Annotated in this window: 53 protein-coding genes (1 of these 53 cut by a window edge); 31 read left to right on the top strand and 22 right to left on the bottom strand. The window is 70.9% G+C overall.

Annotation, left to right across the window (positions count from 1 at the left end; genetic code table 11):
- Positions 1-373, bottom strand: the start of a protein-coding gene (locus tag ACZ7M3_RS01230) for a DUF6397 family protein (RefSeq protein ID WP_472059878.1). 605 nt of this gene lie to the left of the window's left edge; only the first 373 of its 978 coding nucleotides appear in the window; the start codon lies at positions 371-373; its stop codon lies off the left edge, out of view.
- A gap of 128 nt (positions 374-501) precedes the next feature.
- Entirely contained in the window at positions 502-915 is a 414-nt protein-coding gene (locus ACZ7M3_RS01225) for a roadblock/LC7 domain-containing protein (protein ID WP_067372598.1), read from the bottom strand.
- A 93-nt stretch (positions 916-1008) separates the two neighbouring features.
- On the opposite strand from ACZ7M3_RS01225, the gene ACZ7M3_RS01220 reads away from it, so the two are divergent.
- Positions 1009-1437 carry a PPOX class F420-dependent oxidoreductase gene (locus tag ACZ7M3_RS01220; RefSeq protein WP_450424094.1) on the top strand — a complete coding sequence of 143 codons (429 nt, stop codon included), beginning with the start codon at positions 1009-1011 and terminating at the stop codon, positions 1435-1437.
- Between the two features lie 40 nt (positions 1438-1477).
- On the opposite strand, the gene ACZ7M3_RS01215 is transcribed toward ACZ7M3_RS01220, so the two are convergent.
- The 5 genes from ACZ7M3_RS01215 to ACZ7M3_RS01195 form a co-directional block, all read right to left on the bottom strand.
- Positions 1478-2083, bottom strand: a complete 606-nt coding sequence (locus tag ACZ7M3_RS01215) for a GTP-binding protein (protein ID WP_060902484.1) — start codon at positions 2081-2083, stop codon at positions 1478-1480.
- Positions 2084-2239: 156 nt separating this feature from the next.
- Positions 2240-2635: a DUF742 domain-containing protein gene (locus ACZ7M3_RS01210; protein ID WP_472059877.1), complete on the bottom strand. Its 396-nt coding sequence runs from the start codon at positions 2633-2635 to the stop codon at positions 2240-2242.
- A 19-nt stretch (positions 2636-2654) separates the two neighbouring features.
- Complete coding sequence (locus ACZ7M3_RS01205; protein ID WP_472059876.1) at positions 2655-3092, bottom strand: roadblock/LC7 domain-containing protein; 438 nt, start codon at positions 3090-3092, stop codon at positions 2655-2657.
- Positions 3089-5695 carry a sensor histidine kinase gene (locus ACZ7M3_RS01200; RefSeq protein WP_472059875.1) on the bottom strand — a complete coding sequence of 869 codons (2607 nt, stop codon included), beginning with the start codon at positions 5693-5695 and terminating at the stop codon, positions 3089-3091. The genes ACZ7M3_RS01205 and ACZ7M3_RS01200 overlap by 4 nt, the downstream gene beginning before the upstream one ends.
- 62 nt (positions 5696-5757) lie before the next feature.
- Positions 5758-6531: an MHYT domain-containing protein gene (locus ACZ7M3_RS01195; RefSeq protein ID WP_095856066.1), complete on the bottom strand. Its 774-nt coding sequence runs from the start codon at positions 6529-6531 to the stop codon at positions 5758-5760.
- Positions 6532-6682: 151 nt separating this feature from the next.
- On the opposite strand from ACZ7M3_RS01195, the gene ACZ7M3_RS01190 reads away from it, so the two are divergent.
- On the top strand, positions 6683-7282 hold the full coding sequence (locus ACZ7M3_RS01190) for a class I SAM-dependent methyltransferase (RefSeq protein WP_472059874.1): 600 nt from the start codon (positions 6683-6685) through the stop codon (positions 7280-7282).
- Positions 7283-7286: 4 nt separating this feature from the next.
- Here ACZ7M3_RS01190 and ACZ7M3_RS01185 read toward each other — a convergent pair whose 3' ends face one another.
- Positions 7287-8045: an alpha/beta fold hydrolase gene (locus tag ACZ7M3_RS01185; RefSeq protein ID WP_472059873.1), complete on the bottom strand. Its 759-nt coding sequence runs from the start codon at positions 8043-8045 to the stop codon at positions 7287-7289.
- A 123-nt stretch (positions 8046-8168) separates the two neighbouring features.
- Between ACZ7M3_RS01185 and ACZ7M3_RS01180 the strand changes: the two genes are divergently transcribed.
- The 3 genes from ACZ7M3_RS01180 to ACZ7M3_RS01170 all read left to right on the top strand — a co-directional run bounded on the left by ACZ7M3_RS01180 (position 8169) and on the right by ACZ7M3_RS01170 (position 10119).
- Positions 8169-8753, top strand: a complete 585-nt coding sequence (locus ACZ7M3_RS01180; protein ID WP_472059872.1) for a PadR family transcriptional regulator — start codon at positions 8169-8171, stop codon at positions 8751-8753.
- Positions 8754-8807: 54 nt separating this feature from the next.
- The gene (locus ACZ7M3_RS01175; protein WP_373559013.1) at positions 8808-9122 is read left to right on the top strand and encodes a hypothetical protein; all 315 of its coding nucleotides are present in this window, start codon (positions 8808-8810) and stop codon (positions 9120-9122) included.
- A 136-nt stretch (positions 9123-9258) separates the two neighbouring features.
- Complete coding sequence (locus ACZ7M3_RS01170) at positions 9259-10119, top strand: hypothetical protein (protein WP_472059871.1); 861 nt, start codon at positions 9259-9261, stop codon at positions 10117-10119.
- 139 nt (positions 10120-10258) lie between these two features.
- Here ACZ7M3_RS01170 and ACZ7M3_RS01165 read toward each other — a convergent pair whose 3' ends face one another.
- Both ACZ7M3_RS01165 and ACZ7M3_RS01160 read right to left on the bottom strand, forming a co-directional pair.
- Positions 10259-10441 (bottom strand): hypothetical protein, encoded by a 183-nt coding sequence (locus ACZ7M3_RS01165; RefSeq protein ID WP_067372573.1) that lies wholly within the window; start codon positions 10439-10441, stop codon positions 10259-10261.
- Positions 10442-10570: 129 nt separating this feature from the next.
- A complete protein-coding gene (locus tag ACZ7M3_RS01160) occupies positions 10571-11653 on the bottom strand; it encodes a fatty acid desaturase family protein (protein WP_472059870.1) in 1083 nt (360 codons plus the stop codon).
- Positions 11654-11965: 312 nt separating this feature from the next.
- Here ACZ7M3_RS01160 and ACZ7M3_RS01155 point away from each other — a divergent pair, with 312 nt between their 5' ends.
- The 3 genes from ACZ7M3_RS01155 to ACZ7M3_RS01145 all read left to right on the top strand — a co-directional run bounded on the left by ACZ7M3_RS01155 (position 11966) and on the right by ACZ7M3_RS01145 (position 17464).
- Positions 11966-14752, top strand: coding sequence for a DEAD/DEAH box helicase (locus ACZ7M3_RS01155; protein ID WP_472060979.1), 2787 nt, complete (start codon positions 11966-11968; stop codon positions 14750-14752).
- On the top strand, positions 14749-16032 hold the full coding sequence (locus tag ACZ7M3_RS01150; protein ID WP_472059869.1) for an SWF or SNF family helicase: 1284 nt from the start codon (positions 14749-14751) through the stop codon (positions 16030-16032). Before ACZ7M3_RS01155 ends, ACZ7M3_RS01150 begins: the two co-directional genes overlap by 4 nt.
- Positions 16033-16120: 88 nt before the next feature.
- Entirely contained in the window at positions 16121-17464 is a 1344-nt protein-coding gene (locus ACZ7M3_RS01145; RefSeq protein ID WP_472059868.1) for an esterase-like activity of phytase family protein, read from the top strand.
- 102 nt (positions 17465-17566) lie between these two features.
- Here ACZ7M3_RS01145 and ACZ7M3_RS01140 read toward each other — a convergent pair whose 3' ends face one another.
- Both ACZ7M3_RS01140 and xylA read right to left on the bottom strand, forming a co-directional pair.
- A complete protein-coding gene (locus tag ACZ7M3_RS01140; RefSeq protein WP_261686910.1) occupies positions 17567-17797 on the bottom strand; it encodes a hypothetical protein in 231 nt (76 codons plus the stop codon).
- Positions 17798-18224: 427 nt separating this feature from the next.
- Entirely contained in the window at positions 18225-19391 is a 1167-nt protein-coding gene (gene xylA, locus ACZ7M3_RS01135; RefSeq protein ID WP_472059867.1) for a xylose isomerase, read from the bottom strand.
- 163 nt (positions 19392-19554) lie between these two features.
- On the opposite strand from xylA, the gene xylB reads away from it, so the two are divergent.
- The 8 genes from xylB (at position 19555) to ACZ7M3_RS01095 (ending at position 30697) form a co-directional block, all read left to right on the top strand.
- On the top strand, positions 19555-21000 hold the full coding sequence (gene xylB, locus ACZ7M3_RS01130; RefSeq protein ID WP_472059866.1) for a xylulokinase: 1446 nt from the start codon (positions 19555-19557) through the stop codon (positions 20998-21000).
- A gap of 57 nt (positions 21001-21057) precedes the next feature.
- A complete protein-coding gene (locus tag ACZ7M3_RS01125; protein WP_452968087.1) occupies positions 21058-22266 on the top strand; it encodes an ROK family protein in 1209 nt (402 codons plus the stop codon).
- A 250-nt stretch (positions 22267-22516) separates the two neighbouring features.
- Entirely contained in the window at positions 22517-24010 is a 1494-nt protein-coding gene (locus ACZ7M3_RS01120) for an APC family permease (RefSeq protein WP_472059865.1), read from the top strand.
- On the top strand, positions 24007-25020 hold the full coding sequence (locus ACZ7M3_RS01115) for an acetamidase/formamidase family protein (RefSeq protein WP_472059864.1): 1014 nt from the start codon (positions 24007-24009) through the stop codon (positions 25018-25020). Before ACZ7M3_RS01120 ends, ACZ7M3_RS01115 begins: the two co-directional genes overlap by 4 nt.
- Before the next feature lie 45 nt (positions 25021-25065).
- Positions 25066-25668, top strand: a complete 603-nt coding sequence (locus tag ACZ7M3_RS01110) for an N-acetylmuramoyl-L-alanine amidase (RefSeq protein ID WP_472059863.1) — start codon at positions 25066-25068, stop codon at positions 25666-25668.
- Positions 25669-25801: 133 nt separating this feature from the next.
- A complete protein-coding gene (locus ACZ7M3_RS01105) occupies positions 25802-27154 on the top strand; it encodes a GAF domain-containing protein (RefSeq protein WP_472060978.1) in 1353 nt (450 codons plus the stop codon).
- A 56-nt stretch (positions 27155-27210) separates the two neighbouring features.
- Positions 27211-28734, top strand: a complete 1524-nt coding sequence (gene exaC, locus ACZ7M3_RS01100) for an acetaldehyde dehydrogenase ExaC (RefSeq protein ID WP_095856053.1) — start codon at positions 27211-27213, stop codon at positions 28732-28734.
- Positions 28735-29395: 661 nt separating this feature from the next.
- On the top strand, positions 29396-30697 hold the full coding sequence (locus tag ACZ7M3_RS01095; RefSeq protein ID WP_472059862.1) for a cytochrome P450: 1302 nt from the start codon (positions 29396-29398) through the stop codon (positions 30695-30697).
- A gap of 134 nt (positions 30698-30831) precedes the next feature.
- Here the strand turns inward: ACZ7M3_RS01095 and ACZ7M3_RS01090 are convergent, their stop codons facing one another.
- Both ACZ7M3_RS01090 and ACZ7M3_RS01085 read right to left on the bottom strand, forming a co-directional pair.
- Entirely contained in the window at positions 30832-31407 is a 576-nt protein-coding gene (locus tag ACZ7M3_RS01090) for a DUF6529 family protein (RefSeq protein ID WP_472059861.1), read from the bottom strand.
- Between the two features lie 719 nt (positions 31408-32126).
- Positions 32127-32732, bottom strand: coding sequence for a TetR/AcrR family transcriptional regulator (locus ACZ7M3_RS01085; RefSeq protein ID WP_472059860.1), 606 nt, complete (start codon positions 32730-32732; stop codon positions 32127-32129).
- Positions 32733-32856: 124 nt separating this feature from the next.
- Here ACZ7M3_RS01085 and ACZ7M3_RS01080 point away from each other — a divergent pair, with 124 nt between their 5' ends.
- The 6 genes from ACZ7M3_RS01080 to ACZ7M3_RS01055 all read left to right on the top strand — a co-directional run bounded on the left by ACZ7M3_RS01080 (position 32857) and on the right by ACZ7M3_RS01055 (position 39310).
- Entirely contained in the window at positions 32857-33315 is a 459-nt protein-coding gene (locus tag ACZ7M3_RS01080; protein ID WP_067378616.1) for a cupin domain-containing protein, read from the top strand.
- Positions 33316-33367: 52 nt separating this feature from the next.
- Positions 33368-34177, top strand: coding sequence for an alpha/beta fold hydrolase (locus ACZ7M3_RS01075; RefSeq protein ID WP_472059859.1), 810 nt, complete (start codon positions 33368-33370; stop codon positions 34175-34177).
- A gap of 20 nt (positions 34178-34197) precedes the next feature.
- The gene (locus ACZ7M3_RS01070) at positions 34198-35616 is read left to right on the top strand and encodes a DHA2 family efflux MFS transporter permease subunit (RefSeq protein ID WP_472059858.1); all 1419 of its coding nucleotides are present in this window, start codon (positions 34198-34200) and stop codon (positions 35614-35616) included.
- Between the two features lie 78 nt (positions 35617-35694).
- Positions 35695-37407, top strand: a complete 1713-nt coding sequence (locus ACZ7M3_RS01065) for a protein kinase domain-containing protein (protein WP_472059857.1) — start codon at positions 35695-35697, stop codon at positions 37405-37407.
- A 178-nt stretch (positions 37408-37585) separates the two neighbouring features.
- Positions 37586-37960, top strand: coding sequence for a DUF779 domain-containing protein (locus tag ACZ7M3_RS01060; protein WP_351306476.1), 375 nt, complete (start codon positions 37586-37588; stop codon positions 37958-37960).
- 75 nt (positions 37961-38035) lie between these two features.
- On the top strand, positions 38036-39310 hold the full coding sequence (locus ACZ7M3_RS01055) for a phosphodiester glycosidase family protein (protein WP_472059856.1): 1275 nt from the start codon (positions 38036-38038) through the stop codon (positions 39308-39310).
- 18 nt (positions 39311-39328) lie between these two features.
- Here ACZ7M3_RS01055 and ACZ7M3_RS01050 read toward each other — a convergent pair whose 3' ends face one another.
- The 6 genes from ACZ7M3_RS01050 to ACZ7M3_RS01025 all read right to left on the bottom strand — a co-directional run bounded on the left by ACZ7M3_RS01050 (position 39329) and on the right by ACZ7M3_RS01025 (position 44688).
- On the bottom strand, positions 39329-39523 hold the full coding sequence (locus ACZ7M3_RS01050; protein ID WP_054228939.1) for a hypothetical protein: 195 nt from the start codon (positions 39521-39523) through the stop codon (positions 39329-39331).
- 176 nt (positions 39524-39699) lie between these two features.
- Positions 39700-40557, bottom strand: a complete 858-nt coding sequence (locus ACZ7M3_RS01045; RefSeq protein ID WP_472059855.1) for a phosphatidylinositol-specific phospholipase C/glycerophosphodiester phosphodiesterase family protein — start codon at positions 40555-40557, stop codon at positions 39700-39702.
- Between the two features lie 175 nt (positions 40558-40732).
- Positions 40733-41839, bottom strand: a complete 1107-nt coding sequence (locus ACZ7M3_RS01040) for an acyl-CoA dehydrogenase family protein (RefSeq protein WP_472060976.1) — start codon at positions 41837-41839, stop codon at positions 40733-40735.
- 2 nt (positions 41840-41841) lie between these two features.
- On the bottom strand, positions 41842-43023 hold the full coding sequence (locus tag ACZ7M3_RS01035) for an acyl-CoA dehydrogenase family protein (protein WP_355310319.1): 1182 nt from the start codon (positions 43021-43023) through the stop codon (positions 41842-41844).
- Positions 43020-43997, bottom strand: coding sequence for an NADPH:quinone oxidoreductase family protein (locus tag ACZ7M3_RS01030; protein WP_351432653.1), 978 nt, complete (start codon positions 43995-43997; stop codon positions 43020-43022). The genes ACZ7M3_RS01035 and ACZ7M3_RS01030 overlap by 4 nt, the downstream gene beginning before the upstream one ends.
- Before the next feature lie 94 nt (positions 43998-44091).
- Positions 44092-44688 (bottom strand): helix-turn-helix domain-containing protein, encoded by a 597-nt coding sequence (locus tag ACZ7M3_RS01025; RefSeq protein WP_267061121.1) that lies wholly within the window; start codon positions 44686-44688, stop codon positions 44092-44094.
- Positions 44689-44775: 87 nt separating this feature from the next.
- On the opposite strand from ACZ7M3_RS01025, the gene ACZ7M3_RS01020 reads away from it, so the two are divergent.
- The 5 genes from ACZ7M3_RS01020 (at position 44776) to ACZ7M3_RS01000 (ending at position 49568) form a co-directional block, all read left to right on the top strand.
- Complete coding sequence (locus tag ACZ7M3_RS01020) at positions 44776-45714, top strand: NAD(P)/FAD-dependent oxidoreductase (RefSeq protein ID WP_472060974.1); 939 nt, start codon at positions 44776-44778, stop codon at positions 45712-45714.
- 56 nt (positions 45715-45770) lie between these two features.
- A complete protein-coding gene (locus ACZ7M3_RS01015; protein ID WP_472059854.1) occupies positions 45771-47309 on the top strand; it encodes an ATP-dependent DNA ligase in 1539 nt (512 codons plus the stop codon).
- A complete protein-coding gene (locus tag ACZ7M3_RS01010; protein WP_472059853.1) occupies positions 47306-47770 on the top strand; it encodes an NUDIX hydrolase in 465 nt (154 codons plus the stop codon). The genes ACZ7M3_RS01015 and ACZ7M3_RS01010 overlap by 4 nt, the downstream gene beginning before the upstream one ends.
- 139 nt (positions 47771-47909) lie before the next feature.
- Positions 47910-49304 carry an NADP-dependent succinic semialdehyde dehydrogenase gene (locus tag ACZ7M3_RS01005; RefSeq protein WP_472059852.1) on the top strand — a complete coding sequence of 465 codons (1395 nt, stop codon included), beginning with the start codon at positions 47910-47912 and terminating at the stop codon, positions 49302-49304.
- A 24-nt stretch (positions 49305-49328) separates the two neighbouring features.
- Positions 49329-49568 carry a DUF6213 family protein gene (locus ACZ7M3_RS01000; RefSeq protein WP_168489781.1) on the top strand — a complete coding sequence of 80 codons (240 nt, stop codon included), beginning with the start codon at positions 49329-49331 and terminating at the stop codon, positions 49566-49568.
- Positions 49569-49775: 207 nt separating this feature from the next.
- Here ACZ7M3_RS01000 and ACZ7M3_RS00995 read toward each other — a convergent pair whose 3' ends face one another.
- Positions 49776-50084 (bottom strand): hypothetical protein, encoded by a 309-nt coding sequence (locus ACZ7M3_RS00995; RefSeq protein ID WP_472059851.1) that lies wholly within the window; start codon positions 50082-50084, stop codon positions 49776-49778.
- Positions 50085-50298: 214 nt separating this feature from the next.
- Between ACZ7M3_RS00995 and ACZ7M3_RS00990 the strand changes: the two genes are divergently transcribed.
- Genes ACZ7M3_RS00990 through ACZ7M3_RS00980 form a run of 3 tightly spaced genes read left to right on the top strand, consistent with a single transcriptional unit; the run spans position 50299 to position 53113 of the window.
- Complete coding sequence (locus tag ACZ7M3_RS00990) at positions 50299-51363, top strand: type III polyketide synthase (protein WP_351306496.1); 1065 nt, start codon at positions 50299-50301, stop codon at positions 51361-51363.
- Positions 51364-51368: 5 nt separating this feature from the next.
- Positions 51369-52583 (top strand): cytochrome P450, encoded by a 1215-nt coding sequence (locus ACZ7M3_RS00985; protein ID WP_472059850.1) that lies wholly within the window; start codon positions 51369-51371, stop codon positions 52581-52583.
- A gap of 8 nt (positions 52584-52591) precedes the next feature.
- Complete coding sequence (locus ACZ7M3_RS00980; RefSeq protein ID WP_452968137.1) at positions 52592-53113, top strand: cupin domain-containing protein; 522 nt, start codon at positions 52592-52594, stop codon at positions 53111-53113.
- Between the two features lie 16 nt (positions 53114-53129).
- On the opposite strand, the gene ACZ7M3_RS00975 is transcribed toward ACZ7M3_RS00980, so the two are convergent.
- The gene (locus ACZ7M3_RS00975; RefSeq protein ID WP_217567310.1) at positions 53130-54359 is read right to left on the bottom strand and encodes an acyl-CoA dehydrogenase family protein; all 1230 of its coding nucleotides are present in this window, start codon (positions 54357-54359) and stop codon (positions 53130-53132) included.
- Positions 54360-54528: 169 nt separating this feature from the next.
- Here ACZ7M3_RS00975 and ACZ7M3_RS00970 point away from each other — a divergent pair, with 169 nt between their 5' ends.
- Complete coding sequence (locus ACZ7M3_RS00970; protein ID WP_054228952.1) at positions 54529-55173, top strand: TetR/AcrR family transcriptional regulator; 645 nt, start codon at positions 54529-54531, stop codon at positions 55171-55173.
- Positions 55174-55299 lie beyond the last annotated feature (126 nt).

Raw genomic sequence — 55299 nt, 5'->3', positions numbered from 1 at the left:
ACCGGTTCAGGTAGAACTTCACGGGCACCATCAGACCCAGGCGCGCGAAGCGCGTGAACCTGGCGGCCGTCACGCCCATGAGCGCCGCGCCCTCCGTGGTGCCGACGGCCTTCACGCGTTCCCTCAATGCCTCGGGGAAGCCGTCCTCGGAGCGCACCCGCTCGATCTCCGCACGATTGACGCGGCGTCCGCCGCCCCCCTCGTCGGGAACGGTGCGGACGCATCCGAGGTGCAGGGCGAGATCGAACTCGCCGCGCTTGAGCTCCAGTTCTCGCGCGGCGCGTGCGAGCGACGATGTGGCGGACCTCGATGCGGTGGACTGTGAGGCGGTGGACTGTGGGGCGGTGGACTGCGTGATGGTGTTGCCGGACATGACGGTTCTCCCCCGTGGAGTACGGTGCTCGCGCCGTCGGGCGCTTGCTTCGAGAAAAACCGTAGCCGGTTCGGCCGATCTCGCGGCGAGCCTGTGGATAACTCTGACCGCGATGACGTATCCGCAGGTCAGAGATCTACGGAAGACGAACGTTCCGGTTGGCGTACGTCCACGCCGAGGTGTTCGCCGACACGGTTGACGAGCAGTGTCATCTCGTAGGCGACCTGGCCGATGTCGGCTTCCGCGGCGCTGAGGACACACAGACAGCTGCCCGAGCCCGCCGCGGTGACGAAAAGTACCGCGTCGTCGAACTCGATCATCGTCTGACGCACCTGACCGGTGCCGAAGTACCGACCTGAGCCCTTCGCCAGGCTGTGCAGGCCCGACGAGACCGCCGCGAGGTGCTCGGCGTCCTCACGTCGAAGTCCTGTGCTCGCGCCGGTCACCAGCCCGTCGTTGGACAACACCAACGCGTGCCGTACGTGTTCGACGCGCTCGGTCAGATCGTCGAGCAGCCAGCCGAGCCCCGTGTTCTGTGCCATGCGCCATCTCCCCGTGATGCTTTTCCCCCTGGCTGGAGGATCCGACCAGCCAGCCTTCCTCACGGCCGCCCTCCGGGCAAGGAGGATGGGCGCATGGCACAGAAGATGACCGATGAGCAATGGCGGGCCTTCGTCTCGCAGGGCACCCGCACCGGAAAGCTGTCGACCGTCCGCGCCGACGGAAGTCCGCACGTGGCGCCGATCTGGTTTCTACTGGACGGCGACCACGTGCTCTTCAACACCGCGAAGGAGAGTGTCAAGGGACGGAATCTGGCCCGCGACGGGCGAGTCGCCCTCTGCGTGGACGACGACCGGCCGCCGTTCGACTTCGTGGTTCTGGAGGGTCGTGCCGAGTTGTCGGAGGATCTGGACGAGCTGCGTCACTGGGCAGCTCGGATCGGCGCACGCTACATGGGTGAGGACCGGGCCGAGGAGCTCGGGAAGCGCAACGGCGTCCCGGGTGAACTCCTCGTCCGCGTGAGGATCGAGAAGGTCGTGGCTTGGGCCTCGATGACGGCCTAGGTCCCTCCCTCGGAGACCTCGGCCCGATTGTTCCCTGGCCTCAACCGACGGAGTCGAGCAGCCGGGCGGTGTGCACCCGCCCGGCGTACTCCACGAGCCGGATGAGTACCTCCTTCCCGGAGTCGCGGTCCCGGGCGTCGCAGAGCACCACGGGCGTGCCGCGGTCGAGGTCGAGGGCACGCGACACGTCCTGGGCGCCGTAGGCGCGGGCGCCCGTGAAGCAGTTGACGGCCACCACGAACGGGATGTGCCGGTGCTCGAAGTAGTCCACCGCGGGAAAGCAGTCCTCGAGCCTGCGGGTATCCGCGAGGACGACGGCCCCCAACGCGCCCTGCGACAACTCGTCCCACAGGAACCAGAACCGGTCCTGGCCCGGCGTGCCGAAGAGGTAGAGGGAGAGGCCGGACCGGATGGTGATGCGTCCGAAGTCCATGGCGACGGTCGTCGTGACCTTGTGGTCCACGCCGTCGGTGTCGTCCACCGACTGACCCGCCTCGCTGAGCAGTTCCTCGGTGCGCAGCGGCCTGATCTCGCTGACCGCGCCCACCAGGGTGGTCTTGCCCACGCCGAACCCGCCGGCGACCAGTATCTTCAACGCCAGGGCGGTCGTTTCATCGGCCGAGGCGTCGGAGTTCTCGGAGACCATCGATCACTTCTCTCGGGAGTGGCGGCAGCGCTCGGCGTCGGTCGAACGGTGCCGGGTATGCGTCGGTGCCTGTGTGCGCGTGTGTGGAATCGCGTCGTTCATCGGGGTGTACGGAGTCGCGTGGTTCACCTGGACGTGTGGAGCCGCGTCGTTCATCTAGAGCGCCCTCAGTCCCTCGATCACCTCGCGGAGGATCCGCTCGTCGGGCAGTTGTGCGGGCGGCACCGGGCGGCTGATGCTGACGCAGCCCAGTTCCAGCAGGTCGCCGAGCAGCACTCTGACCACGCCCACCGGCAGATCCGCGCCCGCGGCGAGTTCGGCCACGGACTGCGTCTCCGTGCGGCACAGGTCGATGAGGGCCCGGTGTTCCGGCCCGAGCAGGGAGTCCTCGTCGACTCCGGGTGCACCCTTGTCGAGGGTGACCAGGGCGATCAGGTCGAAGCGCACTCCGGTGGGGCCCGGCTTGGTGCGGCCGCCCGTCATCGCGTAGGGACGGACGAGCGGTCCCGCTTCGCTGTCGTACCACTGGCTGCCCGCGAGGTCCTCGGTCATCTGCTCCGCCCGCCCTCGGTCATCCGGCGGCGGGCGGCTGCGCGGCGACCCGCGGCGGCGTGTAGAGGTGCTCGCCGACGCGCTTGACCAACCGCGCCATCTCATAGGCCACCAGACCGATGTCGGCCGTGACCGCGGTGAGGACGGCGAGGCACGAGCCGTCGCCCGCTGCCGCGACGAACAGGAAGCCGTCGTCCATCTCCACCATCGTCTGGCGTACGCCTCCGGCGCCGAAGTGGCGCCCCGCGCCCTTGGCGAGACTGTGAAAGCCCGAGGCGATGGCGGCCAGGTGTTCGGCGTCCTCGCGCCTGAGGCCGGTGGAGGAACCCACCGCCAGTCCGTCGTTCGACAGCACCACCGCATGCCGCACTTCGGTGACGCGCAGCACCAAGTCGTCCAGCAGCCAGTCGAGTTCGCCGGATCGCTGGGCTGCCCTCATGCTCGGGTCCTGGATCACGCGGGGTCTCCTTCACTGCTGTCGCTGCCCGCATCGGGGTCTGGGAGGGCGCCGCGACCGGGTGTTCTGCCGCCGCCGCGCGCCCAGCCGTCGCGGTAGGCCGCCATACGATCGCGTACGAGTTCGGGGGTGCGTGTGTCGTCGTGCTGATGGGCCGCCACTTGTGTCGGCTCCTCGGCTCGCTGTACGCGCAGTTGGGGCGCGAGGCTCGCCTGCCGTACGCGCCGTGGGAGGTCGTCGGACCCCTCGGAGTCGTCCGGAGGGCGGTGCAGCCGCAAAGTGGTGACTCCAGGTGGTGTCGTTTCCGGCGAGCCGTTCACAGGGGTTTCGGACAAGACGTTCGCGGGGGTTTCCGGCGAACCGTTCACGGGGGCTTCCGGCGAGCCGTGCGCCGGGGGTTCGACAGCGGTCTGCACGAGGGGCACGAGCGCGGGCCGCTCGATGGGCGCCTGGACGGAGGTGTGCTCCGGGGCGGCCGATACACGCGCGTACTCGCGTTCGTCGGGCCTTTCGTTGTCTGTCTTGCGGGGGGAACGTTCCGTCGCGCCTGCGTGCAGCAGCGCGGTCGGCAACAGGACGACGGCGGTGGTGCCCCCGTAGGGCGAGGTGCGCAGGTGCACCCTGATGCCGTGCCGGGCCGCGAGCCTGCTGACCACGAAGAGACCGAGCCGATCGCTGTCGAACAGGTCGAGCGCCTCGGACTGTTCGATGCGCCGATTGGCCTCGTCGAGCGTCTCCTTGCCCATCCCGAGCCCTCGGTCCTCGACCTCCACGGCGTAGCCGTTGCCGACCGGTTCGCCCGTGATGCGGACTCGGGTGTGCGGCGGGGAGAACTGGGCGGCGTTCTCGACGATCTCCGCCAGGAGGTGGGTGAGGTCGGCCACGGCGGCGCCCCCCACCGCTGCCTCGGGCAGCTGTCGTACCTCCACGCGCGCGTAGTCCTCGACTTCGGACACGGCCGCGCGGACCACGTTCGTCAGCGAGACCGGCATGCGCCAGGCCCGGCCGGGTGCGGCACCGGAAAGGATGATCAGGCTCTCCGCGTGGCGCCGCATCCGGGTGGTGAGGTGGTCGAGCCGGAAGAGGTCACTCAGTTCGTTCGGGTCCTCGGACCTGCGCTCCATGCTGTCCAACAGGCTCAGTTGGCGGTGCACGAGGACCTGGCTGCGCCGGGCGAGATTGACGAAGACCCCCGAGATCCCGCTGGCCAGTTCCGCGCGTTCGACGGCGGCGCGCAGGGCGGCCCGGTGCACGGTGCCCAGGGCCTCCGCGACCTGTCCGGTCTCGTCCTCCGAGGGAGGTCCTGGTGGAGCCTCCGCGCGGACGTCGATCTCCTCCCCCGCGCGCAGCTTGCGCATCGCCTCGGGCAGCTTGCGTCGAGCGATCTCGAGGGCGCTGTTGCGCAGGAGCACCAGCTCGACGACGAGGCCGCGTCCGATGCGTACGGAGATCACGAGCGAGGCGGCGACGGCGGCGAGGCCGAACACGACAGCGGCGCCGGCGGGTGTCAGCAGACCGCGGGTCAAGGGGTCGGCCCGGTCCGCGACACCCCGGCCCGCTTTCGCCTCGATGGCGCGCATGGCGTCCTGCACGCGCGCGTGGGCGGTGTTCCAGTCGGCTTCCGGCGCGGCGTCGACGGCGATTCCGCCGGGCCTCGACGCGAGCACCTTGTCCTCGACGGCTCGTACGTCGGCGTACGCGCTCCCCGTCACGAGGTCGCGCCAGGAGGCCTGTTCGGGTCCACGCAGATCCGCGACGGCGGCGTCGGTCAGGGCGCGGCGGGTGGCGACCGCCCCGGTGAACTGCCGCAGTCGCTCACCGTCCAGGGTGTGGGCGAGCCGGGCACCGGACAGCACGGTGTCCTCCTGGGCCAGCGCCTCGCCGGCCCGGGAGAATTCGAGGAGTACGCGCGCGTCGGAGCCCAGGTCGGCGTCCTGGATGCCGGTGAGGGCGCCCCCGACCGCGAAGGCCACCGAAATGGTCCTGGTGTACTGCCCGTACGCCTCGTCCCATCCGGTACGGCGCTCCAGTACGGCGGCGCGCAGGGGCCCCAGGCTCTCGGCCCCGTTGACGAAGGCGTCGAGCCGTCCGGCCACTCCGGCGGGCAGGTCGGCGCCGTCGGCGACGGTGTTGTGGTCGCCCAGTCGCAGCTTCGCCACCGCGCGGTCGGTGCGTTCCGCCAGCGTCTTGAGATCGCTCTGTGGCTCGGAGTTCGGGTCGGTCGCATGGCGGACGGCGGCCGCGCGTTCGGCCTGGAGCGCGGCGACGGCGTCGTCGACCGGGGCTCGGACGGTGGAGTCCACGCGCTGCAACTGCCGCAGCCGCGCGACGTCCTGAGCGGTACTCACCGTGGCGTACGCCCACAGGGCGAGCAGAGAGACGACCGGCACCATGAGCAGGCAGACGATCTTGGCCCGCACTGTACGAGGACGTAGGCGCCATCGTCCCGCGCGCGCGGATGCCTCCGGCGGCGACCCTGTGGCGTCCTCGTCGGGGTCGGTGTACTCGTCGGCGGGCGGTCCCGCGTGGGCGCGGCGGCCGCGCTGCGGGGGTGGGGCCGACGGCTCGGCGCCGGCTGCAGGGGTCCTACGGGGTGTACGCATGGCCTCCTCGCTCGGAGTGGTTCGGGGCGTGCCGTCCGAGCCGTCGTGGCTCGGGCCCGCCCCTAGCGGGCGACGCTCTCGACCGGCCGCTGGGCCGATGCGGATGCCTCGCGCTCGCGGGCCGTCGGGGACAGCGCGACGAATGCAGAGGTCAGGAAGAGATAGGACCCGAGGCCGACGGCGAGGGGGAAGATGAACTGCATCGCCGTGGCCCCGGGAAGGGCCTCCCCGGAGGGGCTGACATGCACGCTCACCGCCATCATTCCGGTGTAGTGCATGCTGCTCACCGCCCCGCCCATGACGAGGGAGGCGACGGCGACCGCGACGGGCGACCTGATGTTGAGTGCCGCCCACAGGGCCGCGGTGGCCGCGACCACGGCGATCACGACGGAGAGCCCGACGAGCACCGGGTCGTAGCGCACGGCGCCGTGCAGCCGCAGCGCCGCCATGCCCAGGTAGTGCATGCTCGCGACGCCGAGTCCGGTGGTGAGCCCGCCCAGGACGAGCGCACGGCCCCGGTCGCGGCCGTAGCCGACGGCGAAGACGCCCGCGCCCACGACGACCATCGCGACGAGCAGACTGAGGATGGTCAGCGGCACGTTGTAGCGGATTTCCGTACCGCTGACACTGAAGCCGAGCATCGCCACGAAGTGCATCGTCCAGATGCCGGTGCCGATCGCGGAGGCCGCGGTGAGCAGCCAGTTGCGGCGCGAGCGCCCGGTGGCGCCGAGCGCCCGGACCGTGCAGCGCAGCCCCAGGGCGGCGCCTATACAGGCCATCACGTACGACAGCACGGGGGTCAGCCAGCCGAAGGCGGCGTGGTCCAGGTGTCCCATGGCCCAGGGACGCTAGTCCGGTCAGGGGCGCACAAAGGGAGCGCATTTCGAAAGGTGTTGAAATATGACACAGACAGGTACGTGACCGATCGCGTGACGCTCGAACGTGTGCACAGCGTCGCACTTCATGTCGGTGAGAGATCATGCGGGCATGAGCGACGACCACACACACGTCCAGGAGTTCTTCACGGCGCGCGCGGCCGACTGGGACGCGCGGTTCCCCGACGACGGGCCGGCCTATGCGGCGGCGGTCGGCGAACTCGGTCTGCGCGAGGGGGACCGTGTACTCGACGCGGGCTGCGGTACCGGGCGGGCGCTGCCGCCGCTGCGCGCGGCCGTGGGGCCCTCCGGAGTGGTCGTCGCAGCCGATCTGACCCCGGCCATGCTGGCGGCCGCGGTACGGGCCGGACGGCACCGCGACGGGCAGTTGCTGCTCGCCGACGTGGCTGCGCTGCCGCTGCGCTCGGAGTCGCTGGACGCCGTCCTCGGGGCGGGGCTGATCGCGCATCTGCCCAACCCCGCCGAGAATCTGCGGGAGTTGGCGCGGGTGGTGCGGCCCGGCGGCACGCTGGCGCTGTTCCATCCGATCGGCCGGGCCGCGCTCGCTGCGCGCCAAGGGCGCCGGATCACACCGGACGACCTGAGGGCGGAGGCCAATCTCCGCCCTCTGCTGGCTGCTTCCGGCTGGGACATGACCTCGTACGTCGACGAGGACGCCCGCTTCCTGGCGCTGGCCACACGGCGGGGCTGAGGTCTCAGACCATTCCGGCGACCTCGGCCGCGAAGGCGTCGGGGTTGTCGAACATGACGTTGTGCCCCGCACCGGGAACGGTCACCACCCGGACTCCGGCGGCCTCCAGCCCCTCCCTGTTCGCCAGTTCACCGCTCAGGGCCCCCTGAAGGTAGACACGGTCCGCCGTCAGGTCTTCGAGCAGGTGCCGCATCGTGGGGACCGTGCCGCGCGCAAGGCCGATCGCGGTGCGGTGCAGCGCACGCGGGTCGGCGAGCCGCATGGTCGCCGCCCAGGAGGGGCCGACTTTGTCGAGCACGCGCGCGTGGCCACCGTTTTCGACGTACTCCTCCTCCGTGTACGAGGCGATGCCGCTGCTGCCCGCCTTGACCGGTGGATACGGGTCGAGGTTCGCCTCCACGAGGACCAGCCTGGAGACGAGCTCGGGACGTCGATGGGCGAGCACGATGGCCACCGCGCCGCCCATGCTGTGCGCGACCAGCTCCGCCGCCGTGACACCGGCCTCGTCCAGGGCGGCCGCCAGCGCGTCCGCGTGGTCCTCCAGGGTGTAGCCGAAGTCCGCGGGCCGATCACTGATGCCGTGACCGGGCAGATCGACGAACAGGGTCCGGCGCCCTGCCAGTTCGGGCCGGGCCGCGATGTGGGCGTTGTAGACCGTCGAGGCCGACCCCAGTCCGTGTACGTACACCCGGGCCGGTTCAGCGCCCGTCGCCTCCGTCCAGCGGATGCGGCTTCCCTTGCCGTCGAACTCGGCCTGCCTCATCGCTCTCCCTCAGGTCTGCGTCATCGTTTCTCGTGCTCCAGGAGAATACCTCGGGTTCGATGTATAGAGGAAGCGATGTACCAAGGTAGTGATGTACACCGCTGGTGCGGCAGAATGCGGAGCATGCTTGAGCTGGCCATCCTCGGCTTTCTGTACGACGCCCCGCTGCACGGCTACGAGCTGCGCAAGCGCATCACCGCGCTGACCGGCCACGTGAAGCCCGTCGCGGAGAGCACGCTCTATCCCGCGATCAAGCGGCTGGAGAAGGCGGGGTCGCTGGCGCGGGCGACGCAGCCCGGCTCCGTGGCTGCCCCTCGTCATGTCCTGACGCTCACCGAGGAGGGGAGAAGCGAGTTGCGCCGCCGGCTCGCGGACCCCGTACAGCGCGACATCACCGACGAGAACCGCTGGTTCACGGTGCTCGCCTTCCTCAGGCATCTGGCCGACCCCGCGGCGCAGGCCGCGGTACTGCGCCGCAGGCTCGCCTTCCTGGAGGAGCCCGCGAGCTTCTTCTACGAAGGCGACCGGCCATTGCGCGCCGAAGAGCTCGACGATCCCTTCCGGCAGGGCATTCTCACGATCGCCCGGGCCACGAGCCAGGCCGAACTCACCTGGCTGCGGGCCACGATCGACTCACTCGAAGGGAAAGTTCGCGGCGCTTCACCGGACCGTCCCTCTTCTGCCGCCGGGCCTTCAACTCTACGTTGAGTAGCAGCAGGTGAACGATCAGCGATGGCAACCGCGCAGGGGGAAGGTGGCCCGATGACCGGAATGTTCGGCAGACTCCGCGAGATATGGCGCCGGAAGGCGGCCGACGGGGCCGAGGCGCAGCGGCCCGCCAAGCGGCGACCGGAGAAACGTACACACAATCTTTTCGAGGCGGCCGCGGCCTATGTGTCGGCCTGCGCGGAGGACGACCAGGAGCAGATCGACGAGGCCGCGGCCTGGGTGTCGCCCGAGGCCCTGTCGTTCGGGGTGAATGAGCTGGCCTGCCGTGCCGTCATCGCTCTGGCGCGGGAGCGCGACGAGTCGCCTCGGACGGTGGCGCGGACGCTGCTCGGCCTGCCCGCCGCCTGACCGCGGTGGACGCAGGTCGGGCGTTTCGCCCCCGTCCAGCCGGATAACTGCAGCTCCGCGTCTGTTTCGGGCTCGTGACAAGCACCTTCGGGGCGCATTATGGTGCGCCGACGAACGTAGCGATCGGGAGGCTGGGATGGCCGGGACGGACGATGGCGCCGTCGCCACCGGGGACGACGACGCGCTGTATGTGCTGACAGCGGTGCTGCTGACGCCCGCGAAGTTCCCCAGCGTGCTGGGGGACGACTACCCGGAGGCCTGCGCGGCGCTCGACCTGGCACCCCTGGCCGACGGGTACGGCCTCGTGCTCGGCCAGGATGGCGAGGGTGCACGGTGGACGGTCGTGATCGACGACGTCTCGCTGGTCGCCGTCGCCATCGCGTCCTGGGACTGCGGGATGGAGCACGAGCTGTCGCCCGACGAGCGCACGGTCGTCTCCGCGCTGCCCGGCTGGCCCCTGGACGTCGCTGTCGCGGCTCCCGGGGTGCCGGCCCCGCACGACCCCGCGCCCGAGCTCACGGAGCGGCCCGCGCTCACCCCACCGAACACCGCAACCTGGGGACCGGCCCAACGGCGGCTCGGAGCCGACGAGATCGCCCTCCAGTGGGCGATCTGGCGGGAACAGATCGACGACGGCGACTTCGTCACGTCGGAGGACGCCGCCGAGCCCGAGGACGCCCACCAGGACGAGACCGAGAGCACCGACGTCGACAGCGGCAGCGGCAAGACCCGCAGCGGTATCCGCCGGGTGCTCGCGGAGGCGCGCTCCTACGTGGACACCCCGCCGCCCCTGGGCCGCGTCCGCTCGTCCTTCGCCACCGGCGACGCCCGGACCCTGCGCGCGGACGGCCCCGGCTGGTCCATGGTCGCCCGGACCGACGACATCGCCTTCGTCCTCCTTGACGAGGAGCCCGGAGAGGTCCTGCCCGTCGGCCGGGGCCCGGAACTGCCCGGTCTCCTGGAGGCCCTCGACAAGATGGCCGTACGCCCCAGCTGACCGGTCGCGCAGCGGGGCGCTCCTCGCCCCGGACGAAGCGGGGCACGCACCCGCTCGCGGACCCTGCCGACGGCACGGTCCGCGAGCGGCGACCGAGCCGCCTCCCGCATGCCGGGAGACGCACCCGATCGGCAGCGCCTCAGCGCCCGAGTTCCTTGCGGGTGATGCGGCGCAGCCTGCGCCGCTGCGAGGGATCCAGTGTCAGGTACGCGGCCGCCGGAACTCCCACCACGATCAGGAAGGAGACCCACCAGGGCAACCAGATCAGCAGGATGAGGCCGACCGCCACACCACCTGCAGCGATCTTCGCGTTCTTCGACATGTGTCGCCTCCTTCGCGGCTGCTGCCGCTCTCTGTCCTGAAAACGGGTACGCGCTTCTCACGGTTCCAGTGCGCAACCCTGAGACATCCCTGAGGCGCTCCCCTGACTCACCCCTGAGACCCACCGCGCTCACTCACCCCCTGAGACCTTCCGCGGCTGCTCGGTCCTGAGGGATTCGCCGACCTCGTGCATGTGACGCAGGGCTTGCCGGTAGGAGTCGACGAGCCCGGTTTCCGCGTATGGGATACCCAATTCCCGACAGTGTGCGCGCACCAGCGGCTGGGCGAGCCTCAGATGGGGTCGGGGCATGCTGGGAAACAAGTGGTGCTCGATCTGGTAGTTGAGACCACCGAGGAACCAGTCGGTCAGAGCGGCACCGCGGACATTGCGGGAGGTGAGCACCTGACGGCGCAGATGGCCCCAGCGCTCGCCGTCCGGGTCGGGCATTTCCATGCCCTTGTGGTTGGGCGCGAAGGCCATGCCCAGGTGCAGGCCGAACAGTGCCTGGTGCAGAGCGGCGAAGGCCAGGGCCTTGCCGAGGGACATGGAGGCGAGCAGCAAGGTCGCATATGCCACGACGTGGGTCACCAGCAGCAGTGCCTCCACCACCCGATCACGCGGGGGCTGCCGGCGCAGGTCCTGGAAGCCGTGGACCTTCAGGGCGACGCCTTCCAGGAGAGTGAGCGGGAAGAAGAGCCAGGCCTGGTTGCGGGTGAGCCAGCGCCGGAAGCCCACTCGGACCTCGGCCTGCTCACCGGTGAAGACCAGGACGTCGGCGACGACGTCGGGATCCTTGTCGATGTGGTTCGGGTTGGCGTGGTGGCGGTTGTGCTTGTGGTTCCACCAGGAGTAGCTCAGTCCGAGGAGCAGGTTGCCGTGGACCAGGCCGATCGCACGGCCGACCCCCTTGTTGCCGGTGATCTGCGTGTGGCCCGCGTCGTGGCCTATGAAGGCCGTGCGGGCCGAGAACACGGCGAGCAGCGGGGCGAGGACGAGCGCCCACCAGGAGTTGCCGATCAGGGCGACGCCCGTCACGACCGCGGCCAGGGCCAGCGCGCTCACGGTGATCGCGCGTGCGTACCAGCCATGGCGCCGGTCCAGGAGACCCCGAGCCCTGACGGTGCGCAGGAGGGGCGCGAAGTCGCTTCCTGGGCTCTGCCCGACACCCACCCCTGGAAGGTCTTCCACGACGGCTGTGGCGGTCTGGGGCATGGCGGGTCTCCGGTTTCTCAGGCAAGGAGCTGACCTGATGAAACGTACGAACCAGCGACCCTCGGCGACCATGACGCCACCACCCGCGTCCGTACTGAGGCTTTCCCCGTCCATCGAGGGGGGTTACGTACACCCCCGGCCCGGGGAGAGCCACGTCACGGTCCGGGCATCCCCGCCCGGTGTTCGCGGTGCTGTACCCTCGGCGACTCCGACCCAGTAGTCAAATTTGAGGAATGCGCCATCGCTGTGCAGAGAATTCCTGCGGCGACGCCCGCCGAGATCTCCGAACTGGCCCTATGCTGTGCCGTGTTCATGCCCGCCGATCCGTCCCGTACCGGAAGCGTCGCTTTCTGGCGGCCCGACGGCGACGTCCCACCTGTGGTGGCGTCCGGCGCCTTCGACGACCTGACCGTGGCACTGCCCGGAGACGACGGTGTCGAGCTCGTGACCGTGCCCGCCGTCCTGCTCCCGGTGCGCGCCGCGTTGCCGGTCCTCACGCGCGCGCGTGGCGCCGCACACGCACACCGGGCGACCACTTTCTGGGGCGCGGCCTCCGTGCTCGCCCTCCAACTCGCCGCACGGGGGCTGCTGCTGCCGGGGCTGACGGCGAGCGACCACGACGCGTGGCGTGCCGGTCCGCTGCGGGCCGACGACCTGGAGCGCGTACGCGAACTCGCCGCGGCGATGCCGCCCGACGCGCACGCCGTACCGGTGGACGGCCGCGAGCCGGTGCGACTGCCCGACCCGGAGCGGTTGCTGCGAGCTTTCCTCGACGCGGTCGCCGACGCGCTGCCCCGCTCCCCCGCCGCGTCGCAGGCCGCGGGAGGTGCGGCCTTCACGGCGCCGGAGCCGCAGCATGTGCCGGAGCAACGCGCCTGGGCCGCCGACGTGGCCGCGGGGCACGACGCGGGCGTACGCGTCTCGTTGCGCGTCGAGGTCCCTGGGCTGGCGTCGGTCGGGGCGGACGAGACACGGCTCCCGTTCCGCGGGGTGCTGCAGGTGCACAGCGTGAACGACCCGGGTCTTGTCGCGGACGCCTCCGCCGTCTGGGCCGGATCGGCGGCCTTCGGCCCGCGCGCGCGGATGGACGTCCTGCTCGCCCTGCGCCGTGCGGCGCGCGCCTGGCCCCCGCTCACCCCGTTGCTCTCGGCGACCGTGCCGGACGCCGTCGAACTCGCCGACGAGGAGGTCACCGAACTCCTCGGCGAGGGCGCCCGCATGCTCGGGTCCGCCGGCGTCGACGTGCACTGGCCCAAGGAGTTGGCGCGCAAGCTGACCGCGCGCGCCGTCATCGGCCCGCCGGACGACGAGCGGAGTCCGGACAAGGTCGCGTCGGCCGTGCCCTCCTTCCTGTCCGCGGACGCGCTGCTTGCGTTCAACTGGTGGTTCGCGTTGGGCGATCAGCGACTCACACGACAGGAGCTGGACCACCTCGCGGAGGCGAACCGCCCCATGGTGCGGCTGCGCGACCAGTGGGTCCTCGTCGACCCGCAGGAGGTGCGCCGTGCCCGGGCGCAACAGGATCGCAAGGTCACGCCCGTCGAGGCGCTGAGCGCCGCTCTGACGGGTTCCACGGAGGTCGACGGCCGCAGGGTCGACGTACGGCCCACGGGGTGGCTGGCGACGCTGCGGGAGCGGCTCTCGGACCCGGAGGGACAGGAGCCGGTCGGGCAGCCCGCCGCGCTCGCCGCGACGCTGCGGGACTACCAGGTGCGGGGCCTCAACTGGCTCGCCCGCATGACCTCCTTGGGTCTGGGTGGCTGTCTGGCCGACGACATGGGCCTGGGCAAGACGATCACGCTGATCGCCCTGCATCTGCACCGGCAGACCGACATCTCGGCGGCGGGCCCCACCCTCGTGGTCTGTCCGGCCTCCCTGATGGGCAACTGGCAGCGCGAGATCGAGAAGTTCGCGCCCGGCACGCCGGTGCGCCGTTTCCACGGCTCGCGGCGCGGTCTGGAAGGCCTGGTGGACGGGGAGTTCGTGCTCACCACGTACGGCACGATGCGGCTCGACGCGCCACGACTGGCCGCGGTGCCGTGGAGCATGGTCGTCGCGGACGAGGCGCAGCACGTGAAGAACCCCTTCTCTGCGACGGCGCGGGCACTGCGCTCCGTCGGCGCACGCGCGCGCGTGGCGCTCACCGGCACGCCGGTGGAGAACAACCTCTCGGAGCTGTGGGCGATCCTCGACTGGACGACGCCGGGCCTGCTCGGGAGTCTCAGCTCCTTCCGGACGCGTTACGCGCAGGCCGTCGAAGACGCTCAGGATCCTGCAGCAGCAGAGCGGCTCACCCAGTTGGTCCGGCCGTTCCTGCTGCGGCGGCGCAAGTCGGACCCCGGTATCGCCCCCGAGCTGCCGCCGAAGACCGAGACCGACCGTGCCGTCTCGCTCACCAAGGAGCAGGCGGGTCTGTACGAGGCGGTGGTGCGTGAGACCCTCGCGGAGATCTCGGGCGCGGACAGCATGGCGCGGCGCGGTCTGATCGTGAAGCTGCTCACCGGGCTGAAGCAGATCTGCAACCACCCGGCGCAGTTCCTCAAGGAGGACCGGCCGAAGATCCCGGGCAGGTCCGGGAAGCTGGAGCTGCTGGACGAACTGCTCGACACCATCCTCTCCGAGGGAGCGAGCGTTCTGGTCTTCACGCAGTACGTGCGGATGGCGCGCCTCATCGAGCGCCATCTCGCGGTGCGCGGCGTCGCGACGCAGTTCCTGCACGGCGGGACGCCCGTCCATGAGCGCGAGGCGATGGTGGAGCGCTTCCAGGAGGGCGAAATCCCCGTCTTCCTGTTGTCGTTGAAGGCCGCGGGCACGGGCCTGAACCTGACGCGGGCCGAGCACGTCGTGCACTACGACCGCTGGTGGAACCCGGCCGTCGAGGCGCAGGCCACGGACCGCGCGTACCGCATCGGCCAGACCCGGCCCGTGCAGGTGCACCGACTGATCGCCGAGGGGACCATCGAGGACCGCATCGCCGAGATGCTGCGGCGCAAGCAGCAGTTGGCCGACGCGGTCCTCGGCGCCGGAGAGGCGGCGCTCACGGAGCTGACCGACGCCGAACTGGCCGACCTGGTGGAGCTGCGAGGGGACGCACGATGACGGATGGGAACGAGGAGCGTACGTTCGCGGCGCTGCCGCCCGCACAGGGGCAGGGCTTCGCGCAGACGTGGTGGGGCCGGGCCTGGCTGAAGGCGCTGGAGGACGCGGCGCTGGACTCGGAGCAGGTGAAGACGGGCCGCCGACTCGCGCGTACGGGGGCGGTGGGCGCCGTGTCGGTGCGGCCGGGGCGCGTCACCGCCGTCGTTCGGGACCGGGACGGCACCGCGCACCGCTCGGACGTGCTGCTTCAAGAACTGTCCGAGGAGCAGTGGGACCGTTTCCTGGACATGGCCGTCGAACGGGCCGGGCATGTCGCGGCGCTGCTCGACCGCGAGATGCCCCCGCATCTGGTGGAGGACGCGGCGGCGTCGGGAGTCGAGCTGCTTCCGGGTTTGGGTGACTTGGAGGCCGAGTGCGACTGCGGGGCCTGGGACCACTGCGGGCACACCGCGGCGCTCTGCTACCAGATGGCGCGGCTGCTCGACCAGGATCCGTTCGCCCTGCTGCTGATGCGCGGGCGCACCGAACGCACGTTGCTGGACGAGCTTCAGTCGCGCGGCAGCGCGACCGCGAAGCATCGGCCGGACGCCCCGGAACCCACTCAGCAGGGCGTGGACGCCAGCGAGGCGTACGCGGCCGGGGACATCCTGCCGCCCCTGCCCGCTCCTCCGATACTGCCCGAGGTACCCGGTCGACCGCCCTCCCTGGACACCGAGGCCGCGCCCGCGCCCGGCGTCGACCCGGCCGCCCTGGAGTTCCTCGCTACCGCGACCGCGGCCGAGGCGCACCGGCTGCTCGCCGAGGCGCTCAGACCGACTCACGGGCAGGAAGCACCGGCGGCGGAGTTGACGGTTGAGCAGGACGCGGTACGGCTTGCGGCGGTGGCCCCCGAGGGTGCGATCGTCGAGCGGCTGGCCGACGGATCGGGGCGCGACCGGCAGGAACTGGCGCTCGCCGTACGCGCCTGGCACCACGGGGGTGTGGTCGCGCTGGCCGTGCTGGAGGACGAGTGGGCCGTGGAGGCGGAGGCACTTGCACGCGCGCGTGCCGCCCTGGAGGCGGGCTGGGACGAGGACGAGCGGCCACGACTGCGGGCCACCCGCAACCGCTGGACCGCCGTCGGCGTACCTGCCCAGCTGCGTCTGGGGCGTGACGGCCGATGGTGGCCGTACCGCAAGGAGCGGGGCCGTTGGACCCCCGCGGGGCCGGCGGCAGGGGATCCGGCCACCGCCTTCGCGACGGCGCAGGGAGACCCGGGCGGCGACCCGATGAGTGGTTGACTCCCCACGTTCACCTCGAAGTCGTACGACGTTCGGCGCAGCGGCCAACTCTGGCCGCTGTCAACGAACTTGTGCCTCAGGAGGCCCGATGTCCCCGCATGCCGTCGGCCGGCGCCACGTCCACCGAACCGTCGCAGCGGGTGTACCGCTCGCGATGCTGGCCGCCCTCGTGGCGGTCGGCACCGCGCATGCTCAGGGCCATCCGTCGCAGCCGAGGGTCACGCGCACCGCGACCCTCGGCGACATCCCCCTGGGCACGTTCAGCAACGCGCTGCTGCCCGGCACGGTGGGCGACGACCGGGGCGTGGACCTCGGTGGGATCGGCAGCGACATCTACCCGGCCGGGCGCCGGGGCGAGTTCTGGACGGTCACCGACCGCGGCCCCAATGGGCAGATCAAGGTCGACGGCAAGAAGCGCCGCACGTTCCCGGTGCCCGGCTTCGACCCGGCGATCGTGAAGATCAGGGTGTCCGGTGACACCGTGAAGGTGCTGGACGCGCTCCCGATCACCACGTCCTCCGGGAAGCCCGTCACCGGGCTGTCCAACCAGGCGGGGCGTGACGAGGCGCCGTACTCCTATGACGCGCAGACCCCCCTCACGTACAACCCGAACGGCGTGGACACCGAAGGCATCGTCCGTTCCGCGGACGGCAGTTTCTGGCTCATCGACGAGTACGGTCCCTCGTTGATCCATGTCTCCGCGCGCGGGAAGGTGCTCACGCGCTACGTGCCCAAGGGGCTGAACCTGACCGGCACCGACTACCCGGTGGTCGAGGCGCTGCCTGCCGTCCTGCTGCACCGGAAGATCAATCGCGGCTTCGAGGGGCTCGCCCAGCTTCCGGGCGGCGACCTGGTGATGGCCGTGCAGAGCCCGCTCTCGGTGCCGGACGGCGACGCGGGGGACGCGTCGCGCACGACGCGGCTGCTGCGCTTCTCCCCGAAGAAGCGGGCCGTCACCGCCGAGTACGCCTACCGCTTCGACCCGGTGAACGTGGTCGACCCCAGCGAGGACGACACCTCAGAGCTGAAGATCTCCTCCGTGGTGGCCGTCGGCCGTGATCGGCTGCTGGTGGAGGAACGCACGGACAAGGCGGCGCGGTTGCAGGTGGTGGAGCTCACGCGCAGCGCGAACATCCTCGGCGGCCCCTGGGACAGCGACACGACGTCCCCCTCTCTGGAACAGCTCGACGATCCGGCCGCCTCCGGCGTCCCGGTGCTCGCCAAGCATCTGGTCGTGGACCTGGGAACGGTCGCGGGGGTACCCGGAAAGATCGAGGGCATCGCGCGCGTGGACCACGACACACTCGCACTGATCAACGACAACGACTTCGGGATGACCGACGGGGCGGGTGCCTTCGACGCGCAGGGCCGCCTGGTGGACAGCGGTATCGAGACGACGGTCACGTACGTACGGCTGCCGCACGGGATCTGATCTCAGGACCCCTTTGCGTCGGGCACGCGTGCGTGAGTTGCGAAACAGCGTCCACGCGCGCGTGCCCATCGCCTCAGCGGCTTACGGCAGCGTGCCGTTCTCCTAGGTCGGCAGGAGCGACTGCAGGTCGCTCGGCAGGATGCTGCGCAGATCGCTCGGCAGCTCCGAGGGCAAGGACGAAGGCAGGGACGAAGGCAGCTCGCTGGGCAGCTCGGACGGAATGCTCAGCGACGGGGACGACGATCCCTGAGTGCCGCCACTCTCGGTCGACCCCTTCTTGTCGGGCGTGTCGCTGCCGCCGCGGGTCATCAGCACCGCGGCGACGACAGCCACGATGACCACGAGCGCGGCGAGCGCGAGGAACAGCGGGGTACGGCGCCGCCCCCCACCGGGGCCTCCCGGACCACCGGGAGATCCAGAGGGAGGCTCGGGACCGTCACCCCCCGGAGGGGGACCGTAGCCCTCGAAAGGGGGACCTTGGTCTCCCGGAGGAGGCCCATAGCCTCCGGGCGGCGGGCCGAAGCCACCGTTTCCCGGAGGGGGTGTGTTTCCTGGCGGCCGGGGAGGCTGGGGCGGTAAGGGCGGGGTGGCCATAGCGTCAAGACTCGCCTCGAACCGGTCATGGGGCGACCCCTGTGCCGAAGTTGATACGGACTCATGCCGTGGATCGCATGATTCCGGAGCATTCCCCGCCGGGGCCGCGCAGCAAAAGGTGAGGCCCGGCCCGCCAGAATACGGGCCAGACCTCACCAGGGCACGATCAGCCCCGCGCGCCCAGCAGGTGGTCCATGGCGAGCTGGTCCAGCCGCTCGAAGGCCATCCCACGCGCGGCGGCCGCCTCCACGTCGAACTCCTCGAAGGCCGCACGGTCCGCGAGCAGCCCCGTCAGGCCGTCCGCCGCGGTGGGCTGCGCCAGTTCGTCGAGGCGCGACGCGCGCAGCGCCTCCTGGACCTCGGGGTCGGCACGGAAGGCGGACGTACGCTCCCGCAGGATCAGGTAGTTGCGCATGCAGCCCGCGGCCGACGCCCACACCCCGTCGAAGTCCTCGGTCCGCGGGGGCTTGAAGTCGAAGTGCTTCGGCCCCGCGTACCCGGCGCTCTCCAGGAGGTCGACCAGCCAGAACGCGGAGCGCAGGTCACCGGCGCCGAAGCGCAGGTCCTGGTCGTACTTGATGCCGGACTGCCCGTTGAGGTCGATGTGGAAGAGCTTGCCGGCCCACAGGGCCTGCGCGATGCCGTGCGGGAAGTTCAGCCCGGCCATCTGCTCGTGACCCACCTCGGGGTTGACGCCGTACATTTCCGGGCGCTCCAGGCGCTCGATGAAGGCGAGCGCGTGGCCGACGGTGGGAAGCAGGATGTCGCCGCGTGGCTCGTTCGGCTTCGGCTCGATCGCGAACTTGAGGTCGTAACCCTGGGAGATCACGTACTCGCCGAGGAGGTCGAAGGCCTCCTTCATGCGGTCGAGCGCGACGCGCACGTCCTTGGCGGCGCCGGACTCGGCACCCTCACGGCCGCCCCAGGCGACATACGTCTGCGCGCCGAGTTCGACCGCGAGGTCGATGTTGCGGATCGTCTTGCGCAGCGCGTAGCGACGCACGTCCCTGTCGTTCGCGGTGAACGCGCCGTCCTTGAAGACGGGGTGCGTGAACAGGTTGGTGGTGGCCATCGGCACCCGCATGCCGGTCGCGTCCAGGGCCTGGCGGAAGCGCTTGATGTGCGACTCACGCTCGCTGTCCGAGGACCCGAAGGGAATCAGGTCGTCGTCGTGGAAGGTCACACCGTGGGCGCCGAGCTCGGCCAGGCGCTGCACCGACTCGACCGGGTCCAGGGCGCGCCGGGTGGCGTCGCCGAACGGGTCCCTTCCCTGCCAGCCGACGGTCCACAGGCCGAAGGTGAACCTGTCCTCGGGGGTGGGCTGGTAGTTCATGCCGCGGCTCCTTGCTAGCTCCGACTATTTCGTCATGGCGGTTAACAAATTAGTATGCGGAGGCATCTCTGGGAAGAGACGAAATGCGAAACCTGGGCCACACCGGTCCGCAAGCCCCACCATCAGGACAGATCCCGCGGAGCCGCGGAAGAGGGAGAGCCCGATGTCAGCAGCCGAGGGTCCGCTCGTCGTCGGGGTGGACACATCCACCCAGTCCACCAAGGCCCTGGTCGTCGACGCGTCGACCGGACAGGTGGTGGCGAGCGGGCAGGCACCGCACACCGTCTCCACCGGGGCGGGCCGCGAGAGCGACCCGCGGCAGTGGTGGGACGCGCTCCGCGAGGCGCTGCACCAGTGCGGCGAGGCGGCCCACGAGGCCGCCGCGGTGTCGATCGGCGGCCAGCAGCACGGGCTCGTCACCCTCGACGCCCAGGGCGATCCCGTACGCCCGGCCTTGCTGTGGAACGACGTACGCTCGGCGCCACAGGCCCGTCGGTTGGTCGAGGAGCTGGGCGGCCCTAAGGCCTGGGCCGAACGCACGGGCAGCGTGCCCGGCCCCTCCTTCACGGTCACGAAGTGGGCCTGGCTGGCCGAGCACGAACCCGACGCCGTCCGCGCGACCGCGGCAGTACGGCTGCCCCACGACTACCTCACCGAACGCCTCACGGGAGAGGGCACGACCGATCGCGGCGATGCCTCCGGTACCGGCTGGTGGGCGTCCGGTACGGAGAGGTACGACGAAGAGGTCCTCGCGCACGTCGGACTCGACCCGGCGCTGCTCCCCCGCATCGCCCGGCCCGGTGAGGTGGCCGGAACCGTGCACGCCCGCGATGAGCTGCCCTTCTCCAGGGGCACGCTGGTCGCCGCCGGCACCGGCGACAACGCCGCCGCCGCGCTCGGCCTCGGACTGCGTCCCGGCACCGCCGTACTGAGCCTCGGCACCTCCGGCACGGTGTACGCCGTCTCGACGCGGCGCTCCGCCGACCCGACCGGCACCGTCGCGGGCTTCGCCGACGCACGCGGCGACTGGCTTCCACTGGCCTGCACCTTGAACTGCACACTCGCCGTCGATCGTGTCGCCGCGCTGCTGGGCCTCGATCGCGAGGCCGTCGAACCGGGCGCCGGCGTGACGCTGCTTCCCTACCTGGACGGTGAGCGCACCCCGAACCTGCCCCATGCCTCGGGGCTGCTGCACGGCCTCAGGCACGACACGACGGGCGGGCAGCTGCTGCAGGCGGCGTACGACGGCGCGGTCCACTCCCTCCTCGGCGCCCTCGACCTGGTGCTCGACCCGGACGCGGACCGCTCCGCGCCGCTGCTGCTCATCGGCGGGGGCGCCCGGGGAACAGCCTGGCAGCAGACCGTACGCCGGCTGTCGGGACGTCCGGTCCAGGTGCCCGAGGCCAAGGAACTGGTCGCGCTGGGCGCCGCCGCGCAGGCCGCGGGCCTGCTGACCGGCGAGGACCCGGCCGCGGTGGCCCGCCGCTGGGGAACGGCCCACGGGCCGGTGCTCGAAGCCGTGGACCGGGACGAGGAGACGCTCGCCAGGATCGCCGGGGTACTCTCCGACGCGGCCCCGCTCCTGGAACGGGAACCGAACAAGGACTGAGCGAGCACGGACGAGGACAGCCCTTTGGGGAACGGCCGGACGAGGACTGACGGAGGCATGACCGCACCACTGCACGAGGCCCACCCGACCGGTTCCGGCCGTCGACTGCCCGACACCCAACAGGGCATGCGCCGCCGCAACCTCTCCCGTGTCATGCACACCGTGAGCGCGGAGGGGCCGCTGTCGCGTGCCGCCGTCGCCTCGCACATCGGTCTGACGCGGGCGGCGGTCTCGACACTGGTGGACGAACTGATCCGCTCGGGGCTCCTCGAAGAGCTGGGCCCCGAGCGGCCCGGACGGGTGGGGCGACCGGGCTCGGCACTCGCCGTCAGCAGGCACGGCCCCGCCGGGATAGGCGCGGAGGTGGGGGTCGACCATCTGGCGGTGTGCGCCGTCGATCTGCGCGGTGACGTACGGGCACGGGCGGTGCGGCACGGCACGAACCGCGGGCGGCCGCCCGAGCCGGTGCTCCAGGAGCTGACCGCGCTGGTGCGGCAGGTCGTCGCCGAGGCCGAACGGGAGGGGCTGTGGCCCGCGGGCCTCGCTGTCGCGGTGCCCGGCCTGGTGGCCCGCGACGACCGAACCGTGGTCCGTGCCCCCAACCTCGACTGGAATGACACGGATCTCGGCGCGCTGTTGCCCGGGGACCTCCCGCTGACCGTGGACAACGAAGCCAACTTCGGCGGTCTGGCGGAACTCTGGCTCGGCGATGCCACCCCACGTGACTTCCTGCATGTCTCCGCGGAGATCGGCATCGGTGCGGCCGTGGTCGTGGACGGACGGTTGCTCCGCGGAACCCGCGGTTTCGCGGGCGAGCTGGGGCATGTACCGGTGTGGCCGGACGGGCCTCCTTGCCCGTGCGGCGGACGGGGTTGCCTCGAGCAGTACGCGGGTGAGGAGGCCGTGCTGCGCGCGGCCGGTCTGGAGCCGCGTGAGGACCGGGTCGGGCTGCTGGCCGAGCGTGCCGCCCAGGGCGATGCGGAGGTACGGCGTGCCCTGCGCGACGCCGGGACCGCGCTCGGTATCGCGCTCACGGGCGCGGTCAACCTCCTCGATCCGGAGACGGTCGTGCTGGGTGGAGCGCTGTCCGGTCTCGCACCGTGGCTGCTGCCTTCTCTGGAGGGCGAGTTGGCGCGGCGCACGGCGGGCCCCGCCTGTGCCGTGTCCGTGTCACCCCTGGGGCCCGAGGGGCCACTGCTGGGGGCCGCCCACTCGGTGGTGCGGGCGGTGCTCGACGATCCGGCGGGGTTCGCGGAGCGGGCGTAGAGCGGTCATCGCGGTCATGACGGCCATCGCGGCTATCGCGGTCATCGCAGTCGACGCGGTCGACGGCGCGGTACTCAGGGTCCCTTTCCCCCTCACGGGTGACCGAGTTGTCCACAGTCCCGGAGTTGTCCACCGCCGAACGCCGTGCCCTCCCGCCCAACCGGCAAGCGCCGTACCGTAATTCACGCGAGGCGCAGCCGTCGGGCCGATGGCTGGTCGTCCGGACGAATCGGGGGATCGGGGGGTTCAGATGTCGGGGGAGACGGTTCCAGGGCTGCGGCGCGAGGCTGTTGGGCTGCGGGAGGTCCTGTTCCAGAGCGTCACAGCCATGGCGCCGGCCGCGGCGGTCGCCGCGTCCATTCCGTCGGGCGCGGCCTTCGCGGGCGGCAGTCTGCCCCTATCCGTGCTGATAGCCCTCGTCGCCTGCCTCTTCACCGCGTCCTGTGTGGCCGAGCTGGCACGACAGTTGCCCACCGCGGGCTCGGTGGCCACGTACGCGGCCCAGGGACTGCACCCGGCCGTGGGGTTCCTCGTCGGCTGGGGCTATGTGTTCGTCGAGGCGCTGGTGCCACCGCTGCTGCTCCTGCAACTCGGCTTCACCACGGCGGGCACACTCCACCAGGAGTGGTCCTCCTACCCGGACGACCTGTGGTGGCCGTGGTCGCTCGCGGGCGCGGCGATCATCGCGGTCGCCGGATACTTCGGAGTGCGCGCCTCGGCCCGCTTCGGCACCGTCCTCGGCGTCTTCGAGGTGCTGGTCTTCCTCGTCTTCGCGATATGGCTGATCGTCAAGGCCGGGGGCGACAACACGCTCTCGGTGTTCGGGACCTCTCACACGGCCGAGGGATACGAAGGCGTCAGTGGTGTGTTCGCGGGATCGGTCTACACGGTGCTGGCCTTCGCCGGATTCGAGGCGGCGGCACCGCTCGCCGAGGAGACGAAGGATCCCCGCCGGACCATGCACCGCGCGGTCCTCGGCGCGGCGCTGGGGATCGGTCTCTTCTACGTCCTCACCACGTACGCCATATCGGTGCACTTCGGCCCCGAGCGCTTCGGGGACTTCGGGGCCTCCGGCGCGGCGTCCTGGGAAGGCGTGGCCCGCGCTTCCTTCGGACTGTTCTGGGTCCTGGTGTTCCTGGCGGTCGTCAACTCCACGATCGCCAACGCCAACGCCTGCGCGACGGTCTCCACCCGCACGGCCTTCGCCCTGGCCCGGATCAAGGTGTTCCCGCGGCTCTTCGCGCACGTGCATCCGAGGCACCGCTCCCCCGTCGCCGGCGTCGCCGCGCAGTGCGGCGTGGCGGTCGCGGCTGTGCTGGGCCTCGGTCTGTACTACGACCCCGTCACGGCGTTCCTGCTGCTCGCGACAGTGATCGTCACGGTCGTCATCGGCGTGTACATCGTGGTGAATCTCGCCTGTGCGGGCTACTTCCTGCGCCGCAGACGAGAGTTGTTCAAACCGGTGCGGCATCTGCTCTTCCCTCTGCTGGGCATCGTCGCCTTCGTGCCCGCGCTGCTGACGGCCGCGGGCCTGCCCGTCTTCGACTTCGTTTCGAAGCTCACCGCGCCCGTTTCGTATGCGGGACCGGTTGTCGGAGTCTGGATGGCGGTCGGGGTCGTGGTATTGATCGTCCTGTCGCGCCGCCATCCCGGGCGCCTAGCCGAGACCGCCCGTGTCCACCTCGACGAGACCTCGCCCCCCGAGTCCCCCGACCTTCGGCAGAACGGAGCCGTGCAGCCATGAGTGACCCCCGCATCCTGACCGTGCGCCCCGAACCGGGCGAGTACGCCTGGACGTTCGGTGGCGTACCGCCCGTGGCACGCATCGCGCCGGGCACCGTCCTCGATCTGTACACGGAGGACTGCTTCGCCGGGCGGGTGCGCTCGGAGAAGGACCTGGTGTCCGAGGTGTGCGAGTTCCCGTTCCTCAATCCGCAGACCGGCCCCTTCCATGTGGACGGCGCGGAGCCGGGCGACACCGTGGCGGTGCACTTCGTGTCGATCGAGCCCGCTCGCGACTGGGCGGCCTCGACGACTGTCCCGCTGTTCGGCGCGCTCACCTCCACGCACACCACGGCCACGCTGCAGCCTCCGCTGCCGGAGACCGTGTGGATCTGGCAGCTCGACCGGGAGCGGCGCACCGCCCTGTTCAGCGCCCGGGACAACGACATCCGGATCGAGTTGCCCATGGACCCGATGCACGGCACGGTCGGAGTGGCGCCCGCGAACCTCGAGGTGCGCTCCGCGCTGGTGCCCGACGCGCACGGCGGGAACATGGACACTCCGGAGATGCGGGCCGGCGTCACCTGTTTCCTCGGGGTGAACGTCGAGGGCGCCCTGTTGAGCCTCGGTGACGGGCATGCCCGGCAGGGCGAGGGCGAGACATGTGGTGTGGCCGTCGAATGCGCGATGAACACGGTGGTGATCGTCGAGTTGCTCAAGGGAGTCGCCACCCCTTGGCCGCGCATCGAGTCCGACACGCACATCATCTCGACCGGCTCGGCACGCCCGCTGGAGGACGCGTTCCGCATATCGCAGCTCGACCTGGTGCAGTGGTTGGCGCGCGACTACGGGTTCAGCGAACTGGACGCCTACCAGTTCGCGACCCAGGCGGTGGAATCGCCGCTCGCCAACGTCTGCGACACCAACTACACGTGCGTCGCCAAGATCCGCAAGGAGTGGCTGCCCGCGCGCGAGACACACCGCGGCCTGCACGCGCGACTGCGTGACACCGCCGCGACGCTGCGCCGCTGAGCGCGGCTGACCCTCGTCCCCCCATCACCGAAAGGCAACTCCCCCATGGAACGGGCCAGATCGTTCCCGAGCCGGCGACGCCTGCTCAAGGGCGGCGCCGCCCTCGCCGCCCTCCCCTACGCGTTACTTCCCGGTGCGCAGGCGACGGCGGAGACGGCGGTGGTCGACTATCCGCTCGCCGAATGGGCAGCGGCGAGCACCTCGAACTACACGGCGTCCGGTCGGCCGACGGCCTATCCGCTCGACTACGTGGTCATTCACGTCACGCAGGAGACCTGTCCCAGAACCGTGGCCATCTTCCAGAACCCCCAGAAGAAGGTGTCCGCGCACTACCTCGTGCGATCAGCCGACGGGCATGTCGCCCAGTGTGTCAGGGAGCGCGACATCGCCTGGCACGCGGGGAACTGGGACTACAACACCCGCAGCATCGGCATCGAACACGAGGGCTGGGTGGACCGGCCCGCCTATTTCACCAACGCGCTCTACGAGGAGTCCGCCAAGCTGACCGCCGCGATCTGCGCGAAGCACGGCATCCCCAAGGACCGGGCTCACATCATCGGCCACTATGAGGTACCGGGCACCGACCACACGGATCCGGGGCCGAACTGGGACTGGACGCGGTACATAAAGCTCGTCAACTTCGCCTGACGGAGCGTCCGCCGCAGCCCCCGACGACCCACGCCCATGTGAGCGCCACGTGAGGAGCTCCGTCACGGCGCTTGTCCGCGCCCGCACCGGGAGTGACGATGGTCTCAGCCGCATCGCCTACCGGGAGGCCGAGTTGACCGAACCGTGGGTGGCCCTCGAACCAGGAGCCGATCCCGTCGAGCGGGTGCGGATACTGCGCCGCGCGCACGAGGCGTTCACCGAGGCGGGCACGGTGCCGCGACCGGTGCGCTCCGTGGTGGCCGATTCATGGCGGCGATCGGCACGGGCCGGTGTCGCACCGGACGGCACGGCACACGTGGAACTCACGGACGGCGACCTGGGCTCCTACCGGTCGGAGCATCCGCTGGCCCGGGTGATGCCGCTCTTCCGGGAGCTCATGGGGACGTTCGCGGCGGACGGCGAGCACCTTCTCGCGGTGTGCGACGCGCAGGGCCGGCTGTTGTGGGTCGAGGGACATCCGGCGACGCGGCGGCAGGCTGGGCGGATGAACTTCGTACCGGGCGCGCGGTGGTCGGAGACCTCGGTCGGCACCAACGCGCCGGGAACGGCGGTCGCCGTGGACCGACCGGTGCAGGTGTTCGCGGCCGAGCACTTCATCCGCCGGGTTCAGCCCTGGACGTGCGCCGCGGCGCCGGTGCACGATCCGCGCACCGGGCGGGTGCTCGGCGCGGTGGACATCACGGGCGGGGACGGGCTCGCCCATCCGCACAGTCTCGGTTTCGTGCAGGCGGTGGCGCGGGCCGCCGAGTCCCAGTTGGCACTGCTCGCACCGGCGGAAGCAGCTGCCGACACGGTCGAACTGACCGCGCTCGGCCGCGACGAGGCCCAACTGGTCGCGGGCGGCCGGAAGGTCAGGCTCAGCCGCAGGCACAGCGAGATCCTGGTGCTGCTGGCAAGACACCCGGAGGGGCTCTCGGGCGACGAGTTGCTGTGCGCGCTGTACGAGGACGAGTCGGTGACGCCGGTGACCCTGCGCGCCGAGCTGACCCGACTGCGCCGGCTGCTCGGCCCCGGGCTGCTGGGCTCGCGGCCCTACCGGCTCACGGCGCCGGTCGAGTCCGACGTGGCGGTCGTCGAACGGCGGCTCGCTACGGGTGCGGTCACGGCGGCCGCGGCGGCGTACGCCGGTCCGCTGCTGCCGGGTTCGGGGGCCCCGGCCGTGGTGCGGTTGCGGCGCCGCCTCGCCGACGAGCTGCGTACGGCGCTCCTCGCGCGTCGCGACCCCGACCTGTTGGCGGACTGGGCGCGCGCCCCATGGGGCGAGGACGACCTCGACGTCTGGCGGGCGCTGGCCGCCGTACGCCCGACGACGACGGTGCGGGCCCGGCTGGAGGAGTTGGAGCGCGAACAGGCCGCGCCACCGGGCCGACCGTACCCCGCGGCGCTCGCGGCGCGGCGTCGGTCGGTTGCCGGGCAGGGCCGACCTGCTTCGTCCGCAACGTCGTTGCAACGTCCGCGCTCCTAGCCTCGCGGCGAGAGCTGTCCAACGGCGGGCAGCGCTTCTCCGGGAGGCAGACCAGCATGACCCGTTACGCGGCGCCCGGCACCGAGGGCGCGATCGTCTCCTACCAGGCGCGTTACGACCACTTCATCGGCGGCGAGTACGTGCCGCCGGCTCGTGGGCAGTACTTCGAGAACCCGAGTCCGGTGAACGGACAGCCGTTCACGGAGGTCGCGCGGGGCACCGCCGAGGACGTGGAACGCGCGCTGGACGCGGCGCACGCGGCCGCGCCCGGCTGGGGCCGCACCTCCGTCACCGCGCGAGGCGACATCCTGCTGAAGATCGCCGACCGGATGGAGGCGAACCTGGAGAAGCTGGCGGTCGCCGAGAGCTGGGAGAACGGCAAGCCGGTCCGCGAGACCCTGGCCGCCGACATCCCGCTGGCCATCGACCACTTCCGTTACTTCGCGGGGGCGATCCGCGCCCAGGAGGGTTCGCTCGGCGAGGTCGACGACGACACCGTCGCGTACCACTTCCACGAGCCGCTCGGGGTCGTCGCGCAGATCATTCCCTGGAACTTCCCGATCCTGATGGCGGTCTGGAAGCTCGCCCCGGCGCTGGCCGCGGGCAACGCGGTCGTCATCAAGCCCGCCGAGCAGACCCCGGCGTCCCTTCACTACTGGATGAGCCTGATCGCGGACCTGCTGCCGCCGGGCGTCGTCAACATCGTCAACGGCTTCGGCGTGGAGGCGGGCAAGCCGCTCGCGTCCAGCCCGCGGGTGGCGAAGGTGGCGTTCACGGGTGAGACCACGACCGGGCGGCTGATCATGCAGTACGCCTCGGAGAACATCAAGCCGGTCACGCTGGAACTCGGCGGCAAGTCCCCGAACATCTTCTTCGACGACGTCTGGGCGCAGAACGACGACTTCCGGGACAAGGCGCTCGAGGGCTTCACGATGTTCGCCCTCAACCAGGGCGAGGTCTGCACCTGCCCGTCACGGGCGCTCGTCCAGCGCGGTCACTACGGCGAGTTCATGGAGGCGGCGGTCGCCCGCACCGAGCTGATCAAGCCGGGCCACCCGCTCGACACCGACACGATGATCGGCGCGCAGGCCTCCAACGACCAGTTGGAGAAGATCCTCTCCTACCTGGACATCGGTCGGCAGGAGGGCGCCAGGATCCTCACCGGTGGCGAACGTGTCGAGTACGACGGTGAGTTGAAGGGCGGCTACTACGTCCAGCCGACGATCTTCGAGGGTGACAACCGGATGCGGATCTTCCAGGAGGAGATCTTCGGCCCGGTCGTCTCGGTCACGTCGTTCGACGACTTCGACGACGCCATCAAGACCGCCAACGACACGCTGTACGGCCTCGGGGCCGGCGTATGGACGCGCGATATCAACACCGCGTACCGGGCGGGCCGTGCGATCCAGGCGGGCCGGGTGTGGACGAACTGCTACCACGCCTACCCCGCGCACGCGGCGTTCGGCGGCTACAAGCAGTCCGGGATCGGCCGCGAGACGCACAAGATGATGCTGGAGCACTACCAGCAGACCAAGAATCTTCTGGTGTCGTACTCGCCGAAGAAGCTGGGCTTCTTCTAGGCGCCCGAAGAAAGGCGCCTGACCTGGGTTTTCACCCGTCAGGCGCCTTTCGCTCCGCCCGCTCTCGACCGAGCCCGGCACAGCCGGCGCGCCAACTCCCCATTCCACCCTCAGCCGTACCCCTCCTGACCAATGCCTCCGGACCAGTCACGGACCTGACCGCCGGTTCAGCAGTGCGTCGCGCGTGCCGCGCGACGCTTGAGCGAGCGCACCTCGTGGGGCTAGGTCGCTGCCTGCCGGGCATCCGGCCGATGACGGTCGGAGAGCTCTCCCGCCCTTCCGTGTGCCGGTCAAGATCCTGCACGGATCGACCGGCGGTGGCTGAACCACACACTCGTCGGCGATGACCTGAAGGTGACATATGCGGCATATGTGACAGTATGGTATGCGTGCCATTTAGTGCTGGCGAGAACTTCTTTGCTGAACCCTCGACTGGGAGGGTTCAGACAGGCGAGAGGAGTACATCATGATCGCCAAGCTGCTCGGCAAACTGTCCTTCACCCGCCACTACGGTGCGTACGGGGAACACGAATGGGACGGGTACGCCGGCGACGACCGGGCCTGACCGCACTGCCGACGGGCGCCCCCGGGCGTCCGTCGGTTCTCAGCCACGCTGCCGACGATATCGACCTGGACAGGTACCAGAGTCAGGGACGATCTCATGGGCCGAATGAATGAGCCGCCGCTGTTGCCCGAAGGCAGTTTCGCGGCCTGGAGCCGCGACCGGCTGGCGGTGGCACGCCGTGGCGCTGACGAGTGCGGGGACGTCTGGCAGCTGGAGCCGGGTGTCTACGTGGCCGCTACGGCCGGACCGTGTGAAGCGGTCCTGCACCGCGCTCAGGACTTCCCCAAGGCATCCTCGCCTCTCTTCCCGCCGTTGAAGGGGCCGAGTGGAACACCGACGCCTGAGGAGCGTGCCCACGCTCACGCCGCCCGCATGCGCGGGCTGCGCCCGCAGGCGGTTGCAGCCCGCATCGGTGAGATCGCGCCCCTGACCGCTCGATTTGCTGACCAGTGGCCCACGGGCCGGGACGTCGAGATTCTGCCCCCGGTCCGGCACGCCCTGGCAGACGTCGGCTTGCGCTACCTCTTCTCCGAAGACGCCCCCACCCTGCTGCCCTTTGCCTCACAGCTCTTCCTGGCCCGAGAGGTGCTCGTAAGCCCCTCGCGCTGGGTATGGCCGCGCTGGATCCCCACACCGGCGCGGCGGTTCCGTACACGGCAGCAAGTCGCCTTTACCAACGCTTTGCAGCCCATCATCCGCCGGCGCCGTTCATCGGGCCGGCTCGGTGACGACCTGCTGGGACAGATGCTCCGGCCCTCCTCCCGCTACGGCCTGCTGCCGGAAGAGGCCATCCTCGACACTCTCCCCGGAATCACCGTCGCCACCTTCGAGGCACCTTCCCGAGCAGCCGGATGGATCCTGCTCCACCTGGCCCGGCACCCCCAGGCAGCGGGCCGCGTCGCGGCCGAAGCCGACGTGCTGCCCGCGGACCCTGCCGCGACGACCAGCGCCCACCTCGACAGCCTGCAATACACCCAGGCACTGGTACGCGAGGTGCTGCGACTGCACCCCCCGAGCTGGCTACTGACCCGGCGCGCCACGCGACAGACTCAGCTCGCCGACTACACCATCGATGCCGGGTCCACCGTTCTCGTCTGCCCCTACACCGCCCACCGCGACGCACGGGAACACTCCGAGCCGGACCGGTTCCAGCCCGAGCGCTGGCTCGATGATTCGGGCTCGCCGGCGAAACCCGGGGTCTTCCTCTCCTTCGGTACCGGGCCCCACGGCTGCGAGGGAGCCGCTCTGGCCATGGCGATGCTGACGCTCCTGACCGCGCAGACCGCCCGCCGCTACCACGTGAGCGAGCCGCCCGGACCGGAACCCAGCTACCAGGTCACCACCTTCGTAGGTCTCGCAACGGTCGGCTTGCGCCTGCGTGCCACCGTGCGCGGCTGAGGGCAGTCCTGCGCGCGAGGCCGAGAGGCACGCCGAGGCAGGTGTTGCCCGCGGTGCACTGACTCACCGCTGATCGGCGTCCTCGTACCGGGCCTCGTGCCGACGCTGGTCGGCCCGCACCGTGAGCTGTCGGCTCATGAGAAACCGGGGGCGGAGCCGGTGAAGACCCACAAGGCGGCTGTGTACCACAGCAGCGCGATGGCGGCGACCAGAACGCCGCCGGCGGCCGGAAGCGCCCAACCGGGCAGTCGGCGGCTGCGTACCACCAGCACCTTGGCGACGAACGCGCCGTACAGGACGCAGCCAGCGATGGAGTGCACCGCCACTCGGCTGCTCGTGAACTCAACTCCGTAGGCGGTGACGCAGTGGTAGGAGATGGGCAGCGAGAGCAGAAAGGCAAGGAGGCCGATGAGCCGGTGTGTGGGGGGCACCCGGTGCGGCGCGGCCCCCGCTCCCGGTAGGCGCTGGTACATCCACAGCCCGAGCAGCAGTTGGACGACCGCGAGTGCCATCAGGGCGCTGCCCAGGCGCGCCTTGAGGTCGTAGACGCCGGAGCCATGCTGCCCGAACAGCCCGCTGGTGTAGTCGGGTGTGTGCGTGCGGCCGAACGCGTATACCCCCACCGCGACCGCGACCGGCAGCAAGGCAGCCAAAAAGCCCGCAACCTTTCGTGCGGGACGGCGCGTCCGCGTGTCCGTGTGCCCGGTCATCGGTCCCCGATCGATCGGGGTCGACCTTGCGGCCGGACGCGTTGACGACGTATCACTGTGGAGCATTTCGAGGTGCTGATCAGGTTGCTCCTGGCAAACGGGGCCGCCTTGGGCGTGCCGGAGGTGAGCGGCGGCGGCCAGGCAAACGCGCTTGCTCCGCCGCCGGTCGGCATAGGCGACTTGGCGGCCTGGGGGAGGTAGAGCGTCCGCCCCTTGGCGTCATCCAGGACGGGGCCGAGCTCGCTGAAGTGCACCGTGGCCGTGCCAGGGACGGGGGCCGCGCTGCCGGGTGCGGCCGAGCCGCTGTATGGGGGGATACCCGCTGACAGCGCTCGAGCTGTGGGCCTGGCGCGGGCGGACGGGATCGTCCGGCTGGGACAGCCGCTTGCAGCAGCAGGCGGCATGGCGGAAACCGCCGGCACTGTCGCCGCGGCCATTCCTTTCATGAGCGCTCCATGGTGTCGGACGGCGCATCCAGGCAGCCGCGGGAAACGACCCCGGCGGACCTCTTCTCCCAGTTGGCCCCGGGTGCTCGGGTCCTGTCCACTCCAACTGGTCCGCCTGGGCAGTCTCGACGGCTTTCTCGTCGCGCTCGGCCACCCGCCTCGCGGGCGCCTGTGGGCTGAAGCCGAGCCGGTTCATCAACACCCTTCTGACCGCGACGCACCGCCACGCGATTGCGACGGCGCCCCACCACTACGCGATGCCGACCGCGCCCCCTACGCGATCGCGCGCACCGCGGCCTCGGTCAGGGTGGCCGCTGTGCGCACGGCGCTGGTGATGGCCTCGTCGGGGTCGAGCCCGCACAGGTCGGTGAGGGTGAAGAGCGCCTCGGCGCTCACGACCACCGCGAGATCCCGCTTGAGTTGGGTGAAGCCGTCCGGGTCCCTCGCGCCGAGCGTGTCCTCCAGAGGGAGGAGCGCATGGTCGATGAGTCCGAAGCGAACGCCCGGTCGCGTGGTCACCGTCTCGGGCCGGGTGATGGTGGCGGCGATCATCGCGCGTACCGAGCCCTGGCGGGCGAGGACGCCGCGGAGGAGGAACTCGCAGGCGAAGGCGACGCGCTCGACGGGGTCGGCGGAGTCCGCGACCGACGCGAGCGCCTCGGCGGGGGGCGGCCAGACGCCGGCCAGGGCCTCGCTGATCAGCGACGGAAGGTCGGGGAAGTACCGATAGGCGGTGGCCTCGGAGACGAGGGCCGCGCGGGCGATCGCGGGCATGGTCACCTCGGCGCCGGTGTCCATGAGATCCCGGGCGGCCGCCACGATCGCCGTTCGCGTGCGCTGCTTCTGGTTGGTGCGGCCGGTGCCCGCCTGCGCCGTCATCGTGGGACTCCTCCTGTTGACTCACCCGCATTTTAGCAGCCCTCCCTCGTCGTGAGAGTTGACTTGCATTATGCTATCCGACTCCCCTAACCTCATGAGAGTCAACTCTCACGAAGGAGCAGCAATGAGCACGGTTTCCGTGGTCGGCCCGGACGACGGCGAGACCATCCAGCTGGGCCCCACGCAGATGCGCATCCTCGAGGACGGCAGCACCACCGGGCACCGCCTCGGAATCGGAGAGATCACCATCGCCCCGCACACCCAGGGCCCGCCCCAGCACCGTCACGCCCAGCACGACGAGGGCTTCTACGTCGTCTCCGGCACCGTGCACTTCACCATCGGGGAGACGACCCACGTGGCCCCGGCCGGCACGCTCGCCATGATTCCGCCCGGCGCCCCGCACACCTTCGCCAACCTCGGCGACACGCCCGCGGTGATGCTCAACACCTTCACCCCCGACCTGTACGTCCAGTACTTCCGCGACCTGCGGAACATGATCGCGGGTGGCCAGGAACTGACCCCGGAGTCGACCGTCGCGGTGATGAGCCGCTACGCCACCGTCCCCGCGACCGACTTCGCGTGAGCGTGAGAGCAACCCTCTTCCCTCTCGACACAGCCCATCTGAGGAGCACCGAATGACCCGCAGCACCCACACGCTCACGCTCGACCAGGGCACTCTCGACGTCACCGTCGACCTCTTCGGGCAGGAGGGGCGCCCCTTCCTGCTGCTGCACGGAGGCGGCGGCCCGGGGACCGTCACCCCGTTCGCCGGCCTGCTGGCCGAGCAGCGTCCGGCCAGGGTGTTCACCCCCGTGCACCCCGGTTTCGACGGCACTGCCCGCCCTGAGTGGCTGGCCGACGTCACGACCCTGGCCCAGGTCTACGCCCAACTGCTCGACGTACTCGACCTGCGGGACGTCGCCGTTGTCGGCAACTCGATCGGCGGCTGGATCGCCGCCGAACTCGCGGCCCTGGGCAGCCCTCGGATCAGTAGCGTCACCCTCGTCAACGCCGTCGGCATCCCCGTCCCCGGCCACCCGATAGCCGACACCTTCTCCCTGACGCCCGTCGAGCTGTCCCGTCTCTCCTTCCACGACCCCTCGAAGTTCCGCTTCGATCCCAGCAAGCTGACCGAGGCGCAGCGCGCGGTCATGGCCGTCAACCGTGCCACCCTGCAGCTCTATTCGGGCCCGCACGCCATGGCCGACTCCACCCTTCCCGACCGCCTCGCCAAGATCAGCCACCCGACCCTGGTCGTATGGGGCGCAAGCGACCAGGTCGTGGACGCCGACTACGGACACGCGTACGCGCAGGCCATCCCCGACGCGGAGTTCCTTCTGCTGGAAGGCACCGGCCACATGCCCCAGACCGAGACGCCCGAGCAGTTCCTCCCGGTGCTCTGGGACTTCGCCGAGGCCCACACCACCGACCGGCCGCGGCACTGACCCAGGAACGAGGAGCCGACGTGTCTCGACCCGACCGCAGCAGACCCGCGTTGGTCCTGGCCGTCTGCTGCCTGAGCGTGCTCCTGGTCAGCCTCGACACCACCATCCTCAACATCGCCCTGCCCTCGATACAGGAAGACCTGCACAGCTCCATGTCGGGCCTGCAGTGGACCCTCGACGCCTACACCATCGTGCTGGCCTCGCTGCTCATCCTGGCCGGCTCCACGGCCGACCGCGTCGGGAGACGGCGCGTCTTCCTCCTCGGGCTCGTGTTGTTCACCGGCGGATCGGCGCTGTGCAGCCTGGCACCGTCGCTGGACTGGCTGATCGTGTTCCGCATGGCACAGGCGGTGGGCGGCTGCATGCTCACCCCGGTCGCCATGGCCATCCTCGCGGGCGCCTTCCCCGGGCCGCGGGAGCGGGCAAGGGCCATCGGCGTGTGGGGCGGGGTGGTGGGCATCAGTATGGCGGCCGGGCCGATCCTCGGCGGCGTACTGGTCCAGACGGCCGGGTGGCGGTCGGTGTTCTGGCTGAACGCGCCGATCGGGCTGGCCGCGCTCCTGCTCACCAGCCTGTTCGTCCCCGAGTCACGCGCGCCACGGCCCCGCAGGGTGGACCCGGTGGGCCAACTGCTGGTGATCACCGCGCTCGGCACCCTGACGTACGCCATCATCGAGGCACCGGGCCGGGGCTGGACCTCCCCCGCCATCGTGATCTGCCTGATCACCGCGGCCGGCGCGCTGGCCGCCTTCATCCCCTACGAGAAGAGACGCGACGAACCTCTGGTCGACCCGCGCCTCTTCCGCAGCGCGCCCTTCACCGGGGCGACGGTGACGGCGGTGTGCGCCTTCACCGCGCTCGGCGGCTTCCTGTTCGCCAACACCCTCTACCTGCAACAGGTGCGGGGGCTGAGCGCCCTGAGCACCGGAGTGCACCTGCTGCCGATGGCGGTGCTGTCACTGGTGTGCCCGCCCCTGGCCGGGCGGATCGTGGGCAGCCGCGGCCCGCGCGTCCCGCTGCTGCTCGCCGGAGCCGGCATCACCGTCGGCGGCCTGTTGGCCGTCCCCGCCACCCGATCCACCGACCGCTCGGACATCCTGCTCTACGCGGCGTACGCACTGTTCGGACTGGGCTTCGGCTTCGTCAACGCGCCCATCACCCACACCGCGGTCTCGGGCCTGCCGCGCGCCCAGGCCGGGGTGGCCGCCGCGCTCGCCGCGACCAGCCGTCAGGTCGGCGCCGCGCTCGGCATCGCGGTGACCGGCGCAGTGATCGCCGCCGGGGCACGCCCGGCCGCCTGGTGGATCATCGCCGGCTGCGGTCTGGCCATCCTCGCCCTGGGCATCCTGACCACCGGACCCTGGGCAGCCCGCACGGCCGCAGGTGACGATCCGTCCGAACGCGTCCGCGTACCGCGCGATCTCCTGGACGCCCGTTGACACCCCCTGCACGGACCATCACGGTCAGCGGCCTTCCCGCCGCGGCCCCGACGGAGAGGCAGTCGGGCCCCGAAGAGCATGGGCCGCCAAAAGCCGGTCATCGCACGCGAGTTGACGGCATATCGCCACGATACGCTCCGCTATGCTCAGCCCCGAACAACGAGCGAACGAACGACGACTGATCGAACGACGGCCGGCGGGCGCCCAGTCCACCGGGAAGGAAACGTGAGAGAGCGCGTGATACCCGGAGATGGCGATCACCAGGCGGCGACGCGTTCGGAACGAGGCTCGGGGCGGCTGATCGCCGGTCGGTATCTGCTTCACGACGTTCTCGGCAGAGGCGGGATGGGCACGGTCTGGCGCGCCCACGACCAGCTGCTGGACCGCCCGGTCGCAGCCAAGGAACTGCACATCCTCACCCAGGGCGACGAGGAGCAGCGCGTACGGGTACGCCGCGCGGTCCGTGAGGCGCGCGCGGTCGCCCGGGTGTCGCATCCCCATGTGGTGGGTGTCCACGACCTGGTCGAGTCCGAGGACCGGCTGTGGATCGTCATGGAACTCGTCGAGGGGCCCTCGCTGGCCCACCGGATCGCCGCGAGCGGGCCGCTCACGCCGCAGCACACCGCCGCCCTGGGTGTGCAACTGCTCGACGCGCTGGAGGCCGTGCACACGGCCGGCACCCTGCACCGTGACGTCAAGCCCGCCAACGTCCTGCTGCGCCGCGACGGCAACGCCGTCCTCACCGACTTCGGTATCGCGGCCCTGGACGACGGCGAGTTCCTGACGACCACCGGTGAACTGATCGGCTCCCTCGAGTACATGGCACCCGAGCGGGTGATGGGATCGCCGGTCGGCCCGGCCTCCGACCTGTGGTCCCTGGGCGCGACCCTCGCCACGGTCTGCGGCGGGCAGTCCCCGTTCCGCAGACCGGCACGGCCCGCGACGCTGCACGCGGTGGCGTACGAGGAAGCCGTCCTGTCGGAGCGGCTCGGCCCACTGCGCCCGCTCGTCGAGGCGCTGCTGCGCAAGTCCCCCGACGAGCGCCCTTCGGCGGCCACCGCGCGTTCCGCGCTGCGACGCGTCGCGGCGGGAGAGGCGGACGCCGGGCCACTGCCGTCACCGACCGTGCGCGTGTTCCAGCCTTCAGCCGCGGTGACCGACGCGGACACCGTGACCAGCGGCCAGGGGCGACTCGTCCCGGCCGGGGAACCCGTACCGACGGCCCGGCACACCACGTCGCTCGAGCCCGCGCCCCGGCAGTCGTCCCACCCGAGGGGCCCGAAGCGGCTGTGGTGGGCACTGGCCGGTACGGCGGTGCTGGCGGCGGGCGTCGGCGGCGGTCTCTTCCTCACCGGGGTACTGCCGCTCAAGAAGGACCCCACGACGGCGACCGTCAGTCAGGTCGTCCGGTCGACGACCGGCTGGCAGTCGGTGACCGGACTGACCGTCCAGCAGGGAGACCGGGTCACCGTACGGTTCGTTTCCGGGGAATGGACGGTCGACTACCGGAACAAACCCGTGACCGGGCCGACCGGCTACGACGCGCTCACGGACCAGTCACTGGACGGGGCGAAGGGCTGCAAGATCAAGCCGGCGGCGCCGTTCGGCACCCTGCTGGCACGCCTCTCCGACAGTCAGGACGCCCCCGTCCACTCCGTCGGGCGGAAACTGGCCTTCCGGGCAGCTCAGAACGGCCCCCTGCAATTGGGGATCAACGACGCCGCCGGGTCCTGCTCCGAGGACAACAGAGGCACGCTGACCGTAGAGGTGAGCGTCACACACCAACCTTGACGGGCGGCCGGCGCGCACCGAGCGCACATGGCTCTCCCCCTCGCCCTGCCACCTGGTCGCTCCCTCCCGCCGTCATGCAACCTGTCTGCAACCAAGCCGGGAGTTGACTGGGCCGGACCGACCGACCCTCGCGCGAAACGGTGGCATCCGTTTCCGCGCATCAAGGCAGGGACACGCCATGGACCAGCAGGAGACGACGGACGCCGCCCCGCGCGTGGAGCTGACGCCCTCGGCCGCCGAGTTGCTGCGGCGGCTGCGGGCGGTCCACGGACCGTTGATGTTCCACCAGTCCGGCGGCTGCTGCGACGGCAGTGCGCCCATGTGTTACCCGGAGGGCGAGTTCCGCACCGGCGGCTCCGACGTGCTGCTCGCCGAGTTGGACGTCGAGGGGCTCGACGAGCCGGTGACGTTCTGGATGTCGAAGAGCCAGTACGAGCTGTGGAGCCACACACGACTGATCGTCGACGTCGTGCCGGGCCGCGGCAGCGGTTTCTCCCTGGAAGCACCCGAAGGAGTGCGTTTTCTCATCCGTTCCCGCGTCGTAGACGCCTAGGCCCCGCGGAGGTCGTCGCGGTCTGCTGCAATCCCCCTGAGTCCATGGACAGTTGACGAGACCTCAGGGGGCACCGTGACACCTCGCGACGGACGACTCAGAACAGCACTGACGGTTCTCACGGCATGGAGCGCGCTGGCCGGTGCGGCCCTGGTGGGGGCGGCACCGGCCAGCGGTGTGGAAGGCGCCCGCACCTGGAACGGGACGGTCGAGGACGCGAAGGCCCTCGTCGGCAAGGCCGTCGCCCCGGGCATCACGTACAGGGAGTTCGACCTCCCGGCCGCCCAGGGCGTGGCGCGCGCACACGTACTGAGCGTTGATCTGAGCAACCGTCATGTGCGCGTCGATCTCCTTCACTCCGCGGCCGTGGCCTCCCGGGCGGCCGTCTCCCGGATGGCCGCGGCGCAGGGCGCCGTCGCCGGCGTCAACGGTGACTTCTTCGACATCTCCGAGGCCCAGCATCCTGGGGTCGAGGTCACGGGCGCGACCGTGGGTCCTGCGATCGCGAACGGCCGCGCTCTGAAGGCGGCGGTCCCGGACGGTCAGCGCTTCGGCCCCGCCCTCCCGCCCGGCACGACCACGAAGAACGTGCTCGGCGTGGGCCTGGACGGCCGGGGCCGGCTGGACAGTCTGGCCCTCGACGGTTCCGTGCGCAGCTCCCGTGGGCGGTGGGCGCTCGGTGGGCTCAACCAGTACGCGCTGCCGCAGGGTTCCATCGGCGCGTTCACCTCGGCCTGGGGCGGTGTCTCCCGCAAGCGGGCCGTCTGCGGCACCGACATCGACCGCGCCGCGCCCTGCAGCGCGGACACCTACGAGGTGACGGTCCGCCGCGGCCGGGTCGTGTCGACGGCCACCACACCCGGCGGCGGTCCCATCGCGTCCGGCACCACCGTGCTGGTGGGGCGCGAGGCGGGCGCGCAGCAGTTGCGCGAGCTGGCGAAGGGGCAGGCGGTCCGCATTCAGCACTGGCTCGTCGCGGCCGGCACCCGGATCCGGTACCGCTTCGCCATCGGCGGCTATCCGGTCCTCACCCACGGGCAGCCGCTGCCCGGTCTGAACAACACCACCTCGGCCGTACGGACCGCCGTGGGCATCGCGAACAAGGGGCGGCGCCTGCTTCTGCTCGCCCTCGACGGCGCGGCCGCCTACCGCGGCGGACTGACCGTCGCCGAAGTGGCGCACACCATGCGGTCGTTGGGCTCCGTCGACGCGTTCGGTCTGGACGGCGGCGGCTCCACGACCATGGTGGCGCGGATGCCGGGAGCGGGCGCGGTGAGCGTCCTCAACCACCCCTCCGGCGGCGCCGAACGCCCGGTCCCCAACGGCATCGGGGTGTTCTCACACAGCTGACACACCTGAAGCCGAACATCAGGGGCGCAGGCTGCTCACGATGTCCGCCGTCGCGGTGAGCCCGTTCTGAATGGTCGGCGCCATGCTGGTGGTCGACAGATAGAAGCCGAGCAGTACGCAGACCACCGCGTGCGAGGGTTTCAGCGCGCCGTTGCGCAGGAAGACCACCGCGAGGATCAGGAGCAGTACCACCACAGAGATGGAAATGGCCATCGTCAACCTCCTCCGCCACGTCGACACCGCGGCTTTCGGCCGCAAGTGTCGCGTAGCGGAGGGTTCGTCCGGGCGGCTGACGTGTCCTCCGAACGTGTGGTGTCTACGCCCGCTCGCACACCAGCGCGTGCACCTGATCGTGCGCGTCCACTCGCGTGCGTCTTACGCGCCCGCGTCTACTCGTGCGCGTCGAGGAAGGCTTCGAGCCCGGCGAGGTCGTCGGTGTTGAAGTAGTCGAGGTCGGCGGCCAGTACTTCGCCCCACAGGGCCTCGCGCGCCGGGCCCGCCAGGTCGGGCGTGGCCCAGAACCGCACCTTCTGGTGGCGCCGGTGGGCCGCCGCGATGATGCCGCGCAGCTTCGCACGCTCGGCGTCGGGGAACGGGCCGTCACCCAGCCAGGTGAAGTTGAGCGTCCAGTTGTCCGAGATCAGCGGGATGAAGGAGGCGGGGGCCGCGCTGCCGAGGTCGGTGAGCCTGCCGTCGTAGAAGGCACGCCGCACGTTCTGCGCCTCCATGGGCGTACGGGCGGCACGGTCGCCGGAGATCACCGCGGTGATCGGCCCCGGGCGCACCCGGCCGTGCGCGTAGGTGGTGAACAGGTGCGGGTAGCGGCTCAGATGGCGGTCGAGTTCGAGGTACGTCGACGAGCCCTCGGTCTTGATGTCGATGAGGAGTTGCAGGGGCCTCCGGTATCCCCGGTAGACCGAGCCGTGGTTGGCCTTCACACGGGCGGCGAGCGGGGCGAGGTAGAGGGATTCGAGGGTGCGGGTCGGGTCGAGGTCGACCGGGTCGTGGGCGACGAGGAGTTGGTCGCCGACGAGGTAGATGTCGGCCTCGACGCTGCCGAAGCGGTGGTCGAGGGCGTCGAACAGGGGTCGCGGGTGCTCGTAGTCGTTGTGCGCGTGGGCACGCCACAGGGGGCGCGTGTGGTGCTTCTCCTCCCCCGCCAGTGCTCGCGAGGCGGGCAGGGCGACCGAGCCCGCTAGGGCGGCGCCGAGGGTGGTGAGGGCTCTGCGACGGGTGGTGAGGGCCATGCTCTGCCTCCCTTGAGGGGTGCGCTACGGACCTCAGCGAGTATGCGGTCCTCGGGGGACCGACAAACCTTGAGGTGAGGGGAGTTGGCCGGACTGCCGCTGTCCGTTCACTTCACCCGCGGTGCGCACGCCGAGAGGCCCGCCCCTGGTGGGGCGGGCCTCTGGCAGAGGTACGTCAGGGGGCTTGCAGGTCCACCAGTTCGGCCAGCGCCGTGCGGTGGGCTCCCGCCGTGCCGTACGCGATCGAGTCCGCCTTGGCCCGCTTCAGAAAGAGGTGAACCGGGTGCTCCCAGGTCATCCCGATGCCCCCGTGCAGTTGGAGGGCCTCCTCGGCGGTGTGGACGGCGACGGGCGCCGCGTACGCCTGGGCGACGGCGACCGACACGTCGGTGTCCGCGCTGCCGGTCGCGAGCGCGTCGGCGGCACCGCGGGCGGCGGCACGCGTGTTGACGACCTCCAGCCACAGCTGCGCGAGCCGGTGCTTGAGCGCCTGGAATCCGCCGACGGGCCGGTTGAACTGCTTGCGATCCTTGAGGTAGCGGACCGTCTCGGTCAAGCACCAGTCGGCGAGGCCGAGTTGCTCGGAGGCGAGCAGTCCTGCGCCGCTGCGCAGGGCTCGTCGTACGGCGGGTTCGGCGGCGCCGAGGCGACGTGCCCGCACCCCGTCGAAGGTGACCGTGGCGAGCGGCCGGGTGAGGTCGAGGGACACCTGCGGGGTGACCGTCACGGCGGCCGCGTCCACCGCGTACAGCCCGCCGTCGTCCGCCGGAACCAGCAGCACGTCGGCCACCGCCGCGTCCGCGATCCCCGTCAGCTCCCCGTGCAGAACACCGTCCTCGTTCCGTACGGTCTTGTGGGCGCCGCCGGGTGCCACGGACAGCGCGACGGCGAGCGCGCCGATCGTCCGGCCCGACGCCAGCGCCGTCAGCAGCCCGGCGGCCTCCTCGCCCTCGCAGGCCAGCAGCGCCTCGGTGGCGACGACGGCGCTGGTCAGATACGGCACCGGCGCGACCGCACGCCCCAGCTCCTCCAGCACCACGGCGACTTCACGGTGGGTGGCGCCCTGGCCGCCCAGCGACTCGGGTACGAGCAGGCCCGCCAGGCCCATCCCGTCCGAGAGCGCCTTCCACAGCTCGGGGTCGTGCGGGGTGTCCGTCTCGGTGCGGGTGATGACGCCCGCCGCGTCGCAGTGGTCGGTGAGGAGGTCGCGGACGGCGGCGCGCAGCGCCTCTTCCTCCTCGGAGTACAGCAGATCGGGCTGGGTGCTCTGTGTCGTCGTCATCATCATCGGGTCAGGTCCTTCCACGCGACGTCCTTGTCGGTGCGCGGCTCGGACGGCAGGCCCAGCACGCGTTCGGCGACGATGTTCAGCAGGACCTCGCTGGTCCCGCCCTCGATGCTGTTGCCCTTGGAGCGCAGATAGCGGTAGCCGGCGTCGCGGCCGGTGAAGTCGACCAGTTCCGGTCGGCGCATCGTCCAGTCGTCGTACAGCAGGCCTTCCTCGCCGAGGAGTTCGACCTCCAGGCCGCTGATCTCCTGGTTGAGGCGGGCGAATCCGAGCTTCATCCCGGAGCCCTCGTGGCCGGGCTGGCCCAGGGCGAGCTGCTGACGCAGCCGCTCGCCGGAGAGCCGGGCGACCTCGGCCTCCACCCACAGCTTCAGCAGCCGCTGGTGCAGATCGTGGGTACGCAGTTCGGGACGCTCGCGCCAGGTCCTGGAGACCGGGCCGATCATGCCGCCCTCGCGGGGGATGCGCATACCGCCGATGGAGACGCGCTCGTTCATGAGCGTGGTCTGCGCGACCCGCCAGCCGTCGCCGACCTCACCCAACCGGTGCGCGTCGGGAATGCGGACGTCGGTGAGGAAGACCTCGTTGAACTCGGCCTCGCCGGTGATCTGGCGCAGCGGCCGTACCTCGACGCCGGGGTCGGTCATGTCGCAGATGAAGTACGTGATGCCGCGGTGCTTGGGCACGTCCGGGTCGGTGCGGGCGATGAGGATGGCCCAGCGGGCGAGGTGGGCGCTGGACGTCCACACCTTCTGCCCGTTGACCACCCAGGTGTCGCCCTCCCGGACGGCACGCGTACCGAGCGCGGCCAGGTCGGACCCGGCGCCGGGCTCGCTGAAGAGCTGGCACCAGACCTCCTCGCCGACCCACAACGGCCTGAGGAAGTCCCGCTTCTGCTCCTCGGTGCCGAAGCCGAGGATGGTCGGCGCGGCCATGCCGAGGCCGATGCCGATGCGCCGCGGGTCGTTGTCGGGGGCGCCGGCGGCCTCCAGTTCGGCGTCCACGACGGCCTGGAGGGTGCGCGGGGCGCCGAGCCCGCCGAGGCCCTCGGGGTAGTGCACCCAGGCGAGTCCGGCGTCGAAACGGGCCTTGAGGAAGTCGAGGCGGTCCGTGGTCGCGGGCGGGTGCGCCGCCAGCAACTCCTTCGTACGGGTGCGCAGTTCGGCTGCGTCGGTCATGCGGCTGCTCCGTTCTCGAGAGAGGGCACCACGACGACCCGGCCGGTGGTGACACCGTCGCCGACCCGCTGCACGGCGGCCGCACCGCCGCCCAGCGGCACGCGCTCGCTGACCAGCGGCTTGATGGCGCCGCGCGCGGCCAGCTCGGTGAGCTGCTCGTGGCAGTGCTGGATCAGCTTGGGGTTCTTGGTGCCGTACAGACCCCAGTGCAGGCCGAGGATCGCGTAGTTCTTCACCAGGGCGTGGTTGAGCGCCGGGCTGGGGATCGAGCCGCTGGCGAAGCCCACGACGACGATCCGGCCCTCGAAGGCGACGACCTTGGTGGACTGGGTGTACGCCTCACCGCCGACGGGGTCGTAGATCACGTCGGCGCCGCGGCCGCCGGTGGCTTCCTTCACGGCGGCGATGACGTCCTGGGTACGCCGGTCGATGACGACGTCGCAGCCCAGCTCACGCGCCACGGCCACCTTGTCGGCCCCGCCGACCACGCCGATGACGGTGGCGCCCGCGGCCTTGCCCAGCTGCACGGCCGCGCTGCCGACCCCTCCGGCGGCGGCGTGGACGAGCAGCGTCTCGCCGGCTTCGAGACGGGCCCGGCGGTGCAGACCGAACCACCCCGTCTGGTAGCCGATGTGCAGGGCGGCCGCCTCGGCGTCGTCGAGGGTGTCGGGCGCGGGCAGCAGGGCGGCGGCGTCCGCGACGGCGTACTCGGCGAATCCGCCGTGCGGCAGCGCGGGGTTGGCCAGCACGCGGCGTCCGTCCTCGGTCTCGCCGCAGATCTCCACACCGGGCGTGAACGGCAGTGGCGGCCTGACCTGGTAGTGCCCGCGGCACATCAGCACGTCCGGGAAGTTGATGTTCGCCGCGCGCACCTTGAGCAGGACCTGCCCCTCACCGGGCACCGGTCGCTCCACGTCCTGGAGCTGCATCACCTGGCTCGGTTCGCCGAGCTGGTGTACTTGCCATGCCTGCATGCGGGGCCTCCACGGGACTGCTCTGTCTGACCGGGCTCGACCGCATACTAAGCGGTCGCTTGCCGATCAGGGAACAGTCAGGTGCGTCACGCCCTCACGAGCGGGCCGGACGCGCCCTCACATGCATCCGCTCCCCCTGTGGCCCGAACAGGCTCAGGAACTCCACGGGCCCCTCCCCCGTCGACCCGAACCAGTGCGGCACCCGCGTGTCGAACTCGGCGGCCTCCCCCGGACCGAGCACCACGTCGTGGTCGGCCAGCACGAGCCTGAGCCGCCCCGACATCACGTACAGCCACTCATAGCCCTCGTGGGTCCGGGGTTCCGGCTCGAGCTTGCGCTGCGGTTCGAGCACCTTGTACGCCTGGAGTCCGCCGGGCTGCCGGGTGAGCGGCCAGTGGGTGCGGCCGCCGCGCACGATCGGCTGGGCGCGTACCCGCGGGTCGCGCACCGGGGGCGCGCCGACCAGCTCGTCCAGCGGCACCTCGTGAGCCCGGGCGATCGGCAGCAGGAGCTCCAGACTGGGCTTGCGCAGCCCCGACTCCAGCCGCGACAGCGTGCTCACGGAGATGCCGGTCGCCTCGGAAAGACCGGCGAGTGTCGCGCCCCGCTCCTTGCGGATGCGCCGCAGCCTCGGCCCGACCTCGGCCAGCACCTCGTCCGTCCCTGCCTCGTCATCCATGCCCTTGCTCATGCCCATATTGCAGATTCGGCAAAGCCATTTGTCAATGCGGCACCGGTCGGGCGACCGTCTGCGGTGGAGGTGGTCACCATGACCGACATGACCGAGAGGTACGAGGCCGTCGTCGTCGGAGGCGGCGCGGCCGGCCTGTCCGCCGCACTGGTCCTCGGCCGGGCCCGGCGCCGCACGCTCGTCGTCGACGCGGGCGAGCCGCGCAACGCGCCCGCGGCGCATCTGCAGGGCTATCTGACCCGGGACGGCATGCCGCCCGCGGAGTTCCTCGCCGCGGGGCGCGAGGAGATCGCGCGGTACGGCGTCGAGCTGGTCCGGGACCGGGCGGTGGACGTGTCCCGGCAGGACAGCGGCGAGTTCGTCGTGACGCTCACGGCCGGACGGACCGTGTACGCGCGGCGGCTGATCCTCGCCACCGGGCTGGCGGACGAGCTCCCGACGGTCACAGGGGTCGCCGAGCGCTTCGGGCGGGACGTGCTGCACTGCCCGTACTGCCACGGCTGGGAGGTCCGCGACAAGTCCTTCGGGGTGCTGGCCGCCACGCCGATGAGCGTCCACCAGGCGCTGATGGTCTCCCAGTGGTCGAAGGACGTCACCCTCTTCCTGCACACGGTCGCCGAGGAGGAGCTGACGGCCGACGACACGCGTCGGCTCGCCGCCGCCGGGGTCGTCGTGGTGCCCGGTGAGGTCGCGGGGCTCGTCGTCGAGGGCGACCGGCTCACGGGGGTCCGGCTCACGGACGGCACCGTCCACGACCGCTCGACGCTCTTCGTGGCGCCGCGCGCGGTCCCCCGCAACGACCTGTTCGAGCGGCTGGGCGCCGAGCTGCGCGAGACCCCGTTCGACACGTACCCGGTGGTCGACGAGACGGGCCTGACGACCGTGCCCGGCGTCTGGGCGGCGGGCAACTCGGTGGGCTTCGCCGAGCAGGTCGTGAACGCCGCGGGCGCGGGCTACCGGGCGGCGGCCACGCTCAACGGCGAGCTGCTCTTCGCCGACCTCGACGCCGCCCAGGACAGGTCCTGACCCTGGAGCTGAACCGCCCGGGTGTGGACGGCGCCCCTCCGTAGCACCATGGCTCCATGCTGCTCGCCCGGCTCGCCCATGTGTCCCGGGAGGTCGCCGCCACCTCGGCGCGGTCCCGGAAGACCGCCCTGCTCGCCGAGCTGTTCCGGGACGCCGACGCGGACGACGTGCCGATCGTGATCCCGTATCTGGCGGGTCGTCTCCCACAGGGGCGGCTCGGCATCGGCTGGAAGCTGCTGAGCGGGCCGGTGCCGCCCGCGCCCGAGCCCTCGCTCACGGTGCGGGACGTGGACGCCCGGCTGACGGAGGTCGGCGCGGTCACGGGCGCCGGCTCGCAGGCGGAGCGCAGGCGGCTGATGGACGAGCTGCGGGCGGCGGCCACCGAGGACGAGCAGCGGTTCCTGTTCGGGCTGCTCACCGGCGAGGTGCGGCAGGGCGCGCTGGACGCGGTCGCGGTCGAGGGGCTCGCCGAGGCGACCGGCGCGCCCGCCGCGGGCGTACGGCGGGCGGTGATGCTCGCCGGATCGCTGCAGACGGTGGCGCAGGCGCTGCTGACGGACGGCCCGGGGGCCCTGGACGACTTCCGGCTCACGGTGGGCCGCCCGGTGCTGCCCATGCTCGCGCACAGCGCCACGTCCGTGTCCGAGGCCGTGGCGAAGCTGGGCGCGTGTGCCGTCGAGGAGAAGCTCGACGGCATCCGCGTACAGCTGCACCGCGAGGGCGACGACGTACGGATCTACACCCGCACCCTCGACGACATCACCGCCCGGCTGCCCGAACTCACCTCCATCGCGATGGAGTTGAAGGGCACCCGATTCATCCTGGACGGCGAGGTCATCGCGCTGGACGGGGACGGGCGGCCGCGCTCCTTCCAGGAGACGGCCGGGCGGGTGGGCTCGCGGGTGGATGTGGCCACGGCCGCGAAGAGCGTGCCGGTCTCCCCCGTCTTCTTCGACGCGCTGTCGGTCGACGGGCGGGATCTGCTGGATCTGTCGTTCGCCGAACGGCACGCGGAGCTGGCGCGGCTGGTGCCCGAGCCGATGCGGGTGCGGCGCGCCCTCGCCCACGGGCCCGAGGACATCCCGACGGCGGAACGGTTCCTCGCCGAGACACTGGAGCGCGGCCACGAAGGCGTGGTGGTGAAGGCCCTGGACGCCCCCTACAGCGCGGGCCGGCGCGGGGCGTCGTGGCTGAAGGTCAAGCCCGTGCACACCCTCGACCTGGTGGTCCTGGCGGCCGAGTGGGGCCACGGGCGGCGCACCGGCAAGCTCTCCAACCTGCACGTCGGGGCCCGCGCCGCGGACGGCTCCTTCGCGATGCTCGGCAAGACCTTCAAGGGCATGACGGACGCGATGCTGGCCTGGCAGACCGAGCGCCTCCAGGAGCTCGCCGTCGAGGACAGCGGCCACGTGGTGACCGTACGGCCCGAACTCGTCGTGGAGATCGCCTACGACGGTCTGCAGAAGTCCACCCGCTACCCGGCCGGGGTCACCCTCCGGTTCGCCCGCGTGGTGCGCTACCGGGAGGACAAGACGCCCGCCGAGGCCGACACGGTCGAGACCCTGCTCGCCGCACACCCGGAGGTGGCCCCGTGAAGGGGAAGCGCAGTGCGGGACTGCTGTTGTACCGGCGCACCGACGACGGCCCGGAGGTGCTGCTCGGTCACATGGGCGGCCCCTTCTTCGCGCGGCGGGACGCCGGGGCGTGGACCGTGCCCAAGGGCGAGTACGAGCCCGACGAGACCGCCTGGGACGCGGCGCGCCGGGAGTTCCAGGAGGAACTGGGGCTGCCGCCGCCCGACGGCGAGGCCGTCCCGCTCGGCGAGGTCGAGCAGAAGAACGGCAAGGTCGTCACGGCCTGGGCGATCGAGGCGGACCTCGACCCGGCGACCGTGGTCCCGGGCACGTTCGAGATGGAGTGGCCGCCGAAGTCGGGGCGGCGCCAGGAGTTTCCCGAGCTGGACCGGGTGGAATGGTTCGGCCTGGACCGGGCCGGGGAGCTGATCGTGCCAGCGCAGGCGGCGTTTCTCGAGCGGCTGGCGGAGCACTCGGACTGAGAGCGCCCTCCGCGTTGCGTCGCACCGCGCCGCGCGGGAGGGTCGGAAAACAGCCCGCTTACAGAGACGTGTCGAGAACAGCCCGCTTCGGGTTCCAGCACAGCCCGCTCGAAGAACAGCCCGCTTCAGGAGGTCGGCCATGCCCATCGCGACGGTGAACCCGGCGAACGGCGAGACGCTCAAGACGTACGACGCGCTCGGCGCCGAGGAGATCGAGCGCAGGCTCGCCACGGCCGAGAGCACGTTCCGCGACTATCGCACCACGTCCTTCGCCGAGCGTGCACGGCTGCTGCACAGGGCAGCCGACCTCCTCGACGAGGAACGGGACGACATCGGCCGGGTGATGACCACGGAGATGGGCAAGCCCGTCAAGCAGGCCCGCGCGGAGGCCGCCAAGTGCGCGAAGTCGATGCGCTGGTACGCCGACCACGCCGAGGAGCTGCTCGCCGACGAGGAGCCCGCCGACTTCGACGTCAAGGACTCCGGCGCCTCCCGCGTCCTGGTGCGCTACCGGCCGCTGGGCCCGGTGCTGGCCGTCATGCCGTGGAACTTCCCGCTCTGGCAGGTGGTCCGGTTCGCCGCGCCCGCCCTGATGGCGGGCAACGTCGGCCTGCTCAAGCACGCCTCGAACGTGCCGCAGACCGCCCTCTACCTGGAGGACCTGTTCCGCCGGGCGGGCTTCCCCGAGGGCTGCTTCCAGACGCTGCTGATCGGCTCGGGCGCCGTGGAGGGCATCCTGCGCGACCCCCGGGTGAAGGCGGCGACGCTGACCGGGAGCGAACCGGCTGGGCGCGCGGTGGCCTCGGTCGCCGGGGACGAGGTCAAGAAGACGGTGCTGGAGCTGGGCGGCAGCGACCCGTTCGTCGTCATGCCGTCCGCCGACGTGGACCGGGCGGCGAGGACCGCGGTGACGGCCCGGGTGCAGAACAACGGGCAGTCGTGCATCGCCGCCAAGCGGTTCATCGTGCACACGGACGTGTTCGACGCCTTCGCCGAGCGCTTCACGGCGGGCATGAAGGCGCTGAAGGTCGGCGATCCGCTGGACGAGGACACCGACATCGGCCCGCTCTCCACCGAACAGGGCCGCGGTGACCTGGAGGAACTCGTCGACGACGCGGTGGAGAGCGGCGCGACCGTGCTCTGCGGCGGCGAGCGCCCCGAAGGCTTCACGGAGCACGGCTGGTACTACGCGCCGACCATCCTCACCGACATCACCCCCGAGATGCGCGTCCACCAGGAGGAGACCTTCGGGCCGGTCGCCACGCTCTACCGCGCCGCCGATCTCGACGAGGCGGTGGCGCTCGCGAACGACACGCCGTTCGGGCTGAGTTCGAATGTCTGGACGACCGACGAAGCCGAAGCGGACCGGTTCGTACGCGACCTGGAGGCGGGCGGCGTGTTCTTCAACGGGATGACCGCCTCCCACCCGGCGTTCCCGTTCGGCGGGGTCAAGCGGTCCGGCTACGGGCGTGAACTGTCGGGACACGGAATCCGCGAGTTCTGCAACATCACCACCGTATGGCACGGAGCGTAAGCGTTCCGCAGCTACGATCCCCCTGTGAACCGCGAAGTGACCCTGCCTCTGATCGTCGACGACCGCGGCACGTTGCAGGTGGCGGCCGCCGACGTCAGCAAACTGCTGCGCACGGTGGGCGGCCGGTGGCTGCACCTGGTGGAGGCCGGCCAGGACGGACTCGACGAGGACACGGTGGCGACACTGACCATCGAACTCGCCAAGCTCGCCGACCGCATCGACGTGGCCTGCATCGCGCACAGCAGCGGCGCGTCCACCGACTAGGGCCGGTCCCACGTGAGTTGGACCGGCCCCAGTCGGTGGTCGAGTTCCGAGAGTGTCTGCCAGAACTTCGCCTCTTGACGCCCTCGCCCTCCCCTCTACGGGAGCTGGTCTTACAGGGGCCTCCACAGGCGTCGCTTCCCGCCCGTCCGGCGGTAGGCCCGGCGATTCCGCTGCCCGACAAGCCGACGCTAGCAGCGACACCGCCCCTCACCAGGCCACCCGGTCAGGATGCCCCTCCTCTCCACACTGAAGGATTGGGCGCCGGACAACCGTTCGACAGTCCGCGAGCATGACGAAGAAGGCGGTGCTCTGCGGCTCGACGTCCGGACGCTCGGCCAGATGCAGGAACGCACGACGGTCCGCGGCCCGCACGTGGCGCCGTTCGAGGGCCAGGACGGCGAGCGTGGAGCGCTGGGCCGCGCCCCGGGCGATGAGGGGCAACAGCCGGTTGGCGTGGGGGTCCGGGGCGAGCTTCCCCGTGGCGTCCTCCAGCCGTTCCCTGGCCGTGCGCACCATGGCGTACGCCTTGGGTTCGGCCGTCCCGGGGCCTCTTCCCTCGCCCTTCTACGCCCTCCCAAGAATCCCCGGAATGGAGTAACCCGACGAGAGATCCCCACGCTTCCGGGTGATCGTGGGTGGACCACCCCGGTGGGTGAACCACCCCCGCTGGGTGAACCACTCTTCCGCCGGGGGACGAGAGTTCCCCGGAAGGCGAAAGAAGGCGCGCGTCATGGCGACTTTGTGCAGACCTTCGGTCTCCGTGCCGGAATACGTGATCACGATGGAGGAGACGCTGGAGCTGGCTCGCTCCCGTCACGAGGACCACCCACAGCTGCCGTTGGCACTCCGACTGATCGAGAACACCGGTGTCCAAACCAGGCACATCGTGCAGCCCATCGCGGAGACGCTGAAACACCCGGGCTTCGAAGAACGCAACAAGGTCTACGAGAGTGAGGCCAAGGCCCGCGTCCCCGCCGTCATACAGCGGGCGCTGGATGACGCCGAGCTGCTCACCACCGACATCGACATGATCATCTACGTCTCGTGCACCGGGTTCATGATGCCCTCGCTCACGGCCTGGCTGATCAACTCGATGGACTTCAGCAGCGACACCCGACAGATACCCATAGCCCAGCTGGGCTGCGCGGCAGGCGGCGCCGCGATCAACCGGGCCCATGATTTCTGCACGGCGTACCCCGACGCCAACGCGCTGATCGTGGCCTGCGAGTTCTGCTCGCTCTGCTATCAGCCGACCGATCTCAGCGTCGGCTCGCTGCTCTGCAACGGCCTGTTCGGCGACGGCATCGCCGCCGCCGTCGTCCGCGGCAACGGCGGCACCGGCGTCCACCTGGAGCGCAACGGCTCCTACCTGGTCCCGAAGACCGAGGACTGGATCATGTATGACGTCCGCGCCACGGGCTTCCACTTCCTGCTGGACAAGAGGGTTCCCGGGACGATGGAACCACTCGCCCCCGCCCTCCACGCCCTCGCGCGACAGCACGACTGGGACGCCTCCGACCTGGACTTCTACATCATCCACGCGGGCGGCCCCAGGATCCTCGACGACCTCAGCAAGTTCCTCGAGGTCCCGCCGGAGGCCTTCCGGTTCAGCCGGGCCACCCTCACCGAGTACGGGAACATCGCCAGCGCCGTCGTCCTGGACGCGCTGCGCCGGCTGTTCGACGAGGGCGGCGCCGAGCATGCCGCGCGCGGACTGCTCGCGGGCTTCGGCCCCGGCATCACCGCGGAAATGGCTCTGGGCCGCTGGCGCGACAGCAGCAACGAGACGGTGTGAACGGAATGACCGAGAAGACGATGCCCGGGCCACTGCCGCCTGTCCGGCACTGGCCCGCCCTCGACCTGAAGGGCGTGGATTTCGACCCGGTCCTGACCGAGCTGATGCGCGAAGGACCGGTCACCCGGGTCCAGCTGCCCAACGGCGAGGGCTGGGCCTGGCTGGTGACCCGCCACGACGATGTGCGCATGGTCGCCAACGACCCACGGTTCGGCCGCGAGGCGGTCATGGACCAGCCGGTCACCCGGCTCGCCCCGCACTTCATCCCGGCCCGCGGCGCGGTGGGCTTCCTGGACCCGCCCGACCACACCCGGCTGCGCCGCTCGGTGGCCGCGGCCTTCACGGCACGCGGGGTGGAACGGGTCCGCGGCAAGGCCCGGCGCACGCTCGACGAGATGGTCGACGAGCTGCTGCGGGTCGGACCGCCCGCCGATCTCACCGAGGCGATCCTCACCCCCTTCCCCATCGCGGTCATCTGCGAACTGATGGGCGTCCCGCCCGACGACCGGCGGGGCATGCACACCTGGGCGCAGCTGATCCTGTCCTCCGCGCACGGCGCCGAGGTCAGCGAGAAGGCCAAGGACGAGATGGGCGCCTACTTCAGGAAGCTCATCGGCGCCCGGAACGACAGCAGGGACGAGGACGTCACCTCGCTGCTGGGCGCCGCCGTGGGCCGGGACGAGATCGATCTGGAGGAGGCCGTCGGACTCGCCGTCCTCCTCCAGATCGGCGGCGAGGCGGTCACGAACAACTGCGGGCAGATGCTCTACCTGCTCATGACCCGCCCGGCGCTGGCCGACCGGCTGCGCTCCGACCCTCGGATCCGCCCCCAGGCCATCGACGAGCTGCTGCGCTACATCCCGCACCGCAACATGGTCGGCCTGTCGCGGATCGCGAGGGAGGACGTCGAGATCGGGGGCGTGCTGATCCGGGCCGGCGATCCGATCTACGTCTCGTACCTGGCCGCCAACCGCGACCCGGAGGTCTTCCCGGACCCGGAGCACATCGACTTCGACCGCAGCCCCAATCCGCACGTGGCGTTCGGCTTCGGCCCGCACTACTGCCCGGGCGGGATGCTGGCCAGGCTGGAGTCGGAACTCCTGGTCGACGCGCTGGTGGACCGGCTGCCGGGGCTGCGGCTCGCCGTCCCCCCAAGCCAGGTCCCGTTCAGGAAAGGCGCGTTGATCCGTGGCCCCGAAGCTCTGCCCGTGATGTGGTGAGCGACCCGATGACCATGACCGAAGGACTCCTCGTACCACCGGGTCACGGCCGGATCGTGCAGACCCCCGCCCAGCACGTGACGTTCAAGGTGACCGGCTCGCACTCGCGCACCGCGTCCACCTTCGAGGTGCTGGTACCGCCCGGGTTCGACGTGGGCGCCCATGTGCACACGCGCAGCGAGGAGCTGTTCTACGTGCTCGAAGGCGAGCTGGACGTGCTCGCCTTCGAGCCCCGGATCCGGACCCCCGACAACTGGCAGAAGTGGGAGTCGAGTTCGGGCAACCGGGCGGTACGGGCAACCCCGGGCACGGTCATCGTCGTGCCCCCGGGCTGTCCCCACGCCTTCTCCAACCCCACCGAGAACCAGGCGAAGATGTTCTTCCAGGCCTCCCCGCCCCCGGACCACGAGCGCTACTTCGAGGAGCTGCTCGAGATCCTGAGGGACGGGGGTCCGCCGGACCACGCGGCCATCGAGGAACTGAGGGCGAGGTACGACATCGAGCAGCTCACCCCTCTGAAACTCCGGTGAGGGCAGCGCGCAACCGCTACCGAATCGGCATCCCGGAAAGCGTCCGCGCGATCACCAGCCGCTGGATCTCACTCGTACCCTCGAAAATGGTGTAAATGGCCGCATCCCGATGCATTCGCTCCACCGGATACTCGCGGGTGTAGCCATTTCCACCCAGGATCTGGATCGCCTGACCGGTGACCTTCTTCGCCGTCTCACTGGCGAACAGCTTGGACATCGACCCCTCGGCCGCGGTGAACGGCTTCCCGTTGATCGCCATCCACGAAGCCCGCCACACCAGCAGACGCGCGGCATCGATCGACGTACGCATGTCGGCGAGCTGGAACGCGACACCCTGATTGTCGATGATCGGACGCCCGAACTGCTCACGCGTCATCGCATAGTCGAGGGCGACCTCGTACGCGGCGCGGGCCGTGCCCACCGCCATGGCCCCGACGGCCGGACGCGACGCCTCGAACGTGGCCATCGCGGCGTTCTTCACCCGCTCGCCGCCACCCGCCTTCGCGCGCTCCCGGGCGCGGGCCAGGCGTTCGTCCAGCTTCGCCTTGCCGCCGAGCAGGCAGGAACCGGGGATGCGAACGTTGTCGAGGACGACCTCGGCGGTGTGCGAGGCACGAATGCCGTGCTTCTTGAACTTCTGACCCTGGGAGAGGCCCGGCGTGTTCGGCGGCACGATGAAGGAGGCGTGCCCCTTGGAACCGAGGTCCGGGTCGACGACCGCGACGACGACATGGACATTGGCGATACCACCGTTGGTCGCCCAGGTCTTGGTGCCGTTGAGCACCCACTCGTCCTTGGCCTCGTCATAGACGGCACGCGTGCGCATCGAGGCGACGTCGGAGCCGGCGTCGGGCTCGGAGGAGCAGAAGGCCGCGACCTTGACATCGCCCGCGTCGCCGTACATCTGGGGGATCCAGGTGCCGATCTGCTCCTCGGTGCCGTTGGCGAGGACGCCCACGGCGGCGAGGCCGGTGCCGACGATCGACAGGGCGATGCCCGCGTCGCCCCAGAACAGCTCCTCCATGGCCATGGGTATACCGAGACCGGTCGGGTCGAAGTACTGCTGGGCGTAGAAGTCCAGGGAGTAGATGCCGACCTTCGCGGCCTCCTGGATGACCGGCCAGGGAGTCTCCTCGCGCTCGTCCCACTCGGCGGCCGCGGGGCGGATCACATCGGCGGCGAACCCGTGGAGCCAGTCGCGGACCTCCCTCTGTTCGTCGTTGAGCTCCATGGTGAACTCGGCCATGTCCCCTCCAGCACTGCACTAAAGTGTTACTTGCGGTAACTGGAGTCTGTTACTGATCAGTAGTAAAAGTCAACTCCCACGTTCCGCTCGGCAGCCCGTTCGATACGCATGGGCCGATGAGTGTTACTTTGCGCAGGCGTCACCGAATCACCACGGGTGGGGAGAGATCATGGACACCACACAGCGAACCGATCAGCAGAGGTCCGCCGACCGCCGCCGGCGCGAGCTGCTGGAGGCCGCCGACAGAGTGGTGCTCCGCGACGGCCCCGGGGCCTCGATGAACGCCATCGCCGCCGAGGCGGGCATCACCAAGCCGATCCTGTACCGCCACTTCGGCGACAAGGGTGGACTCTACGCGGCCCTGGCCAAGCGGCACACCGACGCCCTCCTCGGAGCGCTGCGGGCCGCGCTGGACGCGCCCGCGGAGCGCCGGGAGCGGGTGGAGGCCACGCTCGACACGTATCTCGCGGCCATCGAGGCGCACCCTCAGGTCTACCGCTTCCTGATGCACCCCACGGAGGGCGCCTCGTCCGCCGACCAGGGCTTCGACCTGGGCAAGCACTCCGCGCCGCTGCTGCGCCGCATGGGCGAGGAGTTGGCCGAGGTCATCGAGGAACGGGTGGATCTCGGACCGGGCAGTCAGCAACTGGCGCGGGTGTGGGGGCACGGGATCGTCGGCATGATGCATGCCGCCGGGGACTGGTGGCTCGGTGAGCAGCCCTGCTCACGGGCCGAGTTGGTACGGAGTCTGGCCGACCTGTTGTGGGGCCGGCTGGCCGCGGCCGGCGATCGTGTCGGGGGTCCTGGGTTCTGAGGTCGGGTGTCGGCTGCGAGTTGTCTTCGGCTGAGCGCGCGGGGGGCCGGGCCCCCTGCCTTTCGGTTGGGGGGAACCTCCCGCCCACCCCCCAACCGTCCGCCCCCCCCTCCCCCCCCTCCGGGG

Source organism: Streptomyces sp. NPDC111656, from assembly GCF_055656965.1.
This window is presented reverse-complemented; position numbering and strand designations above follow the sequence as displayed.

Coding starts and splice junctions, on each gene's coding strand:
- ACZ7M3_RS00975 (WP_217567310.1), bottom strand. CDS start 54,359: ATGGCCGAGTTCACCATGGAGCTCAACGACGAACAGAGGGAGGTCCGC.
- xylB (WP_472059866.1), top strand. CDS start 19,555: ATGTCAGCAGCCGAGGGTCCGCTCGTCGTCGGGGTGGACACATCCACC.
- ACZ7M3_RS01195 (WP_095856066.1), bottom strand. CDS start 6,531: ATGGGACACCTGGACCACGCCGCCTTCGGCTGGCTGACCCCCGTGCTG.
- ACZ7M3_RS01005 (WP_472059852.1), top strand. CDS start 47,910: ATGCCCATCGCGACGGTGAACCCGGCGAACGGCGAGACGCTCAAGACG.
- ACZ7M3_RS01030 (WP_351432653.1), bottom strand. CDS start 43,997: ATGCAGGCATGGCAAGTACACCAGCTCGGCGAACCGAGCCAGGTGATG.
- ACZ7M3_RS01215 (WP_060902484.1), bottom strand. CDS start 2,083: ATGGTCTCCGAGAACTCCGACGCCTCGGCCGATGAAACGACCGCCCTG.
- ACZ7M3_RS01180 (WP_472059872.1), top strand. CDS start 8,169: ATGCTTGAGCTGGCCATCCTCGGCTTTCTGTACGACGCCCCGCTGCAC.
- ACZ7M3_RS01040 (WP_472060976.1), bottom strand. CDS start 41,839: ATGACGACGACACAGAGCACCCAGCCCGATCTGCTGTACTCCGAGGAG.
- ACZ7M3_RS01190 (WP_472059874.1), top strand. CDS start 6,683: ATGAGCGACGACCACACACACGTCCAGGAGTTCTTCACGGCGCGCGCG.
- ACZ7M3_RS01155 (WP_472060979.1), top strand. CDS start 11,966: ATGCCCGCCGATCCGTCCCGTACCGGAAGCGTCGCTTTCTGGCGGCCC.
- ACZ7M3_RS01065 (WP_472059857.1), top strand. CDS start 35,695: ATGGGCCGCCAAAAGCCGGTCATCGCACGCGAGTTGACGGCATATCGC.
- ACZ7M3_RS00970 (WP_054228952.1), top strand. CDS start 54,529: ATGGACACCACACAGCGAACCGATCAGCAGAGGTCCGCCGACCGCCGC.
- ACZ7M3_RS01050 (WP_054228939.1), bottom strand. CDS start 39,523: ATGGCCATTTCCATCTCTGTGGTGGTACTGCTCCTGATCCTCGCGGTG.
- ACZ7M3_RS01110 (WP_472059863.1), top strand. CDS start 25,066: ATGGAACGGGCCAGATCGTTCCCGAGCCGGCGACGCCTGCTCAAGGGC.
- ACZ7M3_RS01025 (WP_267061121.1), bottom strand. CDS start 44,688: ATGAGCAAGGGCATGGATGACGAGGCAGGGACGGACGAGGTGCTGGCC.
- ACZ7M3_RS01045 (WP_472059855.1), bottom strand. CDS start 40,557: ATGGCCCTCACCACCCGTCGCAGAGCCCTCACCACCCTCGGCGCCGCC.
- ACZ7M3_RS01090 (WP_472059861.1), bottom strand. CDS start 31,407: ATGACCGGGCACACGGACACGCGGACGCGCCGTCCCGCACGAAAGGTT.
- ACZ7M3_RS00980 (WP_452968137.1), top strand. CDS start 52,592: ATGACCATGACCGAAGGACTCCTCGTACCACCGGGTCACGGCCGGATC.
- ACZ7M3_RS01125 (WP_452968087.1), top strand. CDS start 21,058: ATGACCGCACCACTGCACGAGGCCCACCCGACCGGTTCCGGCCGTCGA.
- ACZ7M3_RS01060 (WP_351306476.1), top strand. CDS start 37,586: ATGGACCAGCAGGAGACGACGGACGCCGCCCCGCGCGTGGAGCTGACG.
- ACZ7M3_RS00995 (WP_472059851.1), bottom strand. CDS start 50,084: ATGGTGCGCACGGCCAGGGAACGGCTGGAGGACGCCACGGGGAAGCTC.
- ACZ7M3_RS01145 (WP_472059868.1), top strand. CDS start 16,121: ATGTCCCCGCATGCCGTCGGCCGGCGCCACGTCCACCGAACCGTCGCA.
- ACZ7M3_RS01160 (WP_472059870.1), bottom strand. CDS start 11,653: ATGCCCCAGACCGCCACAGCCGTCGTGGAAGACCTTCCAGGGGTGGGT.
- ACZ7M3_RS01075 (WP_472059859.1), top strand. CDS start 33,368: ATGACCCGCAGCACCCACACGCTCACGCTCGACCAGGGCACTCTCGAC.
- ACZ7M3_RS01225 (WP_067372598.1), bottom strand. CDS start 915: ATGGCACAGAACACGGGGCTCGGCTGGCTGCTCGACGATCTGACCGAG.
- ACZ7M3_RS01020 (WP_472060974.1), top strand. CDS start 44,776: ATGACCGAGAGGTACGAGGCCGTCGTCGTCGGAGGCGGCGCGGCCGGC.
- ACZ7M3_RS01120 (WP_472059865.1), top strand. CDS start 22,517: ATGTCGGGGGAGACGGTTCCAGGGCTGCGGCGCGAGGCTGTTGGGCTG.
- ACZ7M3_RS01200 (WP_472059875.1), bottom strand. CDS start 5,695: ATGCGTACACCCCGTAGGACCCCTGCAGCCGGCGCCGAGCCGTCGGCC.
- ACZ7M3_RS01150 (WP_472059869.1), top strand. CDS start 14,749: ATGACGGATGGGAACGAGGAGCGTACGTTCGCGGCGCTGCCGCCCGCA.
- ACZ7M3_RS01015 (WP_472059854.1), top strand. CDS start 45,771: ATGCTGCTCGCCCGGCTCGCCCATGTGTCCCGGGAGGTCGCCGCCACC.
- ACZ7M3_RS01165 (WP_067372573.1), bottom strand. CDS start 10,441: ATGTCGAAGAACGCGAAGATCGCTGCAGGTGGTGTGGCGGTCGGCCTC.
- ACZ7M3_RS00985 (WP_472059850.1), top strand. CDS start 51,369: ATGACCGAGAAGACGATGCCCGGGCCACTGCCGCCTGTCCGGCACTGG.
- ACZ7M3_RS00990 (WP_351306496.1), top strand. CDS start 50,299: ATGGCGACTTTGTGCAGACCTTCGGTCTCCGTGCCGGAATACGTGATC.
- ACZ7M3_RS01085 (WP_472059860.1), bottom strand. CDS start 32,732: ATGACGGCGCAGGCGGGCACCGGCCGCACCAACCAGAAGCAGCGCACG.
- ACZ7M3_RS01170 (WP_472059871.1), top strand. CDS start 9,259: ATGGCCGGGACGGACGATGGCGCCGTCGCCACCGGGGACGACGACGCG.
- ACZ7M3_RS01185 (WP_472059873.1), bottom strand. CDS start 8,045: ATGAGGCAGGCCGAGTTCGACGGCAAGGGAAGCCGCATCCGCTGGACG.
- exaC (WP_095856053.1), top strand. CDS start 27,211: ATGACCCGTTACGCGGCGCCCGGCACCGAGGGCGCGATCGTCTCCTAC.
- xylA (WP_472059867.1), bottom strand. CDS start 19,391: ATGAACTACCAGCCCACCCCCGAGGACAGGTTCACCTTCGGCCTGTGG.
- ACZ7M3_RS01115 (WP_472059864.1), top strand. CDS start 24,007: ATGAGTGACCCCCGCATCCTGACCGTGCGCCCCGAACCGGGCGAGTAC.
- ACZ7M3_RS01210 (WP_472059877.1), bottom strand. CDS start 2,635: ATGACCGAGGACCTCGCGGGCAGCCAGTGGTACGACAGCGAAGCGGGA.
- ACZ7M3_RS01080 (WP_067378616.1), top strand. CDS start 32,857: ATGAGCACGGTTTCCGTGGTCGGCCCGGACGACGGCGAGACCATCCAG.
- ACZ7M3_RS01035 (WP_355310319.1), bottom strand. CDS start 43,023: ATGACCGACGCAGCCGAACTGCGCACCCGTACGAAGGAGTTGCTGGCG.
- ACZ7M3_RS01220 (WP_450424094.1), top strand. CDS start 1,009: ATGGCACAGAAGATGACCGATGAGCAATGGCGGGCCTTCGTCTCGCAG.
- ACZ7M3_RS01175 (WP_373559013.1), top strand. CDS start 8,808: ATGACCGGAATGTTCGGCAGACTCCGCGAGATATGGCGCCGGAAGGCG.
- ACZ7M3_RS01095 (WP_472059862.1), top strand. CDS start 29,396: ATGGGCCGAATGAATGAGCCGCCGCTGTTGCCCGAAGGCAGTTTCGCG.